The sequence below is a fragment of the Pseudoxanthomonas sp. Root65 genome (assembly GCF_001427635.1).
Classification (GTDB): domain Bacteria; phylum Pseudomonadota; class Gammaproteobacteria; order Xanthomonadales; family Xanthomonadaceae; genus Pseudoxanthomonas_A.
The window spans coordinates 2,267,953-2,322,641 of sequence record NZ_LMHA01000001.1 but is presented as its reverse complement, the minus strand read 5'-3'; the positions used below and the strand labels follow the sequence as shown (position 1 = coordinate 2,322,641).

General features: G+C 67.8%; 57 protein-coding genes and 1 tRNA gene (2 of these 58 only partly in view). 29 read left to right on the top strand and 29 right to left on the bottom strand.

Annotated elements, in window-relative coordinates; all coding sequences use genetic code 11:
- The 8 genes from ychF to ASD77_RS10355 all read right to left on the bottom strand — a co-directional run.
- Positions 1–66: the 5' portion of a redox-regulated ATPase YchF gene (gene ychF / locus ASD77_RS10390; protein ID WP_055940753.1), read on the bottom strand. 1,026 nt of this gene lie to the left of the window's left edge; the window shows 66 of its 1,092 coding nt (coding positions 1–66); it begins with the start codon at positions 64–66; its stop codon lies off the left edge, out of view.
- A 68-nt stretch (positions 67–134) separates the two neighbouring features.
- Positions 135–719, bottom strand: a complete 585-nt coding sequence (gene pth, locus ASD77_RS10385) for an aminoacyl-tRNA hydrolase (RefSeq protein WP_055940752.1) — start codon at positions 717–719, stop codon at positions 135–137.
- 51 nt (positions 720–770) lie between these two features.
- Positions 771–1,424, bottom strand: coding sequence for a 50S ribosomal protein L25/general stress protein Ctc (locus tag ASD77_RS10380; protein ID WP_055940750.1), 654 nt, complete (start codon positions 1,422–1,424; stop codon positions 771–773).
- Positions 1,425–1,535: 111 nt separating this feature from the next.
- Entirely contained in the window at positions 1,536–2,495 is a 960-nt protein-coding gene (locus tag ASD77_RS10375) for a ribose-phosphate diphosphokinase (protein WP_055940747.1), read from the bottom strand.
- Positions 2,496–2,532: 37 nt separating this feature from the next.
- Positions 2,533–2,608, bottom strand: a tRNA-Gln gene (locus ASD77_RS10370).
- Positions 2,607–3,497 (bottom strand): 4-(cytidine 5'-diphospho)-2-C-methyl-D-erythritol kinase, encoded by an 891-nt coding sequence (gene ispE, locus ASD77_RS10365; protein ID WP_055940743.1) that lies wholly within the window; start codon positions 3,495–3,497, stop codon positions 2,607–2,609. The genes ASD77_RS10370 and ispE overlap by 2 nt, the downstream gene beginning before the upstream one ends.
- Positions 3,494–4,144, bottom strand: coding sequence for a lipoprotein insertase outer membrane protein LolB (gene lolB / locus ASD77_RS10360; protein ID WP_055940738.1), 651 nt, complete (start codon positions 4,142–4,144; stop codon positions 3,494–3,496). The genes ispE and lolB overlap by 4 nt, the downstream gene beginning before the upstream one ends.
- Positions 4,141–5,826, bottom strand: a complete 1,686-nt coding sequence (locus ASD77_RS10355; protein WP_055941265.1) for a tetratricopeptide repeat protein — start codon at positions 5,824–5,826, stop codon at positions 4,141–4,143. Before ASD77_RS10355 ends, lolB begins: the two co-directional genes overlap by 4 nt.
- A 68-nt stretch (positions 5,827–5,894) precedes the next feature.
- Here ASD77_RS10355 and hemA point away from each other — a divergent pair, with 68 nt between their 5' ends.
- From hemA to ASD77_RS18670, 9 genes are all read left to right on the top strand, one after another.
- Positions 5,895–7,175, top strand: a complete 1,281-nt coding sequence (hemA, locus tag ASD77_RS10350) for a glutamyl-tRNA reductase (RefSeq protein ID WP_055940735.1) — start codon at positions 5,895–5,897, stop codon at positions 7,173–7,175.
- Entirely contained in the window at positions 7,153–8,238 is a 1,086-nt protein-coding gene (prfA, locus tag ASD77_RS10345) for a peptide chain release factor 1 (RefSeq protein WP_055940733.1), read from the top strand. The genes hemA and prfA overlap by 23 nt, the downstream gene beginning before the upstream one ends.
- Positions 8,235–8,681: a GNAT family N-acetyltransferase gene (locus tag ASD77_RS10340; protein ID WP_055940730.1), complete on the top strand. Its 447-nt coding sequence runs from the start codon at positions 8,235–8,237 to the stop codon at positions 8,679–8,681. The genes prfA and ASD77_RS10340 overlap by 4 nt, the downstream gene beginning before the upstream one ends.
- Positions 8,682–8,890: 209 nt before the next feature.
- Positions 8,891–10,615: a tetratricopeptide repeat protein gene (locus tag ASD77_RS10335; protein WP_055940727.1), complete on the top strand. Its 1,725-nt coding sequence runs from the start codon at positions 8,891–8,893 to the stop codon at positions 10,613–10,615.
- Positions 10,616–10,640: 25 nt separating this feature from the next.
- Complete coding sequence (gene moaB / locus ASD77_RS10330) at positions 10,641–11,159, top strand: molybdenum cofactor biosynthesis protein B (protein ID WP_055940723.1); 519 nt, start codon at positions 10,641–10,643, stop codon at positions 11,157–11,159.
- A gap of 16 nt (positions 11,160–11,175) precedes the next feature.
- On the top strand, positions 11,176–11,514 hold the full coding sequence (locus ASD77_RS10325; protein ID WP_055940720.1) for a helix-turn-helix domain-containing protein: 339 nt from the start codon (positions 11,176–11,178) through the stop codon (positions 11,512–11,514).
- Positions 11,515–11,547: 33 nt separating this feature from the next.
- A complete protein-coding gene (ppk2, locus tag ASD77_RS10320; protein WP_055940717.1) occupies positions 11,548–12,327 on the top strand; it encodes a polyphosphate kinase 2 in 780 nt (259 codons plus the stop codon).
- 3 nt (positions 12,328–12,330) lie between these two features.
- On the top strand, positions 12,331–12,735 hold the full coding sequence (locus tag ASD77_RS10315) for a hypothetical protein (protein WP_055940713.1): 405 nt from the start codon (positions 12,331–12,333) through the stop codon (positions 12,733–12,735).
- Positions 12,736–13,316: 581 nt separating this feature from the next.
- Positions 13,317–15,650 (top strand): glycosyl hydrolase family 18 protein, encoded by a 2,334-nt coding sequence (locus ASD77_RS18670; RefSeq protein ID WP_327194188.1) that lies wholly within the window; start codon positions 13,317–13,319, stop codon positions 15,648–15,650.
- Between the two features lie 66 nt (positions 15,651–15,716).
- Here ASD77_RS18670 and ASD77_RS10305 read toward each other — a convergent pair whose 3' ends face one another.
- The 3 genes from ASD77_RS10305 to ASD77_RS10295 are packed head-to-tail and all read right to left on the bottom strand — an operon-like array spanning position 15,717 to position 17,829.
- A complete protein-coding gene (locus tag ASD77_RS10305; RefSeq protein WP_055940709.1) occupies positions 15,717–15,983 on the bottom strand; it encodes an acylphosphatase in 267 nt (88 codons plus the stop codon).
- Positions 15,983–16,555: a TlpA disulfide reductase family protein gene (locus ASD77_RS10300; RefSeq protein WP_055940706.1), complete on the bottom strand. Its 573-nt coding sequence runs from the start codon at positions 16,553–16,555 to the stop codon at positions 15,983–15,985. Before ASD77_RS10300 ends, ASD77_RS10305 begins: the two co-directional genes overlap by 1 nt.
- The gene (locus ASD77_RS10295) at positions 16,552–17,829 is read right to left on the bottom strand and encodes a YihY family inner membrane protein (RefSeq protein ID WP_055940703.1); all 1,278 of its coding nucleotides are present in this window, start codon (positions 17,827–17,829) and stop codon (positions 16,552–16,554) included. Before ASD77_RS10295 ends, ASD77_RS10300 begins: the two co-directional genes overlap by 4 nt.
- Before the next feature lie 77 nt (positions 17,830–17,906).
- On the opposite strand from ASD77_RS10295, the gene wrbA reads away from it, so the two are divergent.
- The 4 genes from wrbA to ASD77_RS10275 are packed head-to-tail and all read left to right on the top strand — an operon-like array spanning position 17,907 to position 20,054.
- Complete coding sequence (wrbA, locus tag ASD77_RS10290; RefSeq protein WP_055940700.1) at positions 17,907–18,503, top strand: NAD(P)H:quinone oxidoreductase; 597 nt, start codon at positions 17,907–17,909, stop codon at positions 18,501–18,503.
- A complete protein-coding gene (locus ASD77_RS10285; RefSeq protein WP_055940698.1) occupies positions 18,503–18,835 on the top strand; it encodes a DUF2069 domain-containing protein in 333 nt (110 codons plus the stop codon). The genes wrbA and ASD77_RS10285 overlap by 1 nt, the downstream gene beginning before the upstream one ends.
- Positions 18,832–19,548, top strand: coding sequence for a hypothetical protein (locus tag ASD77_RS10280; RefSeq protein ID WP_055940696.1), 717 nt, complete (start codon positions 18,832–18,834; stop codon positions 19,546–19,548). The genes ASD77_RS10285 and ASD77_RS10280 overlap by 4 nt, the downstream gene beginning before the upstream one ends.
- Positions 19,549–19,568: 20 nt before the next feature.
- Positions 19,569–20,054 carry an asparaginase domain-containing protein gene (locus ASD77_RS10275; RefSeq protein WP_055940694.1) on the top strand — a complete coding sequence of 162 codons (486 nt, stop codon included), beginning with the start codon at positions 19,569–19,571 and terminating at the stop codon, positions 20,052–20,054.
- Between the two features lie 141 nt (positions 20,055–20,195).
- Here ASD77_RS10275 and ASD77_RS10270 read toward each other — a convergent pair whose 3' ends face one another.
- Complete coding sequence (locus ASD77_RS10270; protein WP_055940691.1) at positions 20,196–20,540, bottom strand: GNAT family N-acetyltransferase; 345 nt, start codon at positions 20,538–20,540, stop codon at positions 20,196–20,198.
- Between the two features lie 402 nt (positions 20,541–20,942).
- Positions 20,943–21,158: a DUF4287 domain-containing protein gene (locus ASD77_RS10265; protein WP_055940688.1), complete on the bottom strand. Its 216-nt coding sequence runs from the start codon at positions 21,156–21,158 to the stop codon at positions 20,943–20,945.
- Between the two features lie 511 nt (positions 21,159–21,669).
- On the opposite strand from ASD77_RS10265, the gene ASD77_RS10260 reads away from it, so the two are divergent.
- The gene (locus tag ASD77_RS10260) at positions 21,670–23,382 is read left to right on the top strand and encodes an EAL domain-containing protein (protein ID WP_162247621.1); all 1,713 of its coding nucleotides are present in this window, start codon (positions 21,670–21,672) and stop codon (positions 23,380–23,382) included.
- Positions 23,383–23,467: 85 nt separating this feature from the next.
- Here ASD77_RS10260 and ASD77_RS18480 read toward each other — a convergent pair whose 3' ends face one another.
- From ASD77_RS18480 to ASD77_RS10245, 3 genes are read right to left on the bottom strand one after another with little or no spacing between them, the layout of a single operon-like run.
- Complete coding sequence (locus ASD77_RS18480; RefSeq protein WP_235578503.1) at positions 23,468–24,025, bottom strand: hypothetical protein; 558 nt, start codon at positions 24,023–24,025, stop codon at positions 23,468–23,470.
- A 52-nt stretch (positions 24,026–24,077) separates the two neighbouring features.
- A complete protein-coding gene (locus ASD77_RS10250; protein ID WP_055940681.1) occupies positions 24,078–25,460 on the bottom strand; it encodes a hypothetical protein in 1,383 nt (460 codons plus the stop codon).
- A complete protein-coding gene (locus tag ASD77_RS10245) occupies positions 25,435–26,481 on the bottom strand; it encodes a hypothetical protein (RefSeq protein ID WP_156383548.1) in 1,047 nt (348 codons plus the stop codon). Before ASD77_RS10245 ends, ASD77_RS10250 begins: the two co-directional genes overlap by 26 nt.
- Positions 26,482–27,085: 604 nt before the next feature.
- Here ASD77_RS10245 and ASD77_RS10240 point away from each other — a divergent pair.
- Both ASD77_RS10240 and ASD77_RS10235 read left to right on the top strand, forming a co-directional pair.
- On the top strand, positions 27,086–28,399 hold the full coding sequence (locus tag ASD77_RS10240) for a M12 family metallopeptidase (protein ID WP_055940676.1): 1,314 nt from the start codon (positions 27,086–27,088) through the stop codon (positions 28,397–28,399).
- 10 nt (positions 28,400–28,409) lie between these two features.
- Complete coding sequence (locus tag ASD77_RS10235) at positions 28,410–29,429, top strand: MvdC/MvdD family ATP grasp protein (protein WP_055940673.1); 1,020 nt, start codon at positions 28,410–28,412, stop codon at positions 29,427–29,429.
- Here the strand turns inward: ASD77_RS10235 and ASD77_RS10230 are convergent.
- The 4 genes from ASD77_RS10230 to sufT all read right to left on the bottom strand — a co-directional run bounded on the left by ASD77_RS10230 (position 29,356) and on the right by sufT (position 33,700).
- Positions 29,356–29,682: a YbaY family lipoprotein gene (locus tag ASD77_RS10230; RefSeq protein WP_055940670.1), complete on the bottom strand. Its 327-nt coding sequence runs from the start codon at positions 29,680–29,682 to the stop codon at positions 29,356–29,358. The genes ASD77_RS10235 and ASD77_RS10230 overlap by 74 nt on opposite strands.
- Before the next feature lie 149 nt (positions 29,683–29,831).
- Complete coding sequence (locus tag ASD77_RS10225) at positions 29,832–31,622, bottom strand: S8 family serine peptidase (protein WP_055940668.1); 1,791 nt, start codon at positions 31,620–31,622, stop codon at positions 29,832–29,834.
- 378 nt (positions 31,623–32,000) lie between these two features.
- Complete coding sequence (locus tag ASD77_RS10220) at positions 32,001–33,098, bottom strand: branched-chain amino acid aminotransferase (protein ID WP_055941260.1); 1,098 nt, start codon at positions 33,096–33,098, stop codon at positions 32,001–32,003.
- Positions 33,099–33,148: 50 nt separating this feature from the next.
- Positions 33,149–33,700: a putative Fe-S cluster assembly protein SufT gene (sufT, locus tag ASD77_RS10215; RefSeq protein WP_055940665.1), complete on the bottom strand. Its 552-nt coding sequence runs from the start codon at positions 33,698–33,700 to the stop codon at positions 33,149–33,151.
- A 110-nt stretch (positions 33,701–33,810) separates the two neighbouring features.
- Here sufT and ASD77_RS10210 point away from each other — a divergent pair, with 110 nt between their 5' ends.
- A complete protein-coding gene (locus tag ASD77_RS10210; RefSeq protein WP_156383547.1) occupies positions 33,811–34,224 on the top strand; it encodes a hypothetical protein in 414 nt (137 codons plus the stop codon).
- Between the two features lie 15 nt (positions 34,225–34,239).
- Here ASD77_RS10210 and ASD77_RS10205 read toward each other — a convergent pair whose 3' ends face one another.
- Both ASD77_RS10205 and ASD77_RS10200 read right to left on the bottom strand, forming a co-directional pair.
- Positions 34,240–35,628, bottom strand: a complete 1,389-nt coding sequence (locus tag ASD77_RS10205) for an NAD(P)(+) transhydrogenase (Re/Si-specific) subunit beta (protein ID WP_055940660.1) — start codon at positions 35,626–35,628, stop codon at positions 34,240–34,242.
- Complete coding sequence (locus ASD77_RS10200; RefSeq protein ID WP_055940657.1) at positions 35,625–35,924, bottom strand: NAD(P) transhydrogenase subunit alpha; 300 nt, start codon at positions 35,922–35,924, stop codon at positions 35,625–35,627. Before ASD77_RS10200 ends, ASD77_RS10205 begins: the two co-directional genes overlap by 4 nt.
- 163 nt (positions 35,925–36,087) lie before the next feature.
- Here ASD77_RS10200 and ASD77_RS10195 point away from each other — a divergent pair, with 163 nt between their 5' ends.
- The 4 genes from ASD77_RS10195 to ASD77_RS10180 are packed head-to-tail and all read left to right on the top strand — an operon-like array spanning position 36,088 to position 37,845.
- Positions 36,088–36,423 (top strand): hypothetical protein, encoded by a 336-nt coding sequence (locus ASD77_RS10195; RefSeq protein WP_055940653.1) that lies wholly within the window; start codon positions 36,088–36,090, stop codon positions 36,421–36,423.
- A gap of 23 nt (positions 36,424–36,446) precedes the next feature.
- The gene (locus ASD77_RS10190) at positions 36,447–37,016 is read left to right on the top strand and encodes an RNA polymerase sigma factor (RefSeq protein WP_055940650.1); all 570 of its coding nucleotides are present in this window, start codon (positions 36,447–36,449) and stop codon (positions 37,014–37,016) included.
- On the top strand, positions 37,013–37,405 hold the full coding sequence (locus tag ASD77_RS10185; RefSeq protein ID WP_055940646.1) for a hypothetical protein: 393 nt from the start codon (positions 37,013–37,015) through the stop codon (positions 37,403–37,405). Before ASD77_RS10190 ends, ASD77_RS10185 begins: the two co-directional genes overlap by 4 nt.
- Positions 37,402–37,845: a DUF3106 domain-containing protein gene (locus tag ASD77_RS10180; RefSeq protein WP_055940643.1), complete on the top strand. Its 444-nt coding sequence runs from the start codon at positions 37,402–37,404 to the stop codon at positions 37,843–37,845. The genes ASD77_RS10185 and ASD77_RS10180 overlap by 4 nt, the downstream gene beginning before the upstream one ends.
- A 9-nt stretch (positions 37,846–37,854) precedes the next feature.
- On the opposite strand, the gene ASD77_RS10175 is transcribed toward ASD77_RS10180, so the two are convergent.
- From ASD77_RS10175 to ASD77_RS10165, 3 genes are all read right to left on the bottom strand, one after another.
- Positions 37,855–38,961 (bottom strand): NAD(P) transhydrogenase subunit alpha, encoded by a 1,107-nt coding sequence (locus ASD77_RS10175; RefSeq protein WP_055940640.1) that lies wholly within the window; start codon positions 38,959–38,961, stop codon positions 37,855–37,857.
- 74 nt (positions 38,962–39,035) lie between these two features.
- Positions 39,036–41,354, bottom strand: coding sequence for a DUF1631 domain-containing protein (locus ASD77_RS10170; protein WP_055940636.1), 2,319 nt, complete (start codon positions 41,352–41,354; stop codon positions 39,036–39,038).
- A gap of 187 nt (positions 41,355–41,541) precedes the next feature.
- Entirely contained in the window at positions 41,542–43,719 is a 2,178-nt protein-coding gene (locus tag ASD77_RS10165) for a DUF1631 family protein (protein WP_055940632.1), read from the bottom strand.
- A gap of 140 nt (positions 43,720–43,859) precedes the next feature.
- On the opposite strand from ASD77_RS10165, the gene ASD77_RS10160 reads away from it, so the two are divergent.
- The 3 genes from ASD77_RS10160 to ASD77_RS10150 are packed head-to-tail and all read left to right on the top strand — an operon-like array spanning position 43,860 to position 45,961.
- Complete coding sequence (locus tag ASD77_RS10160) at positions 43,860–44,441, top strand: nitroreductase (protein ID WP_055940628.1); 582 nt, start codon at positions 43,860–43,862, stop codon at positions 44,439–44,441.
- Entirely contained in the window at positions 44,434–45,354 is a 921-nt protein-coding gene (locus tag ASD77_RS10155; protein ID WP_055940625.1) for a 5'-3' exonuclease H3TH domain-containing protein, read from the top strand. Before ASD77_RS10160 ends, ASD77_RS10155 begins: the two co-directional genes overlap by 8 nt.
- Positions 45,355–45,394: 40 nt before the next feature.
- A complete protein-coding gene (locus ASD77_RS10150; RefSeq protein WP_055940623.1) occupies positions 45,395–45,961 on the top strand; it encodes an NUDIX hydrolase in 567 nt (188 codons plus the stop codon).
- A 5-nt stretch (positions 45,962–45,966) separates the two neighbouring features.
- Here the strand turns inward: ASD77_RS10150 and ASD77_RS10145 are convergent, their stop codons facing one another.
- The 4 genes from ASD77_RS10145 to prmC are packed head-to-tail and all read right to left on the bottom strand — an operon-like array spanning position 45,967 to position 49,267.
- Entirely contained in the window at positions 45,967–46,476 is a 510-nt protein-coding gene (locus tag ASD77_RS10145) for a DUF4019 domain-containing protein (RefSeq protein ID WP_082563204.1), read from the bottom strand.
- 16 nt (positions 46,477–46,492) lie between these two features.
- Positions 46,493–47,410, bottom strand: coding sequence for a dienelactone hydrolase family protein (locus ASD77_RS10140; RefSeq protein ID WP_200947373.1), 918 nt, complete (start codon positions 47,408–47,410; stop codon positions 46,493–46,495).
- A 12-nt stretch (positions 47,411–47,422) separates the two neighbouring features.
- Positions 47,423–48,364, bottom strand: coding sequence for a prolyl aminopeptidase (gene pip, locus ASD77_RS10135; protein WP_055941255.1), 942 nt, complete (start codon positions 48,362–48,364; stop codon positions 47,423–47,425).
- A gap of 30 nt (positions 48,365–48,394) precedes the next feature.
- Positions 48,395–49,267: a peptide chain release factor N(5)-glutamine methyltransferase gene (gene prmC, locus ASD77_RS10130; protein ID WP_082563203.1), complete on the bottom strand. Its 873-nt coding sequence runs from the start codon at positions 49,265–49,267 to the stop codon at positions 48,395–48,397.
- A 368-nt stretch (positions 49,268–49,635) separates the two neighbouring features.
- Between prmC and ahpC the strand changes: the two genes are divergently transcribed.
- From ahpC to ASD77_RS10105, 5 genes are all read left to right on the top strand, one after another.
- Positions 49,636–50,199 (top strand): alkyl hydroperoxide reductase subunit C, encoded by a 564-nt coding sequence (gene ahpC / locus ASD77_RS10125; protein WP_055940616.1) that lies wholly within the window; start codon positions 49,636–49,638, stop codon positions 50,197–50,199.
- A 230-nt stretch (positions 50,200–50,429) separates the two neighbouring features.
- A complete protein-coding gene (ahpF, locus tag ASD77_RS10120) occupies positions 50,430–52,016 on the top strand; it encodes an alkyl hydroperoxide reductase subunit F (protein WP_055940613.1) in 1,587 nt (528 codons plus the stop codon).
- Positions 52,017–52,087: 71 nt separating this feature from the next.
- Positions 52,088–53,059: a DNA-binding transcriptional regulator OxyR gene (oxyR, locus tag ASD77_RS10115; protein ID WP_055940609.1), complete on the top strand. Its 972-nt coding sequence runs from the start codon at positions 52,088–52,090 to the stop codon at positions 53,057–53,059.
- A 110-nt stretch (positions 53,060–53,169) separates the two neighbouring features.
- Positions 53,170–53,610, top strand: coding sequence for a nucleoside diphosphate kinase regulator (gene rnk, locus ASD77_RS10110; RefSeq protein WP_055940607.1), 441 nt, complete (start codon positions 53,170–53,172; stop codon positions 53,608–53,610).
- 844 nt (positions 53,611–54,454) lie between these two features.
- Positions 54,455–54,689, top strand: partial view of a transaldolase gene (locus tag ASD77_RS10105; RefSeq protein WP_055940605.1) — the start only. The gene runs 731 nt beyond the window's last position; only the first 235 of its 966 coding nucleotides appear in the window; the start codon lies at positions 54,455–54,457; its stop codon lies beyond the right edge, outside the window.

Here is a 54,689-nt window from a genome sequence, read left to right as displayed (position 1 = left end):
CAGCGCGTTGAACAGGGTGGACTTGCCGACGTTCGGCAGGCCCACGATGCCGCATTTGATGCCCATATTCGAGGAGTGAGTCGTGAGAAGTCAGGAGTGAGTGGCGCGCGCCCTCACTCCTCACTGCTCTCCACTCAACCCTGCTTCACAGTATGCAACCGCGTCATCGCGTCCATGAAGTTGCCCGCCACCGCGAGCGGCAACACGTCCAGCGCGTCATCGATCGCGCGGGCGATCAGGATTTCATCGTCCTTGCCCGGCTTGCCCAGCACCCAGCCGGTCACCCGGTCCTTGTGGCCGGGATGGCCGATGCCGATCCGCAGCCGGTGGAACTTGCCATGGCCCAGGTGCTGGATGGTGTCGCGCAGGCCGTTCTGGCCGCCGTGGCCGCCATCGAACTTGAGCCGCGCCGCGCCGGGCGCCAGGTCCAGCTCATCATGCGCCAGCAGCGCCTCTTCCGGGGCGATCTTCCAGAAGCGCAGCGCCGCCGCGACCGACTTGCCACTGAGATTCATGTAGGTGGCCGGCTTCAGCAGCCACACCGGCTGACCGGCGACCACGACCTTGGCGGTCTCACCGAACAGCTTGCTGTCCAGCCCGAACCGCTCACCCTGCCGTTCCGCCAGGGCGTCGACAAAATGGAACCCGGCGTTGTGCCGGGTTCGGGCATGTTCGGCACCGGGATTGCCCAGTCCGACGATGAGGCGCAAGCCTGCCATGGGGACGCACCGCGCACCTGCACCCGCCGGAGCGGGCGCAGGCTCACGCGATTACTTGTCGTCCTTCTTGGCGACCTTGGCGGCCGGCACGTCGGCCGACTCGGCCGGCGCTTCCTCGACCTCTTCCTTGCCGTGCTTGGCGATCACGACCGCGACGTCGTGTTCCTTGCCCAGCTTCAGCTCGGGGATGACCACACCGGCCGGCAGCTTGACGTCGGACAGGTGGATCACCGCACCGATGGCCAGGTCGGCCAGGTCGATCTCGATGAATTCCGGCAGGTCCTTCGGCAGGCACTCGACGACGACTTCGTTCAGCTCGTGGGTGACCACGACTTCGGCGGACTTGCCGGCCGGCGACTTGTCTTCGTTGAGGAAGTGCAGCGGCACGGCGGTGCGCAGCGTCTCGTTCTCGTTCACGCGCTGGAAGTCCAGGTGCATGATCTGCTGCTTGAACGGGTGGCGCTGCATGTCACGCAGCAGCACCTTCTGGATGTCGCCATTGAGGCTCAGATCCAGGATCGACGAGTAGAACCAGTCGTGCTGCGAGGCCAGCCAGACCTCGTTGTGGTTCAGCTGGATGCTGACCGGCTTCAGTTCGCCACCGTAGACGATGGCAGGCACGGTGCCCGCGTGACGGAGGCGGCGGCTCGCACCCTTACCCTCGTCTGCGCGGCGCTCGACCTTGATTTCATGTGTCTTAGCCATTTGCTTCACTACCTAGTTGTTGGACCGCCGGGTGGCGATCTGATGAAGGTTCATCCGCGACCAGATGAACCCGAGAAGCCGCCCGCCGAGGTTCCAGCGCGCGGCAGAGACTCAATCCACGTACAGCGAACTGACCGACTCGCCGAAGGCGATGCGGCGGATCGTTTCCGCCAGCAGTTCCGCCACCGACAGCTGGCGGATCTTGCTGCAGCCCTGCGCCTGGGGCGAGAGCGGGATGGTATCGGTGACGACGAGCTCGTCGAGCACCGAGTTGTTCAGGTTGTCCACCGCCGGGCCGGAGAGCACGGGGTGGGTACAGTACGCCGCCACCTTGTTGGCGCCGTGCTGCTTGAGCGCGGCCGCCGCGGCGCAGAGCGTGCCCGCGGTGTCGACGATGTCGTCCACCAGCACGCAGTCCTTGCCTTCCACGTCGCCGATGATGTTCATCACCGTGGCCACGTTGGCGCGCGGACGGCGCTTGTCGATGATCGCGAGGTCGGCGTCATCGAGGCGCTTGGCGACCGCGCGGGCGCGGACCACGCCGCCGACGTCGGGCGAAACGACCAGCAGGTTCTCCGTGCCGTAGGCGCGCCAGATGTCGGCCAGCAGCAGCGGGGAGGCGTACACGTTGTCGACCGGAATATCGAAGAATCCCTGGATCTGGTCGGCGTGCAGGTCCACCGTCAGCACACGGTCGGCACTGACGGCGCCGAACATCTTCGCCGCCACCTTGGCCGTGATCGGCACGCGCGAGGAGCGCATGCGGCGATCCTGGCGGGCATAGCCGAAGTAAGGCACCACCGCGGTGACGCTGCTGGCCGAGGCGCGCTTCAGCGCATCGATCAGGACCAGCAGTTCCACCAGGTTTTCCGCGCTCGGCGCGCAGGTGGGCTGCACGACGAAGACTTCCTGCCGGCGGACGTTCTCCTGGATCTCGACCTGGACTTCGCCGTCGGAGAAGCGCGACACCAGCGCCTTGCCCGGCCGCACGCCCAGCTCGCGGCAGATGCTGTTCGCCAACGGCTTGTTGGCGTTGCCGGAGAAGACAAGCAGGTTGCGTTCGTCTTGCATGGGTCGTCTCGGCAGGCGCGGCGTGAAACTGATGAATTGGCAGGGGCGGAAGGATTCGAACCTACGAATGCCGGGATCAAAACCCGGTGCCTTAACCACTTGGCGACGCCCCTAGGCGTTTTTCTCCGTCCCGCGAACCTGCTCCAGCGCGCGCAGCAGTGGCGATCGCGCGGCGCCCTCCACCACCCAGGCACGCAGCCCGGACGGCAAGGTCGCCAGCGCAGCCTCGGCAGAGGCCCGGTCGGCGAACTCCACGAAGCAGCCGCCGCCGGAACCCGTCAAACGTGGCGTACCGATGTGCGAAAGGGCCTGGAAGACCGCCTCGATGGCAGGCTCCCGGCGACGCACGACCGGCTCGAACGCGTTGCCGAGCAGTGATCCCGAAACGAAGTCCGATATTTTCGCGGGTGCAGCATCACGCGTCAAATCCTGTGATGCGAAAAGGGCCGCCGTGGGCACATGGACGCCAGGATCGACCAGCAGATACGCCGCCGACTGCAGCGTCAGCGGGGTCAATATCTCGCCCACGCCCTCGGCCCAGGCATTCTCACCCCGCACGAAGACAGGCACATCCGCACCCAGTTTCAGCCCCAGCGCCGCCAGCCGATCCGGCCCCAACCCGCAACCCCACAGGTCATCGAGGGCCACCAGCACGGTGGCGGCATCCGACGAGCCGCCCCCGAAGCCACCCCCTGCCGGAATGCGCTTTTCGACGCCAATGTCGGCACCTTCGCTGACATTGGCTTCCTTTTTCAGCAGCTTGGCGGCACGGATGACGAGATCATCAGCTTCGGCGACGCCGGGTGCGGACTCCCCCACTCGCCTGATATCGCCATCGGCACGCGGCCGTAGATGGATCGTGTCGCCCCAGTCCAGCAGCCGGAACACGGTCTGCAACAGATGGTAGCCGTCGTCGCGGCGACCCACGATCTGCAGGGTCAGGTTGAGCTTGGCCGGCGCCGGCCAGGCCGACCAGCCCTCGTCGGCCGGGAAGACGCTCACTGCGGCGCCAGCTGCCACTGGTCGACGGCGACCTTCACCGTCGCGCCCTGACGGCGCGCCTCCATCCGTCGCGGCATGACCGGCTGGGCGCCTTCGGCCGGGAACCAGTCCAGATAGTCCACCCGCCAGCCCTGCTGCGTCAGGGTCCGCACGCGGCCATCGTTGTCGAACTCGATGCCCTCGGCCGGCGTCGCCGGATCGACGACACCGCGGGCCCAGTGCACCATCGAGGCGACCGGGATGTCCCAGCCGGTGGCCTCGCGCAGCAGGCGATCGGCATCGCCCCCCTCGCGCGGCCCGCCTTCCAGCCCCTCCAGGCGCGCGGCGCCGGTGGGCAGGTCGCCACTCAGGCGCCAGCTCTGCCGGGTGATCGGGGCACTCAGGGCGACCCGATAGGTTGCGCCGGTCTGCTGCCAATCGAGGCGGCCACTGCCGCCCTTGCCGTTGGCGTTGACCGCGACCCGGCCCGCGAACGACCAGTCCGGCTGCGACGCCAACCACGCCGCGCGGGTGGCCTGGCCGGCCTGCGCCGCCGCCAGCGCGTCGGGATCGCGCAGGGCAGGAGAATCCACCGCCGGGCCGCGCGTGGCGCAGCCGGCCATCGAAAGGGCCGCCAGCCCCGCCAGCAGGAATCCAGAAACCTTCATGCGCCTGTCTTCTCCAGCGCCCGCAGCAGCGAGCGGTTGTCGGGGTCGAGCTTGCGCGCCTCCTCGAAGTAGCGGCGCGCCTCGTCCTTCTGCCCCATCACCCACAGCACCTCGGCCACGTGGGCGGCGATTTCGGGGTCTTTCTGCAGCGTGAACGCCCGCCGCAGCTCGACCAGCGCCTCCGCATGGCGGCCGAGCCGGTACAGCACCCAGCCGTAGCTGTCGATGATGGCCGCATCGTCCGGCACGGCGGTGCGCGCCCGATCGATCAGCTCTAGCGCCTCCTGATAGCGCGTGGTGCGGTCGGCCAGCGTGTAGCCCAGCGCATTGAGCGCGGCCACGTTGTCGGGTTCGATCACCAGGATGCGGCGGAAGTCGGCTTCCGCATGGTCGATGCGGTCGCGCCGTTCCCAAGCCAGTCCGCGCGAATACAGCAAAGCCAGGTCGTCCGGATAGGCGGCCAGGCCTCGCGCGAACACCTCCAGTTCGCCCGCGTCCTGGCCGTCTTTCTGGCGCAGCTCGGCTTCCATCAGGTAGGCGTCGCGGCGCGTGCCGTCCTCCACGCTGGCGTCGCCCTGCAGCGTGCGGGCGTCGGCGAAGGCCTCGTCGTTGCGCTTGAGGTCAAACAGCGTCTTGATCGCACGCAGCCGGGCTTCGGCCCGTTGTTCGCCCGCCGGCACGCTGCGGTACCAGGTGAGCGCTTCTTCATGGCGCTCGAGGAATTCGGCCATCTGGCCGAGCAGCAAACGGCGATCCGGACTGTACTGGGTCGGCTGGTCCGCGCCGGCGCGCTTCAGCTCTTCGTACAGGGCAGCCAGTGCCGTCTTGTCGTCGGCCTTGGCCAGCAGCTGCGCACGCAACCCGTAGGTCAGCGTGTCCTGCGGCCCCTGCCCCATGGCGCGCGAGGCCGCCGCCGGATCACCCAGCCGGTCGTATTCCTCGGCCAGCTTGAGCCGCAGGGCGGGGTCGGTCGCCGCTTTCGGCAGCAGGCCATCCAGTACCGTGCGCGCCTCCTGCTTGCGGTCGGCCTGCAGTAGCTGGCTCGCCTGCAGCAACGCCACCAGCGGCTCGCCGGAAAAGCGCTTCACCATGCCGCCGACCATGCGCTCGGCCAGGGCCGGCTGGTCCAGTTGCTGGGCAAGCACGGAAAAGCCGAGCCAGGGCTGCAGCTTGTTCGGGATGGCGCCGTCGTCCACCAGTTCCTTCAGCAGCCGCGGTGCCAGCGCCGGATCCTTGCCGCCGCTGCCCAGCGCCGCGAGCGCATACCGCCAGCCGCGGTCATCGGCATCCTTCATCAGCGCGGCCAGTTCCCGGCGTGCGATGCGCGCCTGTCCCTGGCGCAGCGCCAGCGTCGCCTCGGCACCACGCAGGGCCAGCGTGCGCGGGGAACGGGCCCGCCACAGCGCCAGCGCTTCGGTGGCCCGGGCATCGTCCTTCGCCAGCAGCGCGATCCGGGTGGCGCGCTCGGCGAGTCCGGCATCGTCGCCCCGCTTGGCCGCATCCAGGTACCAGTGGGCCGCTTCCGGCAACTGACCGGCCTGCAGGGCGAACTCACCCGCCATGACGGTGGCCAGTGCATCGTCCCGCGTGTCCGCCGGTGAGGCCGCGGACGCGGCGATGGCGGACGGTGCGGCAAGCGCGAGAACCAGCACGGCGATCCAGCTGCGAATCATTTCGGGCATGAACGTCACGTCGGCCGTAAAATGGCGGCCCTGATATGAGCCAGCAGCTTACTGCAAGCGCCTGAACGATGACGTTGTGGGTCCTCGGATTGAACCACCAGACCGCGCCGGTCGACCTGCGCGAACGGGTGGCGTTCGACGCCGGCACGGTGCCGCACGCGCTGTCGTCGCTGCGTGCGCTGCCCGACGTGGTCGAGGCCGCCCTGCTGTCCACCTGCAACCGCACCGAGCTGTATGCGGTGGCCGAGGACGGCGACGTGCTGGCGAGCTGGCTGGCCACCCATGCCGACGGCCTGGAAGGCTATCTCTACCGGCACAGCGACGCCGACGCCGTGCGCCACCTGTTCCGGGTGGCCACCGGACTGGACTCGATGGTGCTGGGTGAGCCGCAGATCCTGGGCCAGGTGAAGGAAGCCTGGGCCACGGCTCGCGAACACGGCGCGCTGGGCAACCGCCTGGACCGCCTGTTCCAGCAGACCTTTGCCGTGGCCAAGCGCGCGCGCACCGACACGCGGGTGGGCGCCAACCCGGTCTCGGTCGCCTCCACCGCCGTGCGGCTGGCGCAGAACTCCTTCGCCCGCCTCAGCGAATCCACGGTGCTGCTGGTCGGCGCCGGTGAGACCATCGAACTGGCCGCCAAGCACCTGAGCGAAGGCAAGGTGCGCCGGCTGCTGGTCGCCAACCGCACGCTGGCGCATGCGCAGGAACTGGCCACCCGCCACGGTGGTTACGCCCTGCCTCTGACCGAACTGGAACGGCACCTGGCCGAAGCCGACGTGGTGTTTTCCGCCACCGCCGCGCGCGAACCCGTCGTGCTGCAGGCCCAGGTCGCCGCCGCGCTGGCCAAGCGCAAGCACAAGCCCATGCTGCTGTTCGACCTGGCCGTGCCGCGCGACATCGAGGCCTCGGTGGCCGAGCTACGCGATGCCTATCTCTACACCGTCGACGACCTGGAACGCGCGGTCGAGGACAACCGCCGCAGCCGGCGCGAAGCCGCCGACGCCGCCGAGGCGATCATCGACGTGCAGGTCGGCCGCTTCATGGAGAGCCTGCTCGCCGGATCGCGCCAAGAACCGCTCAAGCGCCTGCGTGCGTTGGGCGAATCCACCCGCGAGGACGTGCTGGCGAAAGCCCGCCAGCAGCTCGCCAACGGCCGCGAACCGGAGCAGGTACTCGAATTCCTCGCCCACACGCTGACCAACCGCCTGCTGCATCCGCCGACCGCCGCCCTGCGCGAGGCTGCGATGAGCGGCGATGCCGACCTGGCGCGCGCCGCCGACCGCCTGTTCCCCGCGCACCCGCCCTATACCCATCTGAAGAAAGACGATGACGCCGACGCTGCGCCGTAAGCTCGAAGCGCTGGCCGAACGCCGGGAAGAACTCGAACGCCTGCTCGCCGACCCCGGCGTGATCGGCGACAGCGAGCGCTTCCGCAATCTCTCGCGCGAGTTCTCACAGCTGGAGCCGGTGGCCACCGCGATGGCGGAGGAAAACCGCGCACAGGCCGACCTCGCCGCCGCGCAGGCGATGCGCACCGACCCGGAACTGGCCGAACTGGCCGACGAGGAGATCGCCGCCGCCCAGCAGCGCCTGACGCAACTCGACGAGGAGCTGATGTTGCTGCTGCTGCCCAAGGACAACCGCGACGAGGGCAACCTGTTCCTGGAAGTGCGCGCCGGCACCGGCGGCGACGAGGCCGCGATCTTCGCCGGCGACCTGTTCCGCATGTACGCGCGCTACGCCGAGCGTCAGGGCTGGAAGGTCGAGATCGAATCCGACAGCCCCGGCGAACACGGCGGCTACAAGGAAATCGTGGCGCGGATCGTCGGTCGCGGCGCCTATTCCAGGCTCAAGTTCGAATCCGGCACCCATCGCGTGCAGCGTGTGCCGGAAACCGAATCGCAGGGCCGCATCCATACGTCGGCGGCGACGGTGGCGATCATCCCCGATGTGGACGAGGTGGACGACATCGTCATCAATCCTGCCGACCTGAAGGTCGACACGTTCCGCTCCTCCGGCGCCGGCGGCCAGCACGTCAACAAGACCGAGTCCGCCATCCGCATCACCCATGTGCCCAGCGGCGTGGTGGTGGAATGCCAGACCGAGCGCAGCCAGCACGCCAACCGCGACAAGGCGATGAAGCGACTGAAGGCGCAGCTGCTCGACGCCGAACGCAGCAAACAGCAGGCCGCGCAGGCGGAGACGCGCAAGCTGCAGGTCGGCAGCGGCGACCGCAGCCAGCGCATCCGCACCTACAACTTCCCGCAGGGCCGCATCACTGACCACCGCGTCGAAGGACTCACACTGTACGACCTGCCCAACATCATCCAGGGCAACCTGGACGAACTGATCGACCGGCTCAGTCGCGAGCACCTGGCCGACGAACTCGCTCGCCTGACGGAGGCCGCATGAATCCCGTCGTGCGCCGCACCGGACTGACGCACCTGGACGTCGTCGTCGACCTGTTCGACCAGTACCGCGGGTTCTACGGCCAGCCCTCCGACTTGGCGCTGGCGCGCGATTTCATCCGCGCCCGCATGGAACGCGACGAATCCGTCGTGCTGCTGGCGTGGATCGACGAGCGGGCCGTCGGCTTCACCCAGCTGTATCCCACGTACTCGTCGGTCAGCGCGGCGCGCGTCTGGACACTCAACGATTTGTTCGTGACGCCGGACGCACGCCGCAACGGCGTGGCCCGCGCGTTGCTGTCGGCGGCCGCGGATTTCGCCCGCGCCGATGGCGCGCTGCGACTGGAACTGGAAACCGACCACGACAATGCCAACGCACAGGCGCTGTACCGCTCGATGGGCTGGGCCGCGTACGACGGCACGCTGCGCTTCCGCCTGCCGCTCTGACCGCGGCGGTGAACACTGATTTCCCTACTGTGGGAGCGACGTCAGTCGCGAACAGGCTGTCGAGATCGCGACTGACGTCGCTCCCCCATTCGGAGATCCAGGCATCCGCGACTTGTCGTGCACGGTCGCCCGTCGCTAGGCTGCATGCATGATCGCCGCGACCTCTCCCGCTGCATATAGCACCTGCGGCATGGGCCCCGGAAATCGCGATGGCCGCTGAAGGCCCGCGCGACGAACGCGCGCAACTGCGGCAGCGGGTGCAGCGAGCCCCGCAGGACTTCATCGCGTGGGTGATGCTGTCCGATGCCGAGCTCGACCACGGCGACGCCGATGCAGGGCAGCGCGCCGCCGAGCGCGCGTTGAATCTCCGCCCCCGCCATCCCGAAGCCCTCGCGCGGCTCGGCCGCAGCCACTGGCTGTCGGGTCGGCACGTGCAGGCCGCGCAGGCGTTGAGCGAGGCCGCCGCGCAAGCGCCGCAGCATCCCGGCATTGCGCTGTGGCTGGGCCATGCACTGGAAGACGCCGGTGAAGCCGAAGCCGCCGCGCAGGCCTACGAACACGCCTACCGGGTGGTGCCGAACGAGCCGATGTTCGCCGCCCATCTGCTCAACTGGCGCCGCAAGCTGTGCGACTGGCGCGAGCTGGATGCGCTGTCGGCGCAGGTGCGTCGCGCCGTGCGCGAAGGCAACGGAGTCGTGGAACCGTTCGCCTTCCTCAGCGAAGACGCCAGCGCGGACGAACAGCTGGCTTGCGCGCGTCAGCGTGCGCAGGCGCTCGCATCGGTGATCCGGCCGCTGCCGCCGGCCCCGCGCGCGCCGGCGGACACCCCGCTCCGCCTTGGCTTCCTGTCCAACGGCTTCGGCGCGCATCCCACGGGTCTGCTGACGGTCGCCTTCTTCGAAGCCCTGAAGGCGCAGGACGCGCTGGCCGCGCACCTGTTCGCGCTCTCACCCGATGATGGCAGTCCGATCCGGCAACGGTTGCAGGCAGCGACGCAGTTGCACGACCTCTCCGGACAACCGCACGCGCGCATCGCGCAGGCCATCCGCGATCAGCGCATCGACGTGCTGTACGACCTACGCGGCTGGGGCGGCGGTGGCACGCCGGAAGTACTGGCGATGCGGCCGGCGCCCGTGCAGGTCAACTGGCTGGCTTATCCCGGCACGTCCGGCGCGCTGTGGATCGACTACGTGCTGGCGGACCGTTTCGCCCTGCCCGCTGCGTTGACGCCGGGCTTTAGCGAAGCGGTCGCCTGGCTGCCCGGCGCCTTCCAGCCGTCGGACACCCGTCGCGCGATCGACACGCCTCCGTCACGCGAAGCCTGCGGGCTGCCTGCTGTCGGCGTGGTCTATGCCTGCTTCAACAACAGCTACAAGATGAATCCACGCAGCATGACGCGGATGTTGCACGTGCTCGCCGGCGTTGAAGGCAGCGTGCTGTGGCTGCTGTCCGGGCCAGGCCTTGCCGATGATCGCCTGCGCGCGGCAGCACAGGCGCACGGCGTGGATCCGGCGCGGCTGGTGTTCATGCGCAAGCAGCCCCATGCGGACTATCTGGCGCGCTACCGGCATGCCGACCTGTTCCTCGACACGCATCCGTACAACGCGCATACCACCGCGTCCGATGCTCTGTGGGCCGGCTGTCCGGTGTTGACCTGCCCCGGCGAGACGTTCGCCGCGCGCGTGGCCGGCAGCCTCAACCATCATCTCGGTCTGGACGACATGAACGTGGCCGACGACGCGGCGTTCGTCGCCGCGGCGATCCGGCTGGGCCACGATGCCGCGGCGCGCGCGGAGCTGCGCACGCGCCTGCAGAACGCACGCGTGGACGCACCACTGTTCGACATGCCGCGCTTCGTGGAAGGCTTCGCCGACATCGCCCGGCGCATGGCGGACCGGCAGCGCGCGGGCCTGCCGCCCGCGCCACTCGACTGACCCGCGATTGCGCTACCCTGCGCGCATGAGCCATGCCGATGCCCTGATCCCGCTGCACCTGTGCGTGCTGACCGTCTCCGACAGCCGCAGCCTCGCCGACGACCGTTCCGGCGATTACCTCGCCGAAGCACTGACGCAGGAAGGCCACCACCTGCACGACCGCGTCCTGCTGCCCGACGACCGTTACCGGCTGCGCGCATGCGTCTCGCAATGGATCGCCGATCCGGACGTCGACGGCATCCTGGTGACCGGCGGCACTGGCTTCACCGGTCGCGATTCCACGCCCGAGGCGCTGCTGCCGCTGCTGGACAAGGAAATGCCCGGCTTCGGCGAACTGTTCCGGCATGTGAGCGTGGAGGAAATCGGCACCTCGTCGCTGCAGTCGCGCGCCTTCGCCGGCCTGGCCAACCAGACCTTCATCTTCTGCCTGCCGGGCTCCACCTCGGCCTGCCGCACGGCGTGGGAGAAGATCATCCGCGCCCAACTCGATGCACGCACCCGCCCCTGCAACCTGGCGACGCTGCGTCCCCGCCTGAAGGAATGAGCAAGGAGAGCCCGCGATGTCCCTCGATGCCACCCTGCGTCTGCTCACCAAGGCCAGCGGCCTGACGGCCGCCGATCTCGCCGCCGCCATCCCGCGTGCCGGCGTGGCCACGGTGAAGTCGTGGCTCGCCGGCGAGAAGCTGCCCGGCGGCGACCAGCTCGCCGCGCTGGCGCGTGCGTTCGGTGTTCCGGCCGGCGCCCTGCTGTCGGAACTGGCGACCACGCTGGACCCCGCCCGCACGCAGGGCGAACACGACCTGTTGGCCGCCTACCGCGCGCTCAACACCCGCCAGCAGGGCGCGCTGCTCGAAGTCGCCCGCGGCATGGCTGGCCACACCGCCCGCCGCAAGCGCTGAATCCCTTCCCCCACCACCGCACAGGATGCCGCGATGAAAGCCCTCAAGCGCAAGGAATACGAAGCCCGCCTCAAGCCGCTGCAACTGGAGCTGGCCGCGATGGCACGCTGGGCCTCGCATGTCGGTGCGCGCATCGTGGTGGTGATGGAAGGCCGCGACACCGCTGGCAAGGGCGGCGCCATCGGCGCGATCACCGAACACCTCAACCCGCGCCAGTGCCGCGTGGTGGCGCTGCCCAAGCCCAGCGAGCGCGAAGCCTCGCAGTGGTATTTCCAACGCTACATCACGCACCTGCCGGCGGCGGGCGAGATCGTCCTGTTCGACCGCAGCTGGTACAACCGCGCCGGCGTGGAGAAGGTGATGGGCTACTGCAGCGACGAGCAGCACGCGCGTTTCCTCGCGCAGGCGCCCGTGTTCGAGAAAGGGATCACCGATGACGGCATCCTGCTGTTCAAGTACTGGCTGTGCGTGGACCAGGCGCAGCAGGAAGAGCGCTTCGCCGAACGCGCCGAAGAACCGTTGAAGAGCTGGAAGCTGTCGCCGATCGACCTGAAGGCGCGCGAGAAGTACGCCGACTACACCGCCGCGCGCGAAAGCATGCTCAAGGCCACCCATACCAGGCACGCGCCGTGGACGCTGGTCGACTTCAACGAGCAGCGCATCGGCCGCCTCACCCTGATCCGCGACCTGCTGGACCGCCTGCCCGATACGCAGGTGCCACTGGAACCGCTGGGCCTGCCGCCGCTCAAGGGCAAGCTGCACAAGGAACGCTACGGCGTGCTCAAGCCGATCAAGCCGCACCACGGCGGCTGACGCATGCGGTTGCCGCTGATGGCCGCGCTGTGGCTGGCCGCATCGCGCGCGCTGGCGCAGGACGCCGTTGCGGCATCCGACGAGGCCGATGCGACGACGCTTGAAACCCTGACCGTCCGGCCCGAGCCGGAGGAAGTGGTGGACCTCTACCGCTTCGAGAATCCGGTCGAGGTCGAGCCCACCGTCTTCGACCGCAGCTGGAAGGAACCGACCAGCCTGGAGCAACTGGGCAAGAACGGCGGCATCGTGCCGGTGCTGGCCGGACTTGCGGCGAAAGGCATACAAACCGGCGCACGCAAGATCCCCGGCTGGAAGGAACCTCGGCAAGAGGTGATCGCACGCCCACCGCCGCTGGACGAGGAACAGGCCGCGCGGGCCTTGCGCCTGCAGCAGTCCGGCGACCCCTGAGGCTGCATCACCGGCCGCAGTGCCCTGCGCAGACCATCGACGCAGGCGCACGTCGACGACCGCGCGACGACCGCCCGATCCTGCCCTGCGAACTGCCGGGCTCGCTGCCCGACATCCCGTTGGCGGACAAACCGTCGGCCGCGTCGTCACCGACAGCGAACAGGCATCTTCACGCCGGGGCGGACAGTGCATGCACACGCCAGACAACGACGACCAGCGTCGCATCCGGCACGCCATCGACAGGTCGCTACGGGACATCGTGCGGTCACCGCGTGTCCGTGCGCCGCACGCGTGAATGCGGGCGCGATGATGCGCGCCCTGCGTACGCGCCTCCACGGTTGACGCATGGCATGTCGCACGCCGGCAGGTTCCGTCTGCTTACCAGCGCGACACAGCCATTGCAGCGCCAACAATTGCGATAGTCCAACTGCATCACATCCGTTCATGCCGGCGTACGGCATACCGGCAACCGGCCGATGCCGACACGCACCGACCGCCCCCACACCGCACTACCCGCCACGACGGGGACTGCCTGCGCAGTCCGCGACCTTCACCTTACGCACGGCTATGGGAGAGTGAACATGTTGAGGAGCTTGGGCAGGATCTATTGGCTGATCGGAGCACTGGCGATGACCGCCAGTGGCAGCGCCTACGCGCAGACCGTCAGCTGCAGCGGCGTACCCGCGTGGACGTCATCCACCATCTACAACCCCGGCGACCGGCTGGTGTACCAGAACCGGCTTTACGAGGCGAAGATCCAGATCTGGAATGCACCCCCGACGCATTGCACGAGCTGCGGCTGGTACCAGGACCTGGGCGCGTGCGGCACCGGCAGCAACCAGCCGCCCGGCGTGACGCTGACGGCACCCGCCAACGGCGCATCGGTCGCCACCGGCAGCACGGTGACCGTCAGCGCCACCGCCAGCGACAGCGACGGCACCATCGCGCGCGTGGAATTCTTCCGCGGCACGACGTCACTCGGCGTGGATACCGCATCGCCGTACACCGTCAGTTGGAGCAACGCGACCGCCGGCAGCCATGCCTTCCGCGCGGTCGCCACCGACAACGGCGGCGCGACCGCCCAGTCGGCCACCGCGACGATCACCGTGGGCACGGCCTCCGACACCGTCGCGCCCAGCGTACCGGGCGGATTGAACTCGCCATCGAAGACCGCGTCCAGCGTGTCGCTGGCATGGAATGCCTCCACCGACAACAGCGGTGGCAGCGGGGTGGCCGGTTACGACGTCTACCGGAACGGCTCGCTCGCGGGCTCGGCCACCGGCACCAGTTACACCAGCACGGGACTGTCGGCCAGCACCGCGTACAGCTTCACGGTCCGCGCACGCGACAATGCCGGCAATGCCTCCGCACAGAGCGGCGCCATCAGCGTAACGACATCGGCCATCAGCGACAGCGTCGCACCGTCGGTGCCCGCCAATCTGGCCGTGGTCGGCCAGACCGGCAGCAGCATCTCGCTGGCGTGGAACGCCTCCACGGACAACAGCGGCGGCACCGGCGTGGCCGGATATGACATCTACCGCAATGGCACGCTTGCCGGGTCGTCCAGCGGCCCTGCCTATACCGTGACCGGACTGGCCGCCGCCACCAGCTACAGTTTCACCGTCCGTGCGCGCGACGCGGCCGGCAACGCATCGGCACAGAGTGCGGGCATCACCGGCAGTACCACGTCCGGAGGCGGCGGCAGCAAGCGGCTGCTCGGCTACTTCGTGCAGTGGGGCATCTACGCGCGCAACTACCGGGTGAAGAACATCGACACCAGCGGTACCGCCGCCAAGCTCACCCACATCAACTACGCCTTCGGCAACGTGCGCAACAATCGCTGCGAGGTCGGCGTGACCCAGCCCACCAACGAGGCCACCGGTGCCGGCGGCGATGCGTTCGCCGACTACACCAAGGCCTTCAGCGCGGCCGAAAGCGTCGACGGCGTGGCCGACACCTGGGACCAGCCGCTGCGCGGCAACTGGAACCAGCTGAAGGAACTGAAGGCCAAGCATCCCGGCCTGAAAGTGCTGATCTCGCTGGGCGGCTGGACGTGGTCGCGCGGCTTCGCCGAGGCCGCCAGGCCCGCCAACCGGCAGGCCTTCGTGGCCTCGTGCATCGACGCCTACATCCGCGGCAATCTGCCCGTCACCGACGGCGCAGGTGGCACGGGCGCGGCGCTGGGGGTGTTCGACGGCATCGACCTGGACTGGGAATATCCCAATGCCTGCGGCCTCAGCTGCGGATCGGCGGAGGACCGCGCCAACTTCACCGCCCTGCTCGCCGAGTTCCGCCGCCAGCTCAACGCGGTGCGTCCCGGCCTGCTGCTCACCGTGGCGGTGGGTGCCGGCGTCGACAAGATCGCCGCCACCGATCCGGGCCAGTACGCGCAGCACCTGGATTTCATCAACATCATGAGCTACGACTTCCACGGCACGTGGGAACCCCGCACCAACCACCATTCGGCGCTGTTCGATTCGCCCAACGATCCTTCCACCGGCGACATCCGGTTCTACAACAGCAATGATGCGGTCGAGGCTTTCCTGCAGCGCGGCGTGCCGGCGTCGAAGTTGAACCTGGGCATCGGTTTCTACGGCCGTGGCTGGACCAATGTGCCCAACGTCAACAACGGCCTGTACCAGAGCGGCAGCGCTGCCGCGGGCACGTACGAAGCGGGCAACGAGGACTACCGCGTGCTGAAGAACCTGGCCTGGCCCAGCTTCATCGATCCCGTCGCGCGCGCGCACTGGATCTACAACGGCACCACGTTCTGGTCGTTCGACAACCCGGCGATCATCACCGAGAAAATGAACTACACGAAGGTGCAGGGACTGGGCGGTGCGTTCTTCTGGGAGCTCAGCGGCGACGATGCGCAGGGCACACTGGCCAAGACGATGAGTGCGGGATTGGAGTAACCGCAAGGAATGGAGAGGAAGCGGCCGGTTGGCCGCTTCCTTTCTTCTCCCGCCACGAAAATCGCGTCAGCCGGTCACGAAACCTTCGTTGACGGCCCCGTCCCAGTTGCTGCGCGCCACGTCGTCCACGCGGGCCGACGGCGGCCCGTGCCGCAGCCAGGCCTCCAGTGCATCGAGCGCATCGGCATCGCCGTCGGCGATCACTTCCACGCGGCCATCCGGCAGATTGGTCGCACGACCCGACAGCCCCAGGTCCAGCGCACGCTCGCGGGTGGACGCGCGGAAGAACACGCCCTGCACCTTGCCACTGACCAGGAAGCGCGCCGTCGCCATCACACCTTCGCTTTCGGACCGCCCGCTTCGGCGATGGCGGCCTCGATCTCCTTGCCCGTTACAGGGCCGAGGAACTGCTTGGCCACCTTGCCGTCCGGCGCAATCAGGTAGGTGAGCGGCAGCCCGCGCGGCGTGGCGAAGTCGGCCGGCGGGTTGTACACATCGAGGATCGCGATGGGATACACCACCGGCCGTTCTTCCAGAAAGGCCTTCAGGTCGTCGGCTTCGATCTCTTCATAAGCCAGCCCGATCACCTCGATGTGCTCGTTGTCCTTGTCCAGCGCAGAGAGATCCGGCATCTCCTTCAGGCACGGCGCGCACCAGGTGGCCCAGAAGTTCACCACCACCCACTTGCCGCGCCGTGCGGCCAGCGTGTAGTCGGCGCCATCGAGCGTCTTGACCTGCAATACAGGCACCTCCGCCGTGCGGTCGGCAGGCTTCTCCTCATCGGGGTCCACGGTCTGCACATGCGCCTCGATCGCCGGCTCCGCCACGTCGGCGGGCGCCGAACCTGCATTGCACGCGGCCAGCAGCAACACCGCTGCCAGTGTCAGGGAGGAAACGGACTTCATGCAGGCTCCTGGTGGGATTCGGTGAACAGGTCGCTGACGCGTTTCTTCAGCAGTTCGCGCAAGGGCATGCGCAGGTCGTCCACTGCGACGCGTGCAGCGCGACCCAGGGCGTCGTCGTGGAACGGCAGGTGCGCTTCGGCCACGGGAATGCGCAGCTGGCAGGCTTCGTACAGGTCGCACAGCGTCAGGTCGTCCAGGTCGCGCGCCAGCAGCCACTCGCCTTCCTCGTCGCGGCGCAGCAGGTTGATCTCGGACAGCTGGCCCAGCATCTGCTGGATCAGCGAATCGGTCAGCATCGGCTCCATCGCCAGGATCTGGTCGCTGTGCAGCCCCTTGCCTTTCTCCCGCGCCTGCGCAAAGCGCCCCAGCATGCGCAGCAGGCCGTACAGCTCGTAGCCGATCGGCAGTCGCAGCGCCACCGGCTGGTAGCGGAACGCGGCCATGCCCGAGGCCAGCGACGCACCCAGCAGCACCGCCACCCAACACAGGAAGATCCACAGCAGCAGGATGGGCGCCGCCGCCACAGCGCCATAGATCTTCTGGTAGGTGTTGAAGCTGCCGAGATAGGCGCCCAGGCCCCACTTGGACAGTTCCAGCAGCACCGTCGCCAGCAACGCGCCGGCCACGGCGTAGCGCCACTTGATGGTCCGGTGCGGCACCACGCGGTAGATCACCACGATGGCCGCCAGTTCGATCAGCACCGGCGCCACACTCAGCGACAGCGTCTGCAACCAGCGGCCACCGTCGGTGGCGAACACCGGCAAGGCATAGAAGCGCGCGGACAGCGCCAGCGAGGCCGCCGCCATCAGCGCGCCCAGCGTCAGCACGGTCCAGTACACCAGGAAGCGGGACAGCTTCGGCCGCGCACTGCGCACCCTCCAGATGCGGTTGAAGGTGGCCTCGATGCTGTTGAGCGTGATCAGCAGCGACGCCACCAGCGCGATCACACCCACCGCGGTCAGCTTGCCGGTGTTGGCCAGGAAGCCGTCCAGCTTCTCCTTCAGGCTGACCGCCGCGCCCGGCAGGAAGTTGGCGAAGATGTAGTCGCGTAGCTGCGCGCTCCATTCCTGGAACACCGGGAACGCCGACAGCACGCCGAACACCACCATCGCCAGCGGCACCAGTGCGAACAGGGTGGTGTAGGCCAGCGAACCGGCGGCCTGGAACAGGCGGTCGTCGAGGAAGCGCTTGGCCAGGAAGCGGAAGAACGTGCCCATGCGTGCGCGGTCGCGCATGCGTTCGGTCCAGCGGTTCAACGAGTCCAGAGGCTCCATGGGCGGAAGGGTAACCGATGCGTCATGGAGGCGACATCGCCGATACTAGGCACTTCCCCGGTGATGAAGACGGTCCGATGCCCGAGATCCTGGTGCTCTACTACAGCCGCGGCGGCTCCGTGGCGCGGCTGGCGCGGCAGATCGCGCGTGGCGTGGGCGAAGTGGACGGCATGTCCGCACGGCTGCGCAGCGTGCCGCCGGTGGCGGCGGTGACCCAGCAGGCCGCACCGCCCGTGCCCGAAGACGGCGCGCCTTACGTGGACAGGCAGGACCTGGCCGACTGCGCCGGCCTGATCCTGGGCAGCCCCACCCGCTTCGGCAACATGGCCGCGCCGGTCAAGCACTTCATCGACGGCCTGGGCGCCGAATGGGCCAGCGGCACGCTGGTCGGCAAGCCGGCGGCGGTGTTCACCTCCACCGCCACCCAGCACGGCGGGCAGGAATCCACGCTGCTGTCGATGCAGGTACCGCTGCTGCACCACGGCTGCGTGATCGTCGGCATTCCCTTCACCGAGCCGCAGCTCAGCAGCACGCGCACCGGCGGCACGCCGTATGGCGCCAGCCATGTGGCCGGTGGCGACGACGACCCGCAGCCCAGCGAGGAGGAAGCCGCACTCGCCCGCGCGCTCGGCCGCCGCGTGGCGGATATCGCCCGTCGCCTGGGGGTGAACTGATGGACCGCTCGCGCCTGCTGCTCGCCGGCCTGCTGCAACTGCTGGCCATCCTGTATGCCGTATGGTTCTGGGGCGACCGCCAGTACACGCTGGCGTTGCTGGTGTTCGCACTGCCGCCGATCCTGTTGATGATCGGGGTGATGGCGCGCCGGCGTACGGCGGCGTTCTGGGCCGGCGTGTTCGCGCTGTTCTGGTTCTCTCACGCAGTGATGGTGGCGTGGGCCGACCCGGTGAAGGCGAAGTTCGCTTGGGTGGGCATCGTGCTGTCCATCGGCATCGTGCTGGCGACCAGCTGGCCGGCGTTCGCCAAGCGGTTCGGCAGGAAGGGATGAGGCGCTTTGCCGTCGCGCTGTTCTTCTGCGCCTTGGCGCCGTGCGCGGGGGCGCAGGACGCGGTGTGCGAACCCGTCGAACCGGCGCGTGTGGAGAACCGCGATGGCAGCGTGCTGACCGTGCGGACCGAATGTCCTTCGCCCGGGCTGCGTCGCCACATCGCCGAGCTCACGTGCGATGCCGGGCATAGCTGCGACCGCCTGGAGGTCGATCAGGAAACGGCCTACACCCCGATGGGCAACGCCGGGCTGGTGGATGTGGACGGGGACGGCCTGCATGAGGTCGAGATCCGCGGCGCGTGCGGTGCGGGGCCGAACTGCGAGGGCGATATCTACCGGATCGACCCGGCCACGCGGACGCTGCAGCACTTCTTCAGCGGCGGCTACTACGAGCTGCAGTTCATCGACGGGTGGCTGGTGCAGGCCGGGCGCAGCAGTTGCTGCAGTTGGAACTACCTGATGTGGAAGCTGGATGCCGTCCATTCGCTGCCGCTCGACGACGGCAACAGGCACCTGCGGGCACAGGTGGACGGCAGTGGCGCCACCTACGACGAAGACGGTCGCGGCGACGCGCAATGCACGTTCCTGCGGGAAAGCGGCGATAATCGCGTGGTGGTCGCACCGCCTTCGCCGGGACTGGAAGACATGATCTGCCGGCACTACGGCGAGGCGTACCGCCTGACACCCCCGGATACAACGCCAGGCGCGCCGTGAGCGCCGGCAGGAGCCTTGAGATGGACGAGCTGCTGATCGTCACCACCGGTGGCACGATCGACAAGATCTACTTCGACGACAAGTCCGACTACCAGATCGGCGACCCGCAGATCGGCATGATCCTGCGCGAGCTGGGGGTGACGTTCCGTTTCACGGTCATCCCGATCCTGCGCAAGGACTCGCTGCATATCACCGACGAGGACCGCGAGCTGATCCGCGCCACCATCGCGGCGCAGCCGACCCGGCACGTGCTGGTGACGCATGGCACCGACAGCATGGTGCAGACCGGCCATGTGCTGGCCTCGATCACCGACAAGACCATCGTCATGACCGGCGCCCTCAGCCCCGCCCGCTTCCGCGGCTCGGACGCGGAGTTCAACATCGGCTGCGCGATCGGCGCCGTGCAGTCGCTGCCGACGGGCGTGTACATCGCCATGAACGGACGGATCTGGGATCCGGCGAAAGTGCGGAAGAATGTGGCGGCGAACCGGTTCGAGGCGATTTGAGGCCGACAGGCGGATGGATGCTGCAGCAACAACAAGGCCCGCTGATGCGGGCCTTGTGCTTTCACGAGGGAGGGAATCGTTCTCCGACCCTCAAGACCTCATCGGAAAACGCACTCTGTCCTCTGTTTCGAAGGATCAGGCCTACGGCGGCGTGATGACGAACGCGCAGAGGCTTGCCGACAGTGGGACAGCCTTTGCGCCCATGGCCTCATACAGCGCAATAGCCCGGTGGTTGCTGGAACGCACATTGTTGATCACCAGCTCGCGGCACGCCTTCTCACGCGCTTTCTGTCGCAGCTGCTCGATCACCGTACTGCCATAGCCACGCGAGCGCTGTCTCGAATCGATCTCGATCTTCTCCAGCACGAAGCTCTCGCCGGGCTCGAACCAGCCATGGGCACGACCTACCCGGCGTCCATCGAGCCATGGCTCGATGACATAGTGACGCCGCTGCTCGCTCTCTTCAAAGCGCCAGTCCGTTTTCATCTGGAGATCGTTTGCTTTCAATGCTTGTCTACTTGTCTGCTATGGCCGAACACCTGAATCAAGCCGGACCGCGTGGCGGCCAGGACAAAGGCGAGCAGGGGGTCCGGGAACGGGCGCCAGAATACCTCCTCCCAAGCGGATCCGCGCGACCAGCGCGGCGGAACCGACAAAGCATGTGCCCGTGACGCACGGCACCGACAGAGCATAGGTCATAGGTTGGGGTGAGCGCAGCGAAGCGCAACACCGTCTCCGTCCTCTGCACGGAAGCGTCCACGAGGTAAGCCAACCGCGCACGCCGAGAGCTCAAGGATCCATCACCTTCAGCGCGCGTTGGGGTTCACAAGCTCACTCCAACCTATGCCCCTGCCGCGAACGCCACGGCACATGGACGAGCGTCGCCTCCTAACCCCCGTGCTTCGTCCTGTGATAAGCCACCAGCGCATTCGCGTGTCCGTGGCCCATCTTGTGCTCCGTCTTCAACAACGCCACCTGCTCCATGTGCTTGCGGTCGCTGACGGCCTCCAGGATCTTGAACCAGTGCTCGACGGGCCTGCCGTACCGCTTCTCTATCGAGGGGAAGTAGGAAGCCGGACCTTTCATCTTTTCGTTCGTCGCCATTACAGTTCTCCTCACGATGGAATGAGGCAGCCGCATCGCCACGTGGGCACGCCTGGCCTGCCTTGCCTAACCGACGAAGGCGCGCGCGCCGGATCGACACGGCCAGTGATCCCTGCGGTCCGCGCCGCGACACAGCAAAAAACGCTACGGGCATGGTCTCTACCCGCTCTTTCACTCCTCTTTCCCGACCCCCACTGTCACATCACACAATAGACGCTGACACGTATTCTGCGGCGCAAACCCTACCCTGATCCCGGCTTGCGATGCCGCCGCTGCATGACAAGCGCATCGCGCGTGACAGCCCCGTTCGGCGGGAGGATGATCGCGACGGAAACAGAGCGCAGCGACTTCGCCTGTTTCCGGACGCCACCGGCGTCCATGCAGACACCGGAGATCTCCGCATCGCGGCATGCGTGCGGGGATAACGCGAACCGACTCCGGACGAACGGGGAAGCCGATAGCGCGAGCAGCCTGGGCTTCCTCTTCCGCACCTTTACTGGAGCGGGTGGAGATGACGACGCGACGCGCGGTACACGTGGGATTCGCTGCCATGCTGCTCGGGTACTGGGCAGGATTGGCGGCGGGCATCGACGCGCACTGGTTCACGCACGGGATCTACGTTGCGGTGATGATCGCTGCCACCGCCATGCTCTACCTGCGTGCGGCCCGGATCCGCGAGGAACGTTCGGCATGGGCGCTGCTCGCGTTGGGGTTCACTCCGTGGACGCTGGGTTGGGTGCTGCATCTGGGTGGCGAGGCATTGGGAAATCCCTGGATATCACCGGGCCCCATCGACATGTTCTGGATGTCGCTGTATCCGTTCGCGATGGCGGCGCTGTTCCAGCTCGGGCGCCAATTGAGTGGACTGGGCACGGCGCTGCTCACGGACATCCTGACCATCACCCTGGTGACCGCGGGCCTGGTGACCGCGCTGGCGCTTCCACCGCTGCTGGCGACCGAAAGCCTCGGTGAACTCGGCCGCCTCATCGTGGTCGCCTATCAGGTCGGCGACAGCATCCTCGCCGCCATCGCGGTGGTGGCGTTCGCGCTCGCCGGCAGGCAGGTCAGTGTCGCCTGGATGCTGCTCGCCGCCGCGATCCTCACGCTGGGCGTCGCCGACACCGCCTGGACGTTGGAAGCCGCCGCCACCGGTCCGGTGCCGGGCATGATCGCGTCCAACGCGCTCTATCCGCTCGGACCCGTGCTGGCCGCCGCGGCGGCGTGGCAGGCACCGCGCGATCGCAGCACCCGCTTCACCGGCGCCGAGATACGCATCCATGCGGCCGTCGTGCTGGGGGTGCTGCTCGGCATCGGTTTGCTGGCGGCGAACGAATGGATCGCCGTTCCCGCCGTGTCGGTGCTGCTGGTGGCGATGGGCCTGGCGGCGGCCATGCACCGGATCTGGCGGGCATTGCTGAAGGTCCTGCGCACCACGCGCTCCGCCGCACGGGAGCGGGAACTCGTCAACGACGTCCGTCATGCGCTCGCCGCCGGCGATCTCCAGCTGCACTATCAACCATTGGTCGACCTCCGGACAGGCGCGGTGCATGGCGTCGAAGCGCTGCTGCGGTGGGACGCGCGGCGTCCAGACGAGTTCCTGCCCGCGGTCGAGCGCACCGATCTCATTCGGGCGATCACCGACTTCGTGCTGGATCGCGCGCTCGACGATCTTGCAGGGTGGCGCGCATCGGGTCACGACATCGGGGTATCCATCAATCTCGCCGCCGCGAATCTCGGCGAGATCGATCTGCCCGAACGCGTCGCCAATGCGCTGCTCCAGCACCGGCTGCCGGGCCATCTGCTGACACTGGAAATCACCGAGACCGCCGCCTTGGGCGAGGGCGCGCTCCCCGATCGGGTGGTCGCCGCCTTGAGCGCCGCGGGCGTGGCGTTTTCCATCGATGATTTCGGCACCGGGCATTCCTCCCTGGTGCGCATTGCCCGCTTCCCGATCACCGAGATCAAGATCGACCGCTCCTTCGTGAACGATATGAAGCACGCCAAGCTCCCGATCGTCGCCACCAGCATCACCCTCGCCCGCAGTCTCGGCATGCGCGTCGTCGCAGAAGGTGTCGAGGACGCCGAGACCATGGCGCAGCTGCGCATGCTCGGCTGCGACATCGGCCAGGGCTATTACTTCTCCAGGCCGGTGACGCGGGGTGAGCTGAGTCGATGGTTGCTTCGGGCACCGGTAGCGCGCGAATCCGCGGGTGGTTCGGGCTGACGCTCCGTTTTACGCTCGGCCGGATACTGACCCGGACAGGTTTCGGTCCAGAATCAGTCGCCCGTAGCACGCAATCTCCCGCACGCTAGGGCCTCGGCTTGGCCGCGCGATACTGGCCCTTCTCGCCGACGCGAGCCCCGGCAGGATCGGCGTGGACGCAGATGACACCTCCGCAGATCACCGCGTCGGAGGCGTAGAACGCCTGCACGACCGGCACGGCGTCCTCGTAGCGCTGGAGCTCTTCCTTCGTGCTGGCCAGTTCGCGCCGGTAGTAGCCCAGAACCGCCCAGGCCGCGAACACCACCAGCACGAGCACCGTGCCAGCGGAAATCAGCCACATCCAGACCATGCGACCAGCACACCTGATCTGCGCGGATGCACCCGCCACCGCCGCGCCATACTCGGCCGTGACCGGCGACACCGCATCGTGCGCCTCATGGGCGATGCGCGCGCTGGCGCTGTCCACGATGCCGCCGACATCGCGACGGAACTGGCCAACCTCCTGCCGAAGCGATTGCACCTGCTCGTTGATGGCCGCACTCATGCGCGCCTCCCGCTGGACCATCTCCGCCCGCAACACCATCAGCGCCTTGATGGCGTCGGCTGACGTGACGTTCGTAGACACTGCATTGGCGTCTTCCATGGCGACTCCCTTGTTCTCGACATCCGTGTGAATGGGGCACTCAGACGCGCTTCTAGCGCACCATCTGGCGGTCCTGAGACGTAGCATGTTCGGAAGCCTGGTGCTGCGCGAGCCACCGCTCACCCTGCGCCTCCATCTCCCGACCTTCCGCCGAACGCGCGAACTCGGTCGCCGCACGATCCGCCGCGGCGCTGTCGCCGGACATGACAGCGGCGAGGTAGCGGTCAGCAACAGAATGGGGCAGAGCACCGGCGTCGGCTCGGTGTCCGACAGCATGATCATCGGCCCGCGTTTCCTGCAGCCCATCCGCTGCAGGTTGAGGTTGCTCGATCCTTTGTCCATCTTCCCGGCCCACAGCGTGGAGCAACCCGCCGTCCGTGGAAGTCAGTACGTACTGCCAACGGGTCTGCTGGGGATTTCCTAAGACCGCGGAAATGAACTCTGGGTACTCCCCTGGATGTATCGTCTGGCAACCCGCCGAGTCTGTGTTGTGCGGCGATCCGGCATGGATCTTGAAAGAGTTGTTCAACCGTCGAATGCCGTCGATGTCATCCTGGGTGAACCACCCGTCACCATTCGTATCTCGCTGTACGAGATCAGCATTCCGGGGCGCGCTGGACTGCTCGGGGGTTGGCCTCAACGAGAAGTCATTGGCATTACCCCTGGCAGGATGCGTGCTTCTCAGCATTTCGAAGGAGCCTTCCGCCATGCGCCCGAGGTCCGGAATCGCGTCATTATTCGCTCGCTCTCCCTGCGGCCGACGCCATTGGACGTTTGCGTAGACCGTGTCCTCTCGACCAGGCGCAGGGCGCGCATGCGCATCGTACTGCGCTGTTGGCTCAGTGTTCGCGCGATCGGCAATGAACCAGTGCCGGTTTCCGTCCATATCTTTCCGTAGCACCACGATGTGGTCGTCATACACGCCGGTGCCCCGACGCAACTCTCGCTCATGGGCTCCGGGAATTCGTGGGTCGTCCATGGCCGCTACTGTGGATGTCTCCTTTCGTAGCCCAAGGATCACGCTGTCCCCATTTCTCAACGCGTCGAAAGCATCACGATTGCCACGCACCTCCACCATGCTTGCGTAAACGTCGAATCTCTGATCCTGCGTCAGGCCAACCAGCTCATTCGGTGCGGTCGCGTCCCTACCGTTGTACTCGGGCATCCGAGGTGGGCGAGTCGACTGCTGCAGGCGCTCAAGCACGTAAGCCATCTCTGGCGCCTGTTGTCCACCCATCCGATCCAGCTCCACGCTTGCCCCTCCCGCAACGTAACGATCCAGGGCTTCCTGCACGACCAGCCTCTCACCTGCGCGCTCCTGTTCAAGCATACGAAGGGCCTCAGCGCCCCGGCCTTGCTGGAGGTGCTCGATCACCCTGTCCGCAGCTGCACGAATGTCGATGTCGGTCTCATTGATCGGATGAGGATTCGTCATTTGGCCCTCCTGGCCGTTGGGTAGACATAGGGATGAGATAGCGATCCGCGCGACTGTCGTATCCGGCATCACACGCGGACGAGACCGGTCCAGCGATACGACAGGGCCAGAGCGCCGGGGAGATCGTCTCGCGCAGTTCCATGCGCCTTCCATTCCAAACCAGGAAGCCAAAGTGGGCTACGTTTCTCTTGCCCCAGTAGTAGTCCTCAAAGGCGCGCGGATCCGATGACGGCATGTCGGGCGGCTGATAGTCGCCCTCCTGCACAGGGCGTAACACCCAGCGCAGGACCGGAACATAGGCCAGTCTGCTGACGTCCATGTGGATGTCGCTATCGACGGCGTCACCGCTCTCTCGAATGTACGCTCCATAGCGAACCTGCTCTTGGGCATCCATGCGCGGTGGCGGCGGCGATGCTTCGGACGTCACATCCCGGGGCACCTGATCCTTCTCCACCCGATAGAGCGTGAACTTGCGTCGGTACATGCCTGCAGGACGACACTGACGCTCCCTCGCCGAGCTCCTGATGGGTAACTCTTCACACTCGGGGCCATACACCATGTACACGGTGACGTCCGGGTCAGGACCCTCGAGGGACCGGATCCAGAATGGACTGTAGGAATCGAGGACCGCGAGGATGTCGTGACGCTGACCCATACCCTTGACGAATCTGAAACTATGTCTTGATCCGGAGAGTCTTTCCCGCTCGGACTCCACCAAGAGCGGGTGCTGGTCCGGAATGTTGCGAATGAAGGAGGCAAAGTGTTCTGGCAGCTTGCCGGTGCAGGCCATGTCTTCCAATGGCTCATCGGTGATTGTACCAGCGCTGCAATCAGCGCCCATCGCAAGCTCTTCTGTGTAGACAGATGCTTGAAGATTGCCTGTCACGGTGTACGAGTTTGCAACCTGCCCGTGTTGCGGAGAGCTCGCACCGCTCTGAGCTTCGCTTGGCACAGAGGCGCAGGCTGCGAGCGACAGCGCAAACACCAAACTCATGAGCGCTGCCGGGCTACTGATCGACATATCGGGTTCTCCTTTCAGACATCGCCCCTTTCTTGTCGCTGCCTGCGTTACGCAGGCATCGGAGCGGTGATCGCCACGTTCGTACACCTCGCGCGGAGGAAATGCATGTAGCTGCAGGGCGATGCTTGGTTTTCTGGCAACGATCAGGACGATGGCAATGTGATATGCACATGGCCGTGCGCAAGGTGCGCTAAGTAACGCAAGGACAAGGTCGAAGCTTGTCCACACACCCTCGCGACATCGCGTCGAGCGCACCCCAAGAATGTGACAACTGCGCCGAGATCTGACGGCGCATGACGCATGCGCGAAGCCATGTAAATGAATGTAGTCGATTCCGTCGCGTGTGCTGACGAGCGGTATGCCCTCGCTGGCCCATGCACTGGGACGCGCGCGTTGTTGAAGAGTGAAGCAGAGCAGAACACGACCGCACGCCCGCGATCGACGCGCGATCGCGATGCCCGAAGCCCTTCCTGCGCAAGGCGCTTCCCGCATGTCACCGGCCCTCTCCTCTGCTGCAGTCGCGGCGTGATCGCCCACGGGGTGCATCCGCCGGCACGCTCGCACCCTCGCGAGGAAGTCCGTTCATCCAACAGGAGATCCGCACATGGCAACCAAGAAGAATCCCCCATCGCGCGCCGCAGGCGGCGGATCGAACGATGGTGGCAGCGGCAGGTCGGGTGAGTTCAGGGGCGCGGGACCGGTGCGCACCGCGCTGATCCGCGGCGACACCTTCGGCGTCAGGCCCGTGCAGTACGTCGAGGTCGATGGCATGGCGATGTTCGAAGGCGATATCGTGCTGGGCACGGTGGAGGAAGTGGAGCGCATGTCGGACATGCTGCGCGAGGAAAGCGCGTCGGGCGTCGTGCATGCGGTGATGATCTCCGGCGCGCAGTTCCAGTGGCCCAACTGCCGCGTGCCCTTCACGATCGACGCAGCGCTGCCCAACCAGCAGCGGGTGACCGACGCGATCGCGCACTGGGAGGCCAACACGCGCTTCCGCTTCGTGCCGCGGACGACCGAAGCCGACTTCGTCACCTTCCGCACCGGCTCGGGCTGCTCCGCGCAGGTCGGGCGGCGCGGCGGCCAGCAGTTCGTCAACCTCGCGGCGGGCTGCACGCTGGGCAACACGATCCACGAGATCGGCCATGTGGTCGGGCTGTGGCACGAACAGAGCCGCGAGGACCGCGATATGTTCGTCCGCATCAACTGGGAGAAGATCCAGTCCGGCTTCGAGCACAACTTCAACCAGCACATCACCGACGGCGACGACATCGGGCCCTACGACTACGGCTCGATCATGCACTACCCGCTGAACGCGTTCAGCGTGGACGGCAGCAACACCATCACGCCGATCGTCACGGTGCCGCCCGGCACGGTGATCGGCCAGCGCGCGGCGCTGTCGGCCGGCGATATCGCGGCGGTCAATTCGCGCTGCCCCGCCGTGACCATCAAGGAATCGATCAAGGACAACATCGCCGATACCCGCAAGGAACAGATCTTCGATACGCGCAAGGAGCAGATCAAGGACATCCGGCTGGACACGCGCAAGGAACTGATCACCGACACGCTGAAAGAACAGATCCGCGACACGGTCAAGGAAGGCGTGTTCGACCCCGGCCCGACCCTGGCCGAGAACGTGTTCACGCCCGGACGGCCGCCCATCCAGGTGAACCCGCAGATCAATCCGCAGATCAATCCCGCACTCGCCGGCAGCACGCCGTTCGCGGTGGCCACGCCCCACGAGGCCACGGCCGCCAGCGTCGCGGGTACGGCGGCCGAGCTGGACAACGAACTGCATCAGCTGGCGGAAGAACTGGCGCGGCTGGATGCCGCCCGCGGCTCGCTGCAGGCCCAGTACGACCAGACCCGCGCACTGCTGGAGCAGATGCTGCGGCAGGACGACGGCGCGGCCGGCTGAGGAGCCCGTGATGATCGTGGTGATCTCCCATCCGGACGATGCACACGCCATGCGCGTGATCCGTTGCCTGGAAGAACGCGGTGAGCCGGTCCTGTTGCTGGACCTGGCCCAGCTGCCCCGCCATGCGACCCTGACGGTGGACTACCGGCATGGGCCGCGTCCGCAGATCCGCTATCGCCAGGCCGATGGCACGGTCCATCCGCTGCACGAGGCGAGCGCGGTCTGGTGGCGGCGCCCGCAGGCACCGGACCTGTCGGAGGTGACCGATCCGCAGACCCACATGTTCACCGCCAACGAGTGGAACGAGGCGCTGAACGGCCTCTGGCAGCTGCTACAGGACGCACGCTGGATGAACGAGCCGACCCGCGACGACGCCGCGTCGCGCAAGGCCCGCCAGTTGCGGGTGGCGGCGGAAGTCGGGCTGCGCACGCCGCGCACGCTGATCACCTCCGACCCCGACGAGGCGCGCGGCTTCATCCGCGACCTCGCGCCCCGGGACGTCATCTACAAGACCTTCTCGTGCACCCATGCCATCTGGCGCGAGACGCGCATGCTGCGGGAAGCGGACCACGCACAACTGGACACCGTGCAGGTCGCACCGGTGATCTTCCAGGAGTACGTGCCCGCCCGCGCCGACCTTCGCGTCACCGTGGTCGATGGCAGGCTCTTTCCGGCCGCCATCGCATGGACGCCGCGCGCCGGCTCGATCGATTTCCGTCGCAACGTGGGCGAAGCCACGATCACCGCCGAGGTCCTGCCCGCAGACGTGCACGACCGCGTGCTGGCGCTGATGGAACGGCTTGGCCTGGTCTACGGAGCGATCGACCTGCGACGCACGCCGGATGACGAGTACTACTTCTTCGAGGTGAACACCGCGGGCGAGTTCCTGTTCATCGAGGACCGCACCGAGCTGCCGATTGCCTCGGCGATCGCCGACTGGCTGGCGGGGCGGGCGCTCAGCCTACCCGACGCAGTTCCACGCGCATCCGCGCGGCCGCGTGCGATGCCAATGGATACGATTGCGTCGTGATGTAGTCGCCGACGGAGACCTTGCCGTCGCCATCCGCATCCAGGTGCACCCAGACGATGGCGCCGGATGCCAGCGCATCCAGGCGCAGCTCGACGCGGAACAGCGCTGCGTCGGCTGGCGTGCGGGTTTCCATGCGATGCAGGACACGGGCCGGACCATCCGCCCAGGAGCCGTCGCGCACTTCGACCTTCAGCGCACTGCCCGGCGGCAGTGCGGTCCCGTCAGCAGCCACGATGTCCAGCCAGAGGTCCATGCGTGCCGAGTATAAGCAAATGCCGGCGCTGCGCCTCGCCGGGGGCCTCCATCCGTCGGGCGGCGCGCGCGTGACCCGGAAACGTCGAATCCCCGGCGCGGAGCCGGGGATTCGCCATGCGCATCCTGCGCGTTCCCCTCAGGGGGTGCTCAGAAGGTGACGCTCCAGCTGTTGATGTAGCCGGTGTCCTGACCGGCACGGTCCCGCACGCGCAGGCGCCAGCTGCCGTTGAGGGCCTCGCTGGACAGGTTGACCGTGTAGGTCTGGTTGATGTTGTCGGCACTGCCGCCGGTGCGGTTGTGCAGCACGTACACCGAGCCGTCCGGCGCCAGCAGGTCGACGATCAGGTCGCCGATGTAGGTGTGCACGATGTTCACCGCCACCTGCGCATTGCTCGGCGCGTTGCCGGTGCGGCCCGACACGGCGATGGTGCTGGTCACGCCGGTGGTGTTGTTGTCGGGAATGCTGACATCGGTGCCGTTGGTGTAGGTCTGCGTGCCGCCGCCCGGGGGCGTGCCGCCCTGCGCCGCCACCACCGCACCGTCGGCATTGGCGATGCCCGCGCCGCAGCCGCCCGAGCACGTGCCCGGCAACGCACGCGCGGTGCTCTTCAGGATGCTCTCCACCTGCGCCGGGGTCAGCGGCGAAGGCGCGGCCGCCTGCATCAGCGCCACCACGCCGGCCACGTGCGGGGCCGCCATCGAGGTGCCGTTGTACGACGCGTAGCTGGCGCTGCCCGGCGTGGTGGTGCCCGTGTTGAGCGTGGACAGGATGCTCGCGCCCGGCGCGGAGATGTCGATGCCGGTGCCGTAGTTGGAGAAGCTGGCACGCGAACCGGCCGACGTCGTCGCCGCCACCGCCACCACGTTCGGGCAGTTCGCCGGCACCGCGGTGGACACGTTGGTGTTGCTGTTGCCGGCCGCCACCACCACGGTGGTGCCGCGACCGACCGCACCGTTGATCGCATTCTGGTAGGTGGTGGAGCAGCTGCCGCCGCCACCCAGCGACATGTTGATCACTTCGGCCGGATTGGCATTGGCGGGCACGCCGCTGACGGTACCGCCCGAGGCCCAGGTGATGGCATCGGCGATGTCCGAGGTCAGGCCGCCGCAGCGCCCCAGCACGCGCACCGGCACCACCTTGGCGCCGAACGCGGTACCGGCCACGCCGGTGGCGTTGTTGGTCACCGCCGCGACCGTGCCGGCCACGTGGGTGCCGTGCCAGCTGGAGTTGCTGACCGGCGAGCCGCTGTAGCACTCGTTCGCCACCGGGTTCCAGTCGCCTTCGTCGTTCGGGTTGGAATCGCGACCGTTGCCGTCGCGCGAGACGAAGGTGTCGCTGATGAAGTCGTAGCCCGGCAGGATGTTGGCGTTGAGGTCGGCATGATTGGTGATGCCGGTGTCGATGACCGCCACCACCACGCCCGCGCCGGTGGACTTGTCCCAGGCCGGACGCACGTTGATGCCCGACGCCGTGGTGCCGAAGCCCCACTGCTCGGACAGGCGCGTGTCGTTGGGCGTCAGCACCGGATACATGCGCTGATCGACTTCCACGTATTCGACGTTCGGATCGGCCGCCAGCTGGCGCATCAGCGATTCGGCTTCCACGCGGTCCAGCTTCCGGTCGGCACGCACCACGTCCGCCCCACCCGCCGCCAGGCGGCGCAGCTTCTGCAGGCCCAGCGCGCGGCCGCCGCGCTTGGCGACGCCGGTGGCGGCCGCCGAGCTCAGCGAGCGCTGCAATTGCGTCGCATCGGCACTCTCCGTGCTGCCGTCGCGGTACTTGACGATGAAGCGGTCGTAGCCGCCCGGTTCTTCGACCTGCAGGCCGCTCATGTCCACGCGACCGGCCATCGCCGGCAACGCGTACAGCGATGCCAGCACGGCGGACGACAGGCACAGCAGGCGTACACGCGAACCACGCTTTGCAATTCCAGACATCAGACTCTCCCTCAAAAAGAAATGAAAGGCCGCCAATGCGGCAATAACCCGGTCGAGGGCGCAGGGCTGCTACGGGAGGGGGTGGACGGGCTGTTGCGTTCGACCGGATGCACGCCGTGCGTTGCACGGCGCAACGACGACGCTAACGGAGTGCACGCACATGAATCAGCGATGAAAGACACACTTTGATTGACCTGTTGCGAACGTAATCGTTGGAATACACGCATGTAGTGTTGGTCACCGGTGGACATGCGCACGTAGATTCATTTACGTGGATAACGGGGGTCAGCTGCGAATTTTTTATTCGTGTTTGCGCAACTCGAAGACATAAAAAAAGCCCGCTTTTCAGCGGGCTTGTTGTTAGCGATGCAACACGCCTCAGTCGCGCAGCTTCACCAGCCAGCCGTGGCGGTCCGGCAGGCGACCGTACTGGATGTCGGTGAGCTCCTTGCGGATGCCCATGGTCACTTCACCGGCGGGCGCGTTGAGGTCACCCACTTCAAAGCCCTTGCCCTTGAGCTGGCCGATCGGGGTGATGACGGCAGCGGTGCCGCAGGCGAACACTTCGACGATGTCGCCAGCGGCGACGCCCTGCTTCCATTCGTCGATGGACACCTTGCGCTCTTCCACGGCGTGGCCGCGGTCGCGTGCGATCTGGATGATGCTGTCTCGGGTGATGCCTTCCAGGATGCTGCCCGACAGTTCCGGCGTGACGATGTGGCCGTCCTTGTAGACGAGGAACACGTTCATGCCGCCCAGCTCTTCCAGGTACTTGCCTTCCACCGGGTCGAGGAACAGCACCTGCGAGCAGCCCTGGGCCTGCGCTTCCTGCTGCGGCAGCAGCGACGCGGCGTAGTTGCCACCGCACTTGGCCGCGCCGGTGCCGCCCTTGGCGGCGCGCGCATAGTCCTCGGACAGCCAGATGGCGACCGGCGCCACGCCCTTGGCGAAATACGCGCCGGCCGGGCTGGCAATGACGTAGTAGCCGGCCTGCTGCGCGGCACGCACGCCGAGGAAGGCCTCGGTGGCGATCATGAAGGGACGGAAGTACAGGCTGGTCTCCGGCGCCGACGGCACCCAGTCGCCGTCGATGGCGACCAGCTGGCGCAGCGATTCGACGAACTCGTTGACCGGCAGCTGCGGCAGCGCCAGGCGCGCGGCCGAGCGCTGCAGGCGCTTGCCGTTGGCGTCGGGACGGAAGGTCCAGATGGATCCGTCGGCGTGGCGGTAGGCCTTGATGCCCTCGAAGATCTCCTGGCCGTAATGCAGCACCGACGCGGCCGGGTCGAGCGACAGCGGACCGTAGGCGCGCACTTCGGCGTCGTGCCAGCCCTGCGCCTTGTCCCAGGTGATGGCGACCATGTGGTCGGTGAAGTGCAGGCCGAACCCGGGGCTGGCGAGGATGGCGTCGCGCTCGGTGGCCGTGCGGGCCTTCTCGTTGCGGGTCACGCGGTAGGTCAACGGGGCGGCGTTCATCACGTTCATCTCTTCCTTCCTGACGGGTTCTGCGGTGGCGAGCCGGAGGCTCAGAGCATGCCGGTTTCCAGCTTGGCGGCATCGGACATCATGTGGCGGCCCCACGGCGGGTCGAACACCAGTTCGACATCGGCCTCGGCCACGGTGGGAATCATCTCCAGCTTGCTGCGCACGTCGTCGACCAGGATCTCGCCCATGCCGCAGCCGGGCGCGGTCAGCGTCATCTTCACGTCGACGCCGCGCTGGCCATCCTCGCGGGTGGTGAGGTTGGCTTCGTACACCAGGCCGAGGTCGACGATGTTGAACGGGATTTCCGGATCGAAGCAGGTGCGCAGCTGGTTCCACACCAGCGCCTCGACCTCCTCGTCGCTGGCATTGTCGGGCAGCGACAGCGGCTCGGAGGGTTCCTTGCCGATGGCGTCGGCATCGCGGCCGGCGATGCGCATCAGGTTGCCTTCGACGAAGACCGTATAGCTACCGCCCAGTGCCTGGGTGATGTAGCCATAGCTGCCGGCCGGCAGGGTGACGAGTTCGCCCTGCGGCACCAGCACGGCGGCGCAGTCGCGGGAGAATTGGACGGGTTCGCTGCTGCGGGAATACATGCCGGACCAGATGGGGGCGCGCGTGGGGCGCTGCAAGGCGGCCTATTGTAGCGCCCGCGCCCCGGCGGTCGCGTTCAGGCCGTATCCTTGGCGACCCTGCCGGAGTCTCCATGTCCCCTGCCCCGCGTCGCAACGCCCGCTGGCTTGTTCCCCTGATGCTCGTGCTGGCCAGTGCCTGCGTGCTGGTGATCTGGGTGGCGCTGGCGGTCTACCTGCAACGGCAGGCCGGCTGGATGGCCCTGCTGGCTGCGCTGGACGTGGTGCTGGTCGTGCGCCTGGGCGGCATGGCCGCCGGCCCGCGGCGCGCGGTGCTGGCTGCGCTGGTCACGGTCGCGATCTGCGCGCTGGCGCTGTGGACGATCGCCGCCACCCAGATGGGCTTCCCGTTCGGGCTCAGTCCCTGGGATTCCGTATTGCGGCTGGGCGCGCACCACGCGTGGACGCTGATTTCCCTGACCACCACGCCGCTGGATGTGGTGGCATTGCTGGTGGCGCCGCTGCTGGCGGCGTGGTGGACGCGCTGAACCGGAACGGCGGGCTCAGTGCCCGCCGTCCAGCGCCTTCAGTTCGCTGACCAGCGCATTGGCCATCTCGGAACCGTCGCCGTACAGCATGCGGGTGTTGTCGGCGTAGAACAGCGCGTTCTCGATGCCGGCGAAACCGGTGCCCTTGCCGCGCTTGATGACGATGGTGTTCTTCGAGTTGACCACGTCGAGGATCGGCATGCCGTAGATCGGCGACGCCGGATCGGTCTTGGCCACCGGATTCACCACGTCGTTGGCGCCGATCACCAGCGACACATCGGTGTTGGCGAACTCGGGGTTGATGTCGTCCATGTCGGCGATCAGGTCGTAGGGCACGCCCGCCTCGGCCAGCAGCACGTTCATGTGGCCCGGCATGCGGCCGGCGACCGGGTGGATGGCGAACTTCACCTTGACCCCGCGATCCATCAGCTTCTGGCTCAGTTCCCAGATCTTGTGCTGCGCCTGCGCCACCGCCAGGCCGTAGCCCGGCACGATCACCACGCGCTCGGCGTAGGCCATCATCGCGGCCACGTCGGCGGCCTCGATGGGCTTCATCGAACCGCCGATCTCCTGCATGGCGGCGCTGCTGCCGCCGAAATTGGAGAACAGCACGTTGCTGATCTTGCGGTTCATCGCCTTGGCCATCAGCCGCGTCAGCAGCATGCCGGCCGCGCCCACCATGGTGCCGGCGATGATCAGCGCCTCGTTGCCCAGCACGTAGCCCTCGAACGCCACCGCCAGGCCGGTGAAGGCGTTGTACAGCGAAATCACCACGGGCATGTCGGCGCCGCCGATGGGCAGCGTCATCAACACGCCCAGCGCCAGCGACAGCACGAAGAAGGCGATGATCCACGGCATCGCCAGCGTGGTCAGCGCCATCACGCCGCAGGCCACGGCGGCCAGCGCGACCAGCGCGTTGAACCACTGCTGGCCGGGGAACGTGTAGCGCTTGTCCATGCGCCCGTCGAGCTTGGCCCAGGCGATCACCGAGCCGGTCAGCGACACCGCGCCGATCAGCGCGCCGGTCACGGCGAGCGACAGAGTGAAAGCGGATGGCGCCGGCTCACCGGACGAATAGCGCACCAGTTCCACCGCACCGATGGCCGCCGCGGAACCGCCGCCCATGCCGTTGAACAGCGCCACCATCTGCGGCATGTCGGTGATGGCGACCTTCTTGCCCCACACCCAGTTCAGGCCCACGCCGATCACGATGGCCGCGACCATCAGGCCGATGTTGTGCAGGCCCGGCAGGAAGAACGTGGCGACGGTGGCGATCAGCATGCCCATGCCGGCCCACTGGATGCCGCTACGCGCGGTCTTCGGGCTGGCCATGCGCTGCAGGCCCAGCAGGAACAGCGTGGCCGCGACGAAGTAGCTCAGCTTCACCAGGGTGAGCGCGCTCATTTGGCGTCTCCCGGCTTCTTGCTGCTCTTGAACATGTCCAGCATCCGCTCGGTGACCACGTAGCCGCCGGCCGCGTTGCCCGCGCCCAGCAGCACCGCGACGAAGCCGATGGCCTTCTCCAGCGTCGTGTCGGCATGACCCAACACCACCATCGCGCCGATCAGCACGATGCCGTGGATGAAGTTGGAACCCGACATCAGCGGCGTGTGCAGGATCACCGGCACGCGGGAAATGATCACGTGCCCGGCGATGGCCGCCAGCATGAAGATGTACAGCGCCACGAACCCGTCGCTCATCCGCTCCCCCATCCTGTCCACGTTGTCGATGCACGGGCCATGGCCAGTGCTTCCGCATCATAACCGCACCTGAACCCGCGGGTGGGGCGTGCCTCGGCGTCAACCCACCGCCCTCCCGGGCGTTTCCGTGCCTGCACCATCCACCCCACGAAAGGAGCCGATCATGAAGCGCACGTCATTGCTGGGCCTGACCGTCTTGCTGCTCGCTGCCACCGGCACGGCCGCCGCCGGCGACCGCGGCGATCGCATCGACCAGCGCCTGGACCGAAAGGGCGACCGCATCGAGCATCGGCTGGACACGCGCGGCGACCGGATCGAGCGCCGCTTCGACCGCAGTGCCCAGTGGGCCGACCAGCATGGTCGTCCGCACGCCGCCAACCGGCTGGAGCATCGTGGCGACCGCCTCGACGCGCGCCTGGATCGCCAGGGCGAACGCGCCGAAGCCCAATGGGACCGTCGCGGCGATCGCATCGATCGACGCCTCGACCGTCGCGGCTGATTCACGGCAGCGGCCGCTACTCTATGTTGGTGAGCACCTCTCCCAGTCCGTTGCCGGAAACGTCGTCGCCCGCCCCGCTGGCGACGACCATCGAGCTGTTCCTGGCCGACATCGGACCGCGTGCGTTCCGCTTCGCCGAAGCCGGCCTGCGCCATCGCGAGGATGCGCTGGATGCTGTGCAGGACGCGATGATGAAGATGCTCGCCTATCGCGAGCGGCCGGCCGCGGAATGGTCGCCACTGTTCTGGAGCATCCTGCGCCGGCGCATCGTCGACCTGCAGCGCCGCGCCGGCTTCCGGCTGCGCTGGCTGCTGCCGACGGGCGACCGCGGCGACGAGGGCCCGGTGGACTGGGCACCCGACCAGGGCGCCGGTCCGGCACAGGCCCATGACCAGCGCGAGGCCTATACGCGTCTGGTGCAGGCGCTGCGCGGCTTGCCCGCGCGCCAGCGCGAGGCGTTCACCCTGCGCGTCCTGGAAGAACTGGATGTGGCCGACACCGCGCGCGCGATGGGCTGCTCGGAGGGATCGGTGAAGACCCATCTGTCCCGCGCGCGCGACGCCCTGCAAAAGCAACTGGAGGAATTCCGATGAACCCCGCCCACGATGACGGCACTGACTTCGACCAGCAGGCCCGGCGCCTGCACCAGGCCGCCCTGGCGCAGGTCTCGCCGCAGACGCTGATGCGCCTGCGTGCCGCCCGCCACGATGCGGGCCGGCAGGCTCCGGCCGCCGGCCGCGCCCGCACGTGGCGGTGGTTGACCGCCACCGCGTTCTCCGCGGTGCTGGCCGTGGGCCTGGGCGTGCAATGGCTGCCACGCACGCCGCAGGCCACGACGCCTGCGGTGACGGCCGCGGTCGCGCAGGCGGACAGTCTGGCCGACGAGCTCGCCGTGCCCAGCGCCCTCGATGAAGATCCCGACCTGTATCTCTGGCTGGCATCCGCCGACGCCCAGCCCCTCGCCATGGAGTCGACCCGATGAAGGCCTCTGTTCTTCGCATCCTCGCCCTGGGCCTGGCGCTCGCCAGTGGCCAGGCGCTGGCCCAGTCTTCGCCCGCATCCCTGCCCGACTGGGACAAGCTGACGCCGCAGCAGCGCGAGGCCTTGATCGCGCCGGTGCGCGATCGCTGGAACCGCGAACCCGACGAGCGCGCGCGCATGCTGGAACGCGCGCAGCGCTGGCAGACGCTCACGCCGGAACAGCGTGCGCAAGCGCGCCACGGCATGAAGCGGTTCGAGAACATGAATCCCGAACAGCGCCGCCAGGCGCGCGCCCTCTACGGCCACATGAAGACGCTGACGCCGGAACAGCGCGATGCGCTGGGCGAGCAGTGGAAGAAGATGACGCCGGAACAGCGGGAGGCCTGGATCCGCGACAACGCGCCGCCACGAGGCGAGCGCGACCGGCGATCCGAGCGCTGAAGCCGACGGTCAGGCGGCGGCGTTCGTCGCCGCAGGCCGATCAGGCCACACGGTCTTGGCCAGCAGCTCGTCGTCCCAATCGAACTGCAGCGCGCCCTCCCTGACGAACAACGCGACGAAATTCAGCACGTTGCGCGCATACATCTCGCTGGCGTGCACGGCACCCAGGCTGGCGAGATTCAGCGGTCCGGCAATCGTCACGCCGTTGTGCGGATAGGTCTCGCCGGGCCGTGTCAGTTCGCAGTTGCCGCCGGTTTCCGCCGCGAGATCGACGATGACGCTGCCCGGCTTCATGCCGTCCACCATCGTCGTGGTGATGATCTTCGGTGCCGGCCGGCCTGGCACCGCCGCGGTGCAGACCACCACGTCGATGCCCTTCAGATGGTCGGCCAGGCGCTGTTGCTGCAGCGCGCGCTCCTCGTCGGTCAGCTGACGCGCATAGCCGCCTTCGCCGGCCGCACTGACGCCGAGATCGAGGAACTTGCCGCCCAGCGATTCGATCTGCTCGCGCGTTTCCGGACGCACATCGAAGCCTTCCACCTGCGCACCCAGGCGCTTGGCCGTGGCCACGCCCTGCAGCCCCGCGACACCGGCGCCGACGATCAACACCTTGGAAGGACGGATCGTGCCGGCGGCCGTCGTCAGCATGGGAAAGAAGCGCGGCGCGAGTTGCGCGGCGATCAGCACCGCCTTGTAGCCGGCCATGCCGGCCTGCGAGCTCAGCACGTCCATCGCCTGCGCGCGCGTCGTGCGCGGCAACCGCTCGAGCGGGAACGCCTGGATGCCGTTCGCCTGCAACGCGGCGGCGCGGGCGGGATCGGCAGCGGGCTGCAGCATCCCCACCAGCGTGGCGCCGGACTTGAAGCCGGCGATGGCGTCGGGCGACGGAGGCTGCACGCACAGCACCAGGTCGGCGCTGGCGCGGCCCTGGCCATCGACGGTGACGGCGCCCGCATCGGCGTAGGCGCTGTCGAGGAAGCCCGCGCCTTCGCCGGCGCCCTGCTCCACGCTCACCCGCGCACCGGCGGCGATGAGTTTCCGGACGGTTTCCGGCGTCGCGGCCACGCGGCGCTCGCCTGCGGCGGTTTCCTTCAGTACCCGAACTTCGACCGCCATTGCGCCCCTCGTCGTTAGGTCATCCGTGCCGCGATGCTAACAGAGCGCGGCAGGGCCGCGCGGAGGCGATCGGCTCAGGCGGGCGTGGCCGCCGAGGGAGCCGGTTCCAGGCGCTCGATCACGCCCTGCATGGCGCTGTCGAAGGCGTCTTCGCTCTGGTGCGTGCGCAGGCGGCCGAGCCGCACCATCGCCGCCAGTTCCTCGGGCGAAGCCACGCAGAAGCGCACGCCGCGACGGTTGACGAACAGCAGGCGCGAGGAGATCGGGCTGACCCACGACAGCTTGCCCGCCTGCACCTTGTTGTCCTTGTCGATGAAGTCCAGCCAGGTGCCGATCGGCAGGCCGCGGAAGTGGTCGGCGTCGCTGTGGTCGAAGTCGAGCGTATCGGCGCCGCCCACCAGCTGGATCGGCGTGGTGTCGTCGTCGACGACGGGCTTGGGCAGCACCACCTGCGGCAGTTCCGGCAGCGCCTTCTCCAGATCCGGACGCGCGGCCGCGACGGCCTGCAGGGTGTCGTGCAGCGCGTCGACGGCGCCTGCGGCGGCGTCCTGGTTCATGCCGACGCTGGCGAAGACCTTCAGCATGTCCGTCCGCCACGCCTGCAACCACGGCTTGCCGACCACATGGCGCTGGGCTTCGGTCAGTTCCTCGAGAATGCCATCGGCGAGCGCGAGCGATTCGCGCAGTCCCGTGCCGTCGTCGCCCTCGCGCAGCACCGTCATGGTGACGTGGTGCGCCCACGGCTGGCGCAGGAAATCCTCGATGGCCTGCGGCACACGGCGGCCGCTCAGGCGTTCGTCCAGTTCGGAAGTCATGCGCGCGCGCGCGGCTTCAAGCCGCTCCTGTCCGCGCTGGATCTCGGCGGCGCGGCGCTCGGCGATCTCGATGCGGCGGCGGTGCTGCTCCAAGAAGGCGCGGAACTCTTCTTCCAGGGTCAGGAAGATCGCCAGGTTCTCGTTGAACTCGGCGACCAGGCGGTCGACCACTTCCTCGACCTTGGTCAGCAGGGTGCGCTCGGCGGCGCTCTCACCGTTGTTGCCTTCGCAGGCTTCGGCCAGCACGTTGAGCAGGCGGCGCGCCGGATGGGTCTTCTGCACGAACATGCGGCGGTCCAGCAGCGCCACCTTCACGAACGGCACCACCAGCCGGCCGATCAGCTCGCGCGGCCGGCCTTCCAGATCGCGCTCGTCGAGCATCACGTCGAACAGCATGCCGACCAGATCGATGGCGTCCTCGTCGACCGGCGCCAACCGCGCCTGCGACGGATCCACGCCCAACTGGGTGGCGCTGCTGAGCACTTCATTCTTCAGCCGCTGCGACAGCGACTCGCCGGTATCGCCGATGGCGGCGCGCAAGGTGGCGCTGGGCGAGGCCTGCAGCAGCGACAGGACCGACAGCATCTCGCGCTGCGAGAGGTCGCGCTGGCGCGGATCGACGGCACGCGCTTCCGGTGCCTCGCCCGCGTCGCGGCCACGGCGCGATTCCTGCAGCAGATGGTGCAGCGCCTCCAGCAGCACGCCCTGCGCGCCCGGGCCGGACGCGTAACCGGGCGGCACGTCGCCGAATCCGCTCGGGGCCGGGGCCGGCTGGCTGGCCTGCAGCCCGCGACTGACGCCGGCCATGCGATTGAGGAAACGCGCCGCCCACGCGGGTGCGCCGGGCTCCTCACCGTCACCGTTGACGTCCAGTTCCTCGGCAGCGGCCGCCGCGGCGGCCGCGGGGGTCGGTGCACGGCGCGCCGGCAGCTCCGGCATCACGCCGACCTGCATCAGGCGCTGGTCGAGCGAGGCGTAGATACGCGCGATGGCGGGCACGAAGTCGCGCTCGCACAGTTTGATCACCACCAACCGCACGTCGGGTGCCAGATCGCAGCCCGCGAACGCCTGGTGCACGGCCACGCCGATGTGCTCGGGGCCGATCGGGTTGAGGTCGGCATCCAGCGTGATGTCGCCGGCGATCCAGCCCAGGCGGCGGTCCAGCCGCGCCAGCACCGGCTTGCACTCGCGCTGGATGACGCTGGCGAAGTTGCGCACGGCCAGGCGCGATTCCAGCTCCTGCTCGGACACCAGGCTGAGGGTGTCCTCGGCGGATTCCAGGAAGACCCGTTCGATCGACAGCGGCTGGCCGGCTTCCAGCGCCTTCCACGAGCGCTGCAGCTGGCCGCGGAATCGCCCGATGATGTCGTCGCGGCGGCGGCGCAGTTCGCGCATCGCGTCGAGGAAGGCCATCTGGGACGGACCGGCGCGCTCGGCGCGGTCGAACAGCGCATCGTCGAAACGTCCCAGCGCCACCGCGAAGGCATCGACCAGCGGCGGGATCGCGGCGTCGCGCGCCTGCTCCAGCAGACGCGTGTCGCGCCCGGGGCGGTCGGCGATGTTGAGGACGTTCGACATGCGCAGGGGTCCCCGCCCTGACGGGCGAAAGGAAGGTGGGGGATACGGACGGGGATCCGCGATGACATCGTAGGAAATCCGACCGACGGGCAACCGTGATGGCCTCGGCAGTTTGATGCCACGCAACACGTTGCCGCACGGAAAACCCCCGCGGCACGCGGCTTGCATGCCTGCGCCGGCGCCCGACTCAGCCCGCCGCGGGCATCACCAGCCGGTCCACCACGCCCTGCATGGCGCTGTAGAACGCATCCTCGTCGCGGTGCATGCGCACGCGCCCGAGCTGCGCCATCACCACCAGCTCCTGCACCGACGCCACGCAGATGCGCGCGCCTGCGCGACTGACGAACATCATGCGGCGCGAGAACGGACTGACCCAGCTCAGGCGGCCGGCCTGCACGCGGTTGTCCTTGTCGACGAAGTCCAGCCAGCTGCCTTCGCGCAGATCCTGGAAGTAGGCCGTCATCACCGGATCGAGATGCTCCATGCCCTGCACCCACTCGTGCGCTTCCAGCAGGCCAGGCAGCACCGGTGGCGGCTCCGCCGGCGGTTCCTGCGCGGTCGCTGGCGCTTCCTCCACCGTCGCCTGCGGTTCCACCAGCGCCGAGAACAGCTGCTCGCGCAACGCGGCGATGGCGGTGCGCGACTGGCCCGATGCCATCCACATGGGCTGCAGCCAGTCCATCGCGGCATGCCAGGCGCGCACGTCGCTGCGCACGTGGGCGTCGGACACGGCCTGCAGCAGGCCCTCCAGCATCATCGGGGCGGCCTGTGGCTTGTTCAGCGCCTGCATGCGCGCGGCGTACGCCGGCCAGGATTCCACCAGCACACGCCTTATCGCCAGCGGCGGGTCCTGGGCCTGCAGGCGCGCGTCGAGCTGGGCGGCGAACTGCGACACGGCTTCGGCTTCGGCGTCCTTCGCCTGCTGCTCGGCCGCCAGCGCCTGCTCGACCTTCACCGCCTCGCCGCGGTAGCGCGCGTAGAAATCGTTGAAATCGGCGCGCGCGGTGCGGAACACCGACTGGCTCTCGTCGAAATCCGTCACCACGCGCTGCACGGTGTCCTTGACCTTCTCCAGCAGCAGGCGCTGGGCCTCGGTTTCGCCCGGATTGCCGTCGCAGGCCTCCACCAGCACGTTCAACAGGCGACGCGCGGGATGGGTGGACTGCAGGAACAGCTTGCGGTCCTGCAGCGCGACCTTGGTCATCGGCGCCATCAGGCGGCCGAGCACCTGAACCTGCTCCGACGTCAGATGACTCTCGCGGAAGATCACCTCGAACAGCATGCCGACCAGGTCGACCACGTTCTCGTCGACATCGGTGATCGCCGCCGCTTCCGGCGCCACGCCCAGTTGCGCAGCGTGCAGGAAGATCTGCTGCTTGAACGCGGCCTGCAACCGGTCCGGGGCGGACAGGATGGTGGCGTGCACCTCGGGCACGCCGATCTGCAGCAGCGTCAGCGCCACCACCAGTTCGCGCTGCGACAGCGAGGTGGGCGCCACGTGGCTGCGCGGCGCGCCCTGCCCGCGCGCACGCTGCTGCCGGGATTCCTCCAGCAGGTTGTGCAGCGCCGGCGGCAGACTGGGGGCGGACTCCGCGTGGGCGATCGCGGCGTCGGCATCGCCTTCGTCCCACGACACGAAAAAACGCGTCATCCAGTCGGGCTCGTTGGGAGCTTCGTCGCCGGTGCTGGGAATCGCCTGCGCCCGACGCGTGCGTCCCGTCGTGCTGTCCTGGGCACCGAGCCTGCGCACCAACTGTGCGTGCATGGATTCGTAGATTGGCCCGAGCAGCTCGACCAGTTCCCGTCCGCAGCACTGCACCGCCAGTGCGCGCACGTTGCCGGGCAACGACGCGACCGCAAAGCCCCGATATACCGCCATCGCCACGCGCGCCGGTGAATACGGCGCGCTGTCCGGCTGCAGGCGCACGCCCATGTCCAGCCAGGTCAGGTAGCCATTCAGGCGCAGCAGTTCGGACTGCCATTCGCGCGAGATGAGGTCGGCCAACTGCTCCGTCGCCAGGCGCACATCCAGTTCGTCCTCTTCGACCAGGCCGAGGTCCGAACCGGCCTGTTCCTGGCCGAAGCGCGCCACCGGGGCTTCGCCGGCGGCGGCCGTCCGCCATGCCGTTGCCATGTCCTCGCGGAATCCACGCAGGATCAGTTCCCGCCGGTCCTTCAGCGCCAGCAGCCCTTCCAGATAGGGCGCGCGATCCAGTTCCATGCGCTCCAGCCGGTCCAGCATGGGCTGGCGCAGGCCGTCCACGACGTCAGCGAATGCGGCCTCCAGCGGCGCCTGCATCGCTTCCTGCAACAGTTCGACGAGCTGGTTGCCGGAGGTGGGAAGGGGCGGCGGGAGGGCGGGCATTGCGTCGTCGGGTCGGCCAGGTTGTCCGCTGCGACCCGTCCTGCTGTGCGGATCCGTGCGTGGCGCGGACGGTCATGCGTCCGCTGCGATTAAACTCATGCACCGAGACCGTGCACTGCATCCCACTATAAGGCGACTCGATGCCCACCGAAAGTCTGTTGCAGGCGCTGGACGCGCGCCGTTCCGTTCCCTCGAAGCAATTGGCTGAACCCGGCCCGGACCCGGCGACGCTGCGGCGGATGCTGGCATCGGCCGTGCGCGTGCCCGACCACGGCAAGCTGGTGCCGTTCCGCTTCATCCATCTGCATGGCGACGCGCGGCATGCGCTGGGCGACCGGCTGGCGGAACGCACCCGCGCGCTCGACCCCGACGCCCCGGATGCCGCCGTGGAAAAGGATCGCGGCCGTTTTTCCAGCGCACCGGACATCATCACCGTGGTCGCACGCCTGACCGCCGGCCACAAGGTGCCCGAGCAGGAGCAGCTGCTCACCGCCGGCAGCGTCTGCTTCGCCCTGCTGCAGGCGGCGCAGGCGTACGGATTCGGCGCGCAGTGGCTGACCGGATGGATGGCGTACGACACCCACGTGTCACAGTTGCTCGGCCTCGCCCCGAACGAAAGGATCGTCGGCTTCATCCACATTGGCACGCCGCGCCTGCAGGCGCCGGAGCGGGAACGCCCCGATCCGGCCGCGCTGCTGACCGAGTGGACGCCCGATGCCTGAGCCGCTGCACCCGCGCCCGCTCCATCTGGTCGATGCCAGCCTGTACGTGTTCCGCGCCTGGCATTCGATGCCGGACGAGTTCCAGGACGCCGACGGCTGGCCGACCAACGCGGTGCACGGCTTCGCCCGGTTCCTGCTCGAACTGCTGGAGAAGGAACGCCCCGCGCATATCGCCATCGCCTTCGACGAAGCGTTGGACAGCTGTTTCCGCAATCGCCTCTACCCGGCCTACAAGGCCAACCGCGAACCGGCGCCGGACGCGCTCCGCCGCCAGTTCACGCATTGCAAGGCGTTGTGCGCCGCACTCGGCCTGAGCGTGCTGGCGCATGCCGAATACGAGGCGGACGACCTGATCGGCAGCGCGCTGCACGAAGCGCGTCCACGCGGCTTCCGCGGCATCATCGTGTCTGCCGACAAGGACCTGTCGCAGCTGTTGGCGGAACATGACGAGCAGTGGGACTTCGCGCGCGGGCAGCGCTGGGGCATGGACGGGGTGAAGGCCCGCCACGGCGTGGAGGCGCGACAGATCGCCGACTACCTGGCGCTGACCGGCGATGCGGTGGACAACATCCCGGGCGTGTCCGGCATCGGCGCGAAATCGGCGGCCGTGCTGCTGGCGCACTTCGGCGACCTGGACACCCTGCTCGCCCGCATGGACGAAGTCGCCTTCCTGCGCCTGCGCGGCGCCGCCACGATGGCCGTCCGCCTGCGCGAGCAACGCGAGCACGCACTGCTGTGGCGCCAGCTCACGACCATCGCGCTGGACGCGCCGCTCGGCGATATCGCCTCCGGCCACGCGCGCGGCCAAGCCGACGGCGACATGCTGGCCGGCCTCTCCGATGCCCTGCGCTTCGGCCCGATGACGCGGCGACGGCTGCGGGTGGCGGCAGGGTTGGAGCCGCCCGGCTACTGAGCCGCTGTCAAACGTCACCTGCACCCGATAGCATCGCCGCATGAACGAACGCGACGACGACAAGCGCAAGGTGCCCGCCGAGGTGGTGTGGCAGGGCAAATACCAGCGGATGATGGTGCGTGGCACGTGGGAATACGTGGAACGCGCGCACGCCGGTGGACTGGCCGCGATCATCATCGCGGTGACGCCGGATGACGACGTGCTTTTCGTCGAGCAGTTCCGCGTGCCGTTGCAGGCGCGCACCATCGAGATGCCGGCGGGCTTGGTGGGCGACATCCACGCCGGCGAATCGATCGAAGTCTCCGCAATCCGTGAGCTGGAAGAGGAAACCGGCTGGACCGCCGACCACGCCGAGGTGCTGATGATCGGCCCCACCTCGTCGGGCAGCAGCAGCGAGAAGATCGCCTTCGTCCGTGCCACAGGCCTGCGCAAGGTCGGCGACGGCGGCGGCGATGGCGACGAGGACATCACCGTGCATGCGGTTCCGCGCCCGCGCGCGGCGGCCTGGCTGGCGCAGAAGATGGGCGAAGGCTACGCGCTGGATGCCAAGCTCTGGGCCGGGCTGTGGATGATCGACCACACGCTCGACGGCACGCCGCGCGGCTGAGGCGATCAGGCGACCTTGACGGCGTAGCCGGCTAGGCGCCAGACGCCTTCTTCCTCCCGCCGCAGGGTGACCACCTCGCGGTGCGGCAGTCCGATCGACCCGAACTTCACCGAGAACTCGAGCACCGCATAGGTCCCGATCTGCCAGCGCGTGCGCTGCGCGGGCTGGTCGACCCGCACCGCGACCCATCGCCGCGCCGTGCCGCGTCCGAGTTCGCGATGGCGTTGCTCGAGCTGGCCGAGGAAGGAGTCCTTCGGCATGCCATCGCGCATCGTCGCCGACGCGGCCGACCACAGGATCTCGTGCTGTCCCTGCTCGATGGCGTTGATGAAGCGCATCGCCGCCATGCCCAATCGCGGAACGTCGACGTCCTCCAGCCCGATCCTCGCCGCTGCCTGTGCTGCCACTTCCGCCATCGCGCTGCCCTGCCCGTTGATCCGGTGAGGTCGCGGCCCGCGCATCGGGCCGGCGACGCATTCCCGGTTTGTTCGTGCCGCCGTGGCGGCACCGGACATGCGGCAGGTGCGCGGATCAGCCGAGATGCTGGCGCAGGAAGGCCAGCGTGCGCTGCCAGGACAGCTCCGCCGCGGCCTGGTCGTAGCGCGGCGTGGTGTCGTTGTGGAAGCCGTGGTTCACCCCCGGATAGACATGCGCCGTGTAGGGCACGCCGGCCGCCTGCAGTTGCTGCTCGTACGCCGGCCAGCCGGCATTGACGCGCGCATCGAGTTCGGCGAACTGCAGCAGCAGCGGCGCCCTGATGCGTGCCGCCTCTTCCGCAGCAGGCTGGCCACCGTAGTACGGCACGCCGGCGTCGACGATGTCGGGCAGGCGCGCGGCCAAGAGGTTGGTCACCAAGCCACCGAAACAGAAGCCGATCACGCCCAGCCTGCCGCTGCTGCGCGGCAATGCATCGGCGAAGCGCGCAGCGGCTTCGAGATCCGCCATCACCTTGTCGCGGTCGAGCGTGGCCTGCATCTCGCGACCGGCCTCGTCGTTGCCCGGATAGCCGCCCAGCGGATACAGCGCATCCGGCGCGAATGCGATGAAGCCGGCGACCGCCAGTCGGCGCGCGACATCTTCGATGTACGGATTCAGGCCGCGGTTCTCGTGCACCACCAGCACGACGGGATGCCGTCCTTCCGCGCGCGGCATCGCCAGCAGGCCACGACCCTCGCCATGCCCCAACGGTGCGGGGAACGTGCGGTAGACGGTGGTGATGCGCGGGTCGTCGGCGGCGACCTGGGCCGCGAAGGCGTACTGCGGTGTCAGCGCCGCCAGCAGCGCCGCCGCCGCCGTGGTACCGCCCACGGCGAACGTCGCAGCGCCGGACAGGAAACCGCGCCGGTCGACGCGGCCGTGGACGTAGTCGTCGTACAGATCCAGCACGCGCTGGTCGAAGGCGGAAGCTGGTGTGCGCTGTTCGTCCATCGTGTTCCCCTCGGTGGTCATGAAGGCATCGGGTCAGGCGAAGGCGTCGGTCGCGCGCACCAGCGCGTCGACGTTCTCGGCCTCGAACGCGGAATGTCCCGAGGCCGGGGTGATCTCGAGCGTGGCCTTCGGCCAGGCCTTGTGCAGTTCCCAGGCATTGGCGACCGGGCAGACCACGTCGTAGCGGCCGTGCACGATCACGCCCGGGATATCGGCGATGCGCGAGGCGTCGCGCAGCAGCTGGTCTTCGACCTCGAAGAAGCCGCCGTTGACGAAGTAGTGGTTCTCGATGCGCGCGAACGCCAGCGCGAACTCCGGCTCCTCGTGGCCGCTGACGAAGTCCGCGTCCACGTGCAGGAAACTGGTCGCGCCTTCCCACACGCTCCAGGCCTTCGCTGCGGCCAGGCGCGTGGCCTTGTCGTCGGAGGTCAGGCGGCGGTGGAAGGCGGAGATCAGGTCGTGGCGCTCGACGGGCGGGATTGCAGTGATGTAGTGCTCCCATGCGTCCGGGAACAGGCGGCTGGCGCCTTCCTGGTAGAACCATTCCAGTTCCCAGCGACGCAACATGAAGATGCCGCGCAGCACCAGCGCGGTGACGCGCTGCGGGTGCGTCTCGGCGTATGCCAGCGCCAGCGTGGAGCCCCAGCTGCCGCCGAACACCTGCCAACGGTCGATGCCCAGCGCCTCGCGCAGTGTCTCGATGTCGGCCACCAGGTCCCAGGTGGTGTTGTCGACCAGATCGGCATGCGGCGTGGAGCGGCCGGAACCGCGCTGGTCGAACAGCACGATGCGGTACTTGGCCGGGTCGTGGAAGCGGCGCATCTTCGGGCTGCAGCCCGCACCGGGGCCGCCATGCAGCAGGACGACCGGTTTGCCGTCCGGATTGCCGCACTGTTCGTAGTACAGCGTGTGGCGGTCGTCGACCTTCAGCGTGCCGGTGTCGAAGGGCTCGATGTCGGGATACAGCGTGCGCATGGGCGGCATGTCCTGGAAGAAAGCGACAGTCTAGCGGCTGCGGTCTTGCCCTTCCGTTACGCGCCCCAGGGTCACGCGATCGCGCTGCTCCAGGTCGGTTTCCGTGGCGACGTCGACGAAGCCCGCCGCCACCAGCAGCGCGCGGATCGCCTCGCCCTGGTCCCATCCATGTTCCAGCAACAGCCAGCCGCAGGGCCGCAGGTGCGCCGGTGCCGCGGCGACGATCTCGCGGATGGCATCCAGTCCATCCGGCCCGGACGACAATGCCGTCGGTGGCTCGAAGCGCAGGTCGCCCTGCCCCAGATGAGGATCGCCCTCGGCGATGTAGGGCGGGTTGCTGGCGATCAGATCGAAGCGCTCGCCAGCCAGCGGCGCCAGCCAGCTTCCGCAGCGCAACTCCACATTGACGATGCCATTCGCCACGGCATTCGCCTGTGCGACCTGCAGCGCGTCTTCGCTGACGTCGGTCGCCACGACCTGCGCCAGCGGCCGCTCGCTGGCCAGCGCGAGCGCGATGGCACCACTGCCGGTGCCCAGGTCCGCGATGCGCAGCGGATGGTCGTCGGGCAACCGCGCCAGCGCCAGCTCCACCAGACATTCGGTTTCCGGCCGGGGGATCAGCGTGGCGGACGAGACCTGCAGGTCCAGCGTCCAGAACCCGCGCCGGCCCAGCAGGTAGGCCAGCGGCTCGCCGTCGGCCCGGCGCTGCAGCAGCGCCTGGAAGGCCGCCGCCTCGGGCGCGGGCAGCGGATCGTCGCCGTGGGCGAACAGCCACGCACGTTCGCGCTGCAGCACGTGCAGCAGCAGGTGCTCGGCCTCGTGGCGGGCGTCCGGGCCGGGCAGGCCCAATGCGGCGGCACGCAGGGCCAGGTCGAGGCGGGCGGTGGGCAGGTCGGCAGGCATCGCCGGGCATGGTACCGGGCCGCGCGCCGGCCCGGACGACGCCGCATCGCCGCGCCGCACCATCATGGTGCTCAATCGCGTATGGAGGGGGGAAGACCGGCGCAGGCCGTCCGACAGGCGATTCTCGACGCCGGCCCGCATAAGGGACGTCTTCATCATCGGCGGGGCGCGACCGGCCAACTCATTGAAAAACAGGGATTCACACCCAAAATCGTTATCGGCGATGCCCGGGCTAGCTGGCCTGTTCAGGCATTCCAATAGCCAAAGACTATCTATCCAATTCCATCAATCGATTTGAGATATCAATAGCCCCTGCCTACCATGGCGCCATCGCTTCACCACACCCACTCCACTCACGAGGATCTCCGATGTCCCTGATCAACACCCCGGTCCAGCCGTTCAAGACCACCGCCTTCCACAATGGCGAATTCGTCGAAGTCACCGACGGCACCCTGAAGGGCAAGTGGTCGGTCCTGATCTTCATGCCGGCCGCCTTCACCTTCAATTGCCCGACCGAAGTGGAAGACGCCGCCGCCAACTACGCCGAGTTCCAGAAGGCCGGCGCCGAGGTCTACATCGTCACCACCGATACGCACTTCTCGCACAAGGTGTGGCACGAAACCTCCCCGGCGGTCGGCAAGGCCCAGTTCCCGCTGGTCGGCGACCCGACCCACCAGCTGACCCGCGCCTTCGGCGTGCACATCGAAGAGGAAGGCCTGGCCCTGCGCGGCACCTTCGTCATCAACCCGGAAGGCGTCATCAAGACCGCCGAGATCCACAGCAACGAGATCGCCCGCGACGTGTCGGAGACCCTGCGCAAGCTGAAGGCCGCGCAGTTCACCGCTGCCAACCCCGGTCAGGTGTGCCCGGCCAAGTGGAAGGAAGGCGCGCAGACGATCGCCCCGTCGCTGGACCTGGTCGGCAAGATCTAAGCAGCATTTCCGCAGCACCGCGCGTTCCTCGCCGGGACGCGCCAGTTCCATCGCATCACGCCACTCCGGGCCACCCGCCCGGAGTGGCTCCCCTGCAGCAGCGGCATGCGCCGCTCGCCGGTTCCTCTCTCCCTGGCCGGCTCCCTCCCCCGGCGCATGCCGCTCCTGCAAACGCCTGACCTTCCCTTCCCCGGTTCTCTTCCCAGAATCCCTCCACGGAGACGTTCGCCATGCTGGACGCCAATCTGAAGACGCAGCTCAAGGCCTACCTGGAAAAGGCCGTGCGCCCGATCCACATCACCGCCCACCTGGACGGCAGCGACGCCTCGTCGCAACTGCAGGCGCTGCTGCGCGACCTGCAGGACGCATCCGCGAACATCCATGTCACCGAACAGCAGGGCGGCGAGCGCACGCCGTCGTTCTCGCTGACCTCGCCCGGCCATGACATCCACCTGACCTTCGCCGGCCTGCCGATGGGCCACGAGTTCACCTCGCTGGTGCTGGCGCTGCTGCAGGTCGGCGGCCATCCGTCGAAGCTGGCGCAGGACGTGATCGAGCAGATCGGCACGCTGGACGGCGAGTACCGCTTCGAAACCTATTTCTCGCTGTCGTGCCAGAACTGCCCGGACGTGGTGCAGGCACTGAACCTGATGGCGGTGCTCAATCCGAAGATCCAGCACGTCGCCATCGACGGCGCGCTGTTCCAGCAGGAAGTCGAACAGCGCGAAGTGATGTCGGTGCCGACGATCTTCCTCAATGGCGAGGTGTTCGGCGCCGGCCGCATGGGCGTGGAAGAGATCGTCGCCAAACTGGACACCAACGCCGGCAAGCGCGAGGCCGAGAAGATCAAGGCCAAGGCGCCATACGACGTGCTGGTGGTCGGTGGCGGGCCCGCCGGTGCCGCGGCTGCGATCTACGCCGCGCGCAAGGGCATCCGCACCGGTGTGGCGGCCGAGCGCTTTGGCGGCCAGGTGCTGGACACCATGGCGATCGAGAACTTCATTTCCGTGCCCTACACCGAGGGCCCGAAGCTGGCCGCGGCCCTGGAACAGCACGTCAAGGACTACCAGGTCGACGTGATGAACCTGCAGCGCGCGGAGAAGCTGGTGCCGGCCGGCGCCGACGGTCTGGTCGAGGTGCAACTGGCCAACGGTGCGTCGCTGAAGTCGAAGACCGTGGTCCTGTCCACCGGTGCGCGCTGGCGGCAGATGAACGTGCCCGGCGAGAACGAGTACCGCAACAAGGGCGTGGCCTATTGCCCGCACTGCGATGGCCCGCTGTTCAAGGGCAAGCGGGTGGCGGTGATCGGCGGCGGCAATTCCGGCGTGGAGGCAGCGATCGACCTGGCCGGCATCGTGGCGCAGGTCACGCTGATCGAATTCGACAGCCAGTTGCGCGCGGATGACGTATTGCAGCGCAAGCTGCGCAGCCTGCCGAACGTGCGCGTCGTCACCAGCGCACAGACGACGGAAGTGCTGGGCGATGGCAGCAAGGTCAACGGTCTGGTCTACAAGGACCGAACCGGCGGCGACACGCACCGCGTCGAACTGGAAGGCATCTTCGCGCAGATCGGCCTGCTGCCGAACACCGAATGGCTGAAGGGCGTGGTGGACCTGAGCCCGCGCGGCGAGATCATCGTCGACGACCGCGGCCAGACCAGCGTGGCGGGCGTGTTCGCCGCGGGCGACGCCACCACGGTGCCGTACAAGCAGATCGTCATCGCCATGGGCGAAGGCTCCAAGGCCGCGCTCAGCGCCTTCGACCACCTGATCCGCACGTCGGCGCCGGTGGAAACCCCGGACGCGGTCGCGGCATGATGCACCGGCGCGGGCCACGCAGGGTCCGCGCCTTCGTCGCACGCAAGGCCGTTCCCTGAGGGAAGAGTCCGATGAATCTCCGCGACCTGAAGTACCTGGTGGCACTGGCCGACCACAAGCATTTCGGCCGCGCCGCCGCCGCGTGCTACGTCAGCCAGCCCACGCTGTCGACCCAGATCAAGAAGCTGGAAGACGAACTGGGAGTGCCCCTGGTCGAACGCGCGCCGCGCAAGGTCATGCTGACGCCGGCGGGCCGCGACGCCGCCGACCGCGCGCGACGCATCGTGGCGGAAGTCGAGCAGATGAAGGAAGCCGCGCGCCGCAGCCAGGATCCGGAAGCCGGCACGGTGCGGCTGGGCCTGTTCCCCACGCTGGGGCCCTACCTGCTGCCGCACGTGGTGCCGCAGTTGCGCGCACGCTTCCCGCACCTGGAGCTGCTGCTGGTGGAGGAGAAGAGCGACGTGCTGCTGTCGCGCCTGCGCGAAGGCAAGCTCGACGCCGGCCTGCTGGCCCTGCCGATCGCGGACGACCAACTGCACACCGAATTCCTGTTCGAGGAACCCTTCGTGCTGGCCGTGCCCGAGTCGCACCCGCTGGCGCAACGCGCGTCGCTGACCCTGGCCGAGCTGTCGCAGCAGCAATTGCTGCTGCTGGAAGATGGTCATTGCCTGCGCGAACAGGCGCTGGACGTCTGCCGCCTGGCCGGCGCCAACGAAAAATCCGAATTCCGCGCCACCAGCCTGGAAACGCTGCGGCAGATGGTGGCGGCCGATGTCGGCATCACCCTGCTGCCGACGCTGGCGGTGAAGCCGCCGGTGGCGCGTTCGCCGAACATCCACCTGCTCGGCTTCAGCGATTCGCATCCGAACCGGCAGATCGCGATGGTGTGGCGCAAGAGCTCGGCGATGAGCGAGTTCCTGCAGCAACTCGCGCAGGTGTTCCGCGAACTCCCGCCGGGGCTGCTTGAGCCGGATCCGCCCGTCCATGGCACGGGAACCAGCGCCTCCCGACCACCTGAACCGTCGCGTCCGCACATGGCTTGAAGGCGTCGCGCTTCCGGGCTACGGTAAGCGTGCAAAACAGGACTCCGATGGGCGGCGCAGCAACGCGTCGCCCGTTTCTTTTTGCGCGACCCCAAAACCGAGAGAACCAGATGAACAACACCCGCACCAGCGGCCTGCCGCCGTCCCTGCCCCCGCTCGTGATTTCCAGCCGCGACCTGTCGCGTCTCGAAGCCCTGCTCGATACGCCCGTGCTGCGCCGGCATCCGGCTGCGCTGGCCCTGATGGACGAACTCAACCGCGCCGACGTGCGCGCGCCGGACCAGATGCCGGACAACGTCGTGACGATGCACTCGCGCGTCGAATGCGATGACGAGCTCACCGGCGAGCATCACCAGCTGACGCTGGTCTATCCCCACGAAGCGAACGTCGAGACCGGCCTGGTCTCCGTGCTGGCGCCGGTCGGCAGTGCGCTGCTCGGTCTGTCGGTGGGCCAGACGATCGATTGGCAGGCCGCCGGCAACCGCCCGTTGCGCCTGCGGGTCACCGAGATCACCTATCAGCCGGAAGCGAGTGGCGATCTGCATCGCTGATTGCTTGCTGGATCGACATGCGGACCGTTGGCGTCGGCGGAAGTTGTCGACCCTCGATCTCAAGCGCTCGCGGCGATTTTTATGGGTGGTTGGAGATGGCACCGCTCGCCGCGGAGGCATTCTTTCTTTGCTTGTGCAAAGAAAGAATCAAAGAAACACACCCCAGGCGGCACGCCCTCCGCGCTGCGCGCTCCGGGTCCGCGAATGGTCCGGGAATTTTCGTAAGGCACATCCATGTGCCATACGAAAACGCCGTCATCCATGACGGCGCCCTTCGGGTTTTACCCGGCCCACTCGCCGTGCCTCATGGGGACCCAAAAGCAGGAGCAACAGCAAGTGCTGACGCGTCCGCTTCGGCTCCTGGGCCCCCTGAGGTCCGGCAGTCCCGGCGGGCCATGAAAAGAAGAGTCCATGGCGGATGTGGTGCCGACTACGGGCAGATCGAAGACATGGACTTCGTTGGCCCTCTCCCCAACCCCTCTCCCGCAGGGAGAGGGGCTCAAGAACGGGTCCGCCTGGCGAGTACGCTCTCGAGAAGGCAGGGATCACGCGCATGGGTGACGTGTATCGGGGGAAACCTCATCGCGCAAGTCCACCGAAAAATCCACCACGGACCTGGTCATCGTTGTGGTCGAGGCAGACACGGACTTCGCTGGCCCTCACCCCAACCCCTCTCCCGCAGGGAGAGGGACTCGAATCGCGGGACCACGGCCATCAAACCGCTCTTCGCGACGAGCCGCACCATGCCAAAACAACGCCAATTCCGACCGCCTGCCACAAACCTCCGCACCGGGGGACAGGGCATACTTCCCCTCCCCATCCTGTGCCCCAGCCGAGCCACCGCATGAACTCCGCCGCCCCCAGCAAACTACAGCAGCTCCGCGAACTCTCCGTTGTCGTCGCCGACACCGGGGACTACGACGCCATCAAGCGCCTCAAGCCGGTGGACTGCACCACCAATCCTACACTGGTGAAGAAGGCGCTCGACCTGCCGGTGTACGCCGACCTGATCGACGAGCAGCTCGCCTGGGCACGCGCGCAGGGTGGCGGAGAGGCGTTGGTGGACGAAATCGTGGACC

Bases quoted from the DNA above. Each gene is read 5' to 3' on its own strand.
- ASD77_RS10305 (WP_055940709.1), bottom strand. From the start codon at position 15,983: ATGGCGACGGCGCGCTTCCTGGTCAGTGGCAAGGTGCAGGGCGTGTTC.
- ASD77_RS10140 (WP_200947373.1), bottom strand. From the start codon at position 47,410: ATGACCACCGAGGGGAACACGATGGACGAACAGCGCACACCAGCTTCC.
- moaB (WP_055940723.1), top strand. From the start codon at position 10,641: ATGAGCCATGCCGATGCCCTGATCCCGCTGCACCTGTGCGTGCTGACC.
- ASD77_RS10355 (WP_055941265.1), bottom strand. From the start codon at position 5,826: ATGCCCGAAATGATTCGCAGCTGGATCGCCGTGCTGGTTCTCGCGCTT.
- hemA (WP_055940735.1), top strand. From the start codon at position 5,895: ATGACGTTGTGGGTCCTCGGATTGAACCACCAGACCGCGCCGGTCGAC.
- ASD77_RS10155 (WP_055940625.1), top strand. From the start codon at position 44,434: ATGCCTGAGCCGCTGCACCCGCGCCCGCTCCATCTGGTCGATGCCAGC.
- ASD77_RS10265 (WP_055940688.1), bottom strand. From the start codon at position 21,158: ATGGCGACGAACGAAAAGATGAAAGGTCCGGCTTCCTACTTCCCCTCG.
- ASD77_RS10230 (WP_055940670.1), bottom strand. From the start codon at position 29,682: ATGGACCTCTGGCTGGACATCGTGGCTGCTGACGGGACCGCACTGCCG.
- ASD77_RS10285 (WP_055940698.1), top strand. From the start codon at position 18,503: ATGGACCGCTCGCGCCTGCTGCTCGCCGGCCTGCTGCAACTGCTGGCC.
- prmC (WP_082563203.1), bottom strand. From the start codon at position 49,267: ATGCCTGCCGACCTGCCCACCGCCCGCCTCGACCTGGCCCTGCGTGCC.
- ASD77_RS10165 (WP_055940632.1), bottom strand. From the start codon at position 43,719: ATGCCCGCCCTCCCGCCGCCCCTTCCCACCTCCGGCAACCAGCTCGTC.
- ASD77_RS10340 (WP_055940730.1), top strand. From the start codon at position 8,235: ATGAATCCCGTCGTGCGCCGCACCGGACTGACGCACCTGGACGTCGTC.
- ahpC (WP_055940616.1), top strand. From the start codon at position 49,636: ATGTCCCTGATCAACACCCCGGTCCAGCCGTTCAAGACCACCGCCTTC.
- ASD77_RS10205 (WP_055940660.1), bottom strand. From the start codon at position 35,628: ATGAGCGCGCTCACCCTGGTGAAGCTGAGCTACTTCGTCGCGGCCACG.
- ASD77_RS18480 (WP_235578503.1), bottom strand. From the start codon at position 24,025: ATGGAAGACGCCAATGCAGTGTCTACGAACGTCACGTCAGCCGACGCC.
- ASD77_RS10150 (WP_055940623.1), top strand. From the start codon at position 45,395: ATGAACGAACGCGACGACGACAAGCGCAAGGTGCCCGCCGAGGTGGTG.
- ASD77_RS10315 (WP_055940713.1), top strand. From the start codon at position 12,331: ATGCGGTTGCCGCTGATGGCCGCGCTGTGGCTGGCCGCATCGCGCGCG.
- prfA (WP_055940733.1), top strand. From the start codon at position 7,153: ATGACGCCGACGCTGCGCCGTAAGCTCGAAGCGCTGGCCGAACGCCGG.
- ASD77_RS10300 (WP_055940706.1), bottom strand. From the start codon at position 16,555: ATGAAGTCCGTTTCCTCCCTGACACTGGCAGCGGTGTTGCTGCTGGCC.
- ASD77_RS10260 (WP_162247621.1), top strand. From the start codon at position 21,670: ATGACGACGCGACGCGCGGTACACGTGGGATTCGCTGCCATGCTGCTC.
- ASD77_RS10210 (WP_156383547.1), top strand. From the start codon at position 33,811: ATGTCCCCTGCCCCGCGTCGCAACGCCCGCTGGCTTGTTCCCCTGATG.
- rnk (WP_055940607.1), top strand. From the start codon at position 53,170: ATGAACAACACCCGCACCAGCGGCCTGCCGCCGTCCCTGCCCCCGCTC.
- ppk2 (WP_055940717.1), top strand. From the start codon at position 11,548: ATGAAAGCCCTCAAGCGCAAGGAATACGAAGCCCGCCTCAAGCCGCTG.
- ASD77_RS10180 (WP_055940643.1), top strand. From the start codon at position 37,402: ATGAAGGCCTCTGTTCTTCGCATCCTCGCCCTGGGCCTGGCGCTCGCC.
- ASD77_RS10160 (WP_055940628.1), top strand. From the start codon at position 43,860: ATGCCCACCGAAAGTCTGTTGCAGGCGCTGGACGCGCGCCGTTCCGTT.
- ahpF (WP_055940613.1), top strand. From the start codon at position 50,430: ATGCTGGACGCCAATCTGAAGACGCAGCTCAAGGCCTACCTGGAAAAG.
- pip (WP_055941255.1), bottom strand. From the start codon at position 48,364: ATGCGCACGCTGTATCCCGACATCGAGCCCTTCGACACCGGCACGCTG.
- ASD77_RS10325 (WP_055940720.1), top strand. From the start codon at position 11,176: ATGTCCCTCGATGCCACCCTGCGTCTGCTCACCAAGGCCAGCGGCCTG.
- pth (WP_055940752.1), bottom strand. From the start codon at position 719: ATGGCAGGCTTGCGCCTCATCGTCGGACTGGGCAATCCCGGTGCCGAA.
- ASD77_RS10335 (WP_055940727.1), top strand. From the start codon at position 8,891: ATGGCCGCTGAAGGCCCGCGCGACGAACGCGCGCAACTGCGGCAGCGG.
- ASD77_RS10170 (WP_055940636.1), bottom strand. From the start codon at position 41,354: ATGTCGAACGTCCTCAACATCGCCGACCGCCCCGGGCGCGACACGCGT.
- ASD77_RS10185 (WP_055940646.1), top strand. From the start codon at position 37,013: ATGAACCCCGCCCACGATGACGGCACTGACTTCGACCAGCAGGCCCGG.
- ASD77_RS10220 (WP_055941260.1), bottom strand. From the start codon at position 33,098: ATGAACGCCGCCCCGTTGACCTACCGCGTGACCCGCAACGAGAAGGCC.
- ASD77_RS10240 (WP_055940676.1), top strand. From the start codon at position 27,086: ATGGCAACCAAGAAGAATCCCCCATCGCGCGCCGCAGGCGGCGGATCG.
- ASD77_RS10270 (WP_055940691.1), bottom strand. From the start codon at position 20,540: ATGAAAACGGACTGGCGCTTTGAAGAGAGCGAGCAGCGGCGTCACTAT.
- ASD77_RS10280 (WP_055940696.1), top strand. From the start codon at position 18,832: ATGAGGCGCTTTGCCGTCGCGCTGTTCTTCTGCGCCTTGGCGCCGTGC.
- ASD77_RS10200 (WP_055940657.1), bottom strand. From the start codon at position 35,924: ATGAGCGACGGGTTCGTGGCGCTGTACATCTTCATGCTGGCGGCCATC.
- ASD77_RS10175 (WP_055940640.1), bottom strand. From the start codon at position 38,961: ATGGCGGTCGAAGTTCGGGTACTGAAGGAAACCGCCGCAGGCGAGCGC.
- ASD77_RS10275 (WP_055940694.1), top strand. From the start codon at position 19,569: ATGGACGAGCTGCTGATCGTCACCACCGGTGGCACGATCGACAAGATC.
- ASD77_RS10145 (WP_082563204.1), bottom strand. From the start codon at position 46,476: ATGTCCGGTGCCGCCACGGCGGCACGAACAAACCGGGAATGCGTCGCC.
- lolB (WP_055940738.1), bottom strand. From the start codon at position 4,144: ATGAAGGTTTCTGGATTCCTGCTGGCGGGGCTGGCGGCCCTTTCGATG.
- ASD77_RS10250 (WP_055940681.1), bottom strand. From the start codon at position 25,460: ATGACGAATCCTCATCCGATCAATGAGACCGACATCGACATTCGTGCA.
- ASD77_RS10245 (WP_156383548.1), bottom strand. From the start codon at position 26,481: ATGTCGATCAGTAGCCCGGCAGCGCTCATGAGTTTGGTGTTTGCGCTG.
- ASD77_RS10190 (WP_055940650.1), top strand. From the start codon at position 36,447: ATGTTGGTGAGCACCTCTCCCAGTCCGTTGCCGGAAACGTCGTCGCCC.
- ASD77_RS10225 (WP_055940668.1), bottom strand. From the start codon at position 31,622: ATGTCTGGAATTGCAAAGCGTGGTTCGCGTGTACGCCTGCTGTGCCTG.
- ASD77_RS10380 (WP_055940750.1), bottom strand. From the start codon at position 1,424: ATGGCTAAGACACATGAAATCAAGGTCGAGCGCCGCGCAGACGAGGGT.
- wrbA (WP_055940700.1), top strand. From the start codon at position 17,907: ATGCCCGAGATCCTGGTGCTCTACTACAGCCGCGGCGGCTCCGTGGCG.
- ASD77_RS10235 (WP_055940673.1), top strand. From the start codon at position 28,410: ATGATCGTGGTGATCTCCCATCCGGACGATGCACACGCCATGCGCGTG.
- ASD77_RS10195 (WP_055940653.1), top strand. From the start codon at position 36,088: ATGAAGCGCACGTCATTGCTGGGCCTGACCGTCTTGCTGCTCGCTGCC.
- ASD77_RS10295 (WP_055940703.1), bottom strand. From the start codon at position 17,829: ATGGAGCCTCTGGACTCGTTGAACCGCTGGACCGAACGCATGCGCGAC.
- oxyR (WP_055940609.1), top strand. From the start codon at position 52,088: ATGAATCTCCGCGACCTGAAGTACCTGGTGGCACTGGCCGACCACAAG.
- ASD77_RS10375 (WP_055940747.1), bottom strand. From the start codon at position 2,495: ATGCAAGACGAACGCAACCTGCTTGTCTTCTCCGGCAACGCCAACAAG.
- sufT (WP_055940665.1), bottom strand. From the start codon at position 33,700: ATGTATTCCCGCAGCAGCGAACCCGTCCAATTCTCCCGCGACTGCGCC.
- ASD77_RS18670 (WP_327194188.1), top strand. From the start codon at position 13,317: ATGTTGAGGAGCTTGGGCAGGATCTATTGGCTGATCGGAGCACTGGCG.